We start from the raw sequence: 49,599 nt of genomic DNA on the forward strand, positions 1-49,599 counted from the left end.
GGCTCCCTGGTGGGTGCCCCGATCGAGTTGGGAAGCTGATATGTGCTCTGGACCGAAGCAAGGACTGACGTTGCCCGCCAGCGTCGATCTGGAGAAGGAAACAGTGATCACGGGTCGGGTCGTGGACGGCGACGGCCAGGCCGTGGGGGGCGCGTTCGTTCGGTTGCTGGACTCGTCGGACGAGTTCACGGCCGAGGTCGTCGCGTCGGCCACCGGCGACTTCCGCTTCTTCGCCGCACCCGGGTCCTGGACGCTGCGCGCGCTGTCGCCGATCGGCAACGGTGACGCCGTGGTGGCGCCGTCCGGCGCGGGCATTCACGAGGTGGACGTCAAGATCGCCTGACGGGCCGGCCGGTCCCAGTGGGCCCGCGGCACGAATAGACTCGTGTCCGTGGTGCTCTTCTTCGAGATCATGCTGGTCATATCGGTCGTGGTTATCTCATGGTTCGCGCTGTACACCCTCTACCGGCTCATCACTGACGAGTCGTGAGCCCCGACGACCCCACCGCTTCCGGCGACCGCGCCGTGGCCGCCGCCGCCGAACGCGCCAAGATGACCGCCGCCCGCAACATCCCCGCCTTCGACGACCTGCCGGTGCCCGCCGACACCGCGAATCTGCGCGAAGGCGCCAACCTCAACGACGCGCTGCTGGCGCTGCTGCCGCTGGTCGGTGTGTGGCGCGGCGAGGGCGAGGGCCGCGGACACGACGGCGACTACCGGTTCGGTCAGCAGATCGTGGTCTCGCACGACGGCGGCGACTATCTCAACTGGGAAGCCCGGTCGTGGCGGCTCGACGACAAGGGCGACTACCAGGAACCGGGGTTGCGCGAGACGGGCTTCTGGCGGTTCGTCAACGATCCAGACGACCCGACCGAGTCACAGGCCATCGAGCTGTTGCTGGCCCACTCGGCCGGCTATGTCGAACTGTTCTACGGACGGCCGCGCACCCAATCGTCGTGGGAGCTGGTGACCGACGCCCTGGCCCGCAGTCGGTCGGGCGTGCTGGTCGGCGGCGCCAAGCGGCTCTACGGAATCGTCGAGGGCGGTGATCTGGCCTACGTCGAGGAACGGGTGGACGCCGACGGCGGTCTGGTGCCGCATCTTTCGGCGCGGCTCTCCCGCTTCGCCGGGTAGCGGCCCGCCGGGTCGTGACATGGAGCGGCCCCCGAGCGAATGTCCGGTTGGACAGACCGGAACTCGGGGGCCGGGTGGCTACGGGGAATTCGCCAGCGCGCGTGAAACGCCGACTCTTCCGAGCCAATGCAGCTAGCGCGTAGCCACCTCACATGTCCATGAAGCTATCAATTTCGCGGACCACCTCCTTTCCTGTGTACGGCCGAAGTTACCCGCCATTCTTCGCGCCGACAACCGAATTCAGCGCTCAGCGATCGCTGACGATGGCCGCGTCGACCAGTTCGGCGAATTCGGTGGCGATCGGAGACCGGAGCAGTCGGCGGCCGTCGAGCGTGTGCACACGCGCCGCCAAAGTCATGCTCGATATCAACCAGATCCCTTGGGCCGCATGCAAATCCGCTGCCCGCAGCGCGCGGTAGTCGCAGTCGTAGCCCTTGGCCCGCGCCACCTCGAAGAGTGCCTGTTGCGTGGTGCCCCGCAGGATCGGGTACCACGGCGGCGGTGTCAGCAGGCAGGGGGTGCGGTCCGCGCCGACGTCGGTGGCGATCACCACCGTCGAGCGCGGGCCCTCTAGGATGTAGCCGTCGGAGCTGACGAAGATGACGTCGCCGGCGCCCTGGCGGTCGGCGTGCCGCAGGGCGGCCATGTTGACCGCATACGACAGCGTTTTGGCGCCGGCCAGCAGCCATGGCATGGCATCGGCGGCGTTGGCCGGCAGCCCGCGGTCGAGCGTGATGGCCGAAAGCCCGTCGCGGCGAACCGCGGTCACCCTTTCCGGAACGGGGTTGATCATCACGTAGGCGCTCGGCGGCGAACCGCCCTCGCGGCCGCGGCTGTAAATCAGGCGCATCGCGCCCTCGTCGGCGGTGCCCGCGACCCACCGGCGGGTGGCCTCCTCGATGGCGTGCCGCCAACCGGGCAGGTCCGGCGCCGGCAGGTCCATCAATTTGGCCGAATGGGTGAGCCGCTGCAGATGCGATTCCACCAGGCAAGCCCTGCCGTCGCGGATCAGCAGCGTCTCGAAGATCCCGTCGCCGCGGACGGCCGCCAGGTCGTCGGCGTGCAGCAGCGGCGTCCCCGGCGGATGGATCTCGCCGTCCAGCGTGACGATCACACCCATCTGGTCGGCCATGGACGGTAAGCCTAGCCGCGCGGCGAATCCGTAGAGTTGACGTGTGACCGCAGTCCCCGCACCCGATCCCGGGCCCGACGCCGGCGCGGTCTGGCACTACGGCGATCCGCTGGGCGAGCAGCGCGCCGCCGCGACCGAGGCGGTGGTGATCGACCGCTCGCACCGCCCGGTGCTGACCCTGACCGGCAAGGACCGGCAGACCTGGCTGCACAGCATCTCCACCCAACACGTCAGCGAACTCCCAGACGGCGCCACCACGCAAAACCTCAGCCTCGACGGCCAGGGCCGCGTCGAGGACCACTGGATCCAGACCGAGCTGGGCGGCACGACGTACCTCGACACCGAGCCCGGGCGGGGCGAGCCGCTGCTCGCCTACCTGCGCAAGATGGTCTTTTGGTCCGAGGTCATCCCGGCCGGCGCGGACATGGCGGTGCTGTCGTTGCTGGGTCCGCGGTTGGCCGATGGCGCGGTGCTCAGCGCGCTCGGGCTCGACGCCCTGCCCGCCGAGCTGACCGCGGTCGCGGTCGCCGGCGGCGGCTTCGTGCGACGGATGCCCGCCGCTCCGGCGGGCCCGATCGAGCTGGATCTGGTGGTGCCGCGCGGCGAGGCGCCCGGCTGGCTGAACCGCCTGACCCAGGCCGGCCTGCGACCGGCGGGGGTGTGGGCCTACGAAGCCCACCGGGTGGCGGCGCTGCGCCCGCGGCTCGGCGTCGACACCGACGAGCGCGCGATCCCCCACGAGGTGGGGTGGATCGGTGGGGCCGTGCATCTGGACAAGGGCTGCTACCGCGGGCAGGAGACCGTCGCGCGGGTGCACAACCTGGGCAAGCCGCCCCGCATGCTGGTGTTGCTGCACCTCGACGGGTCGGTAGAGCGGCCCTCGACGGGCGATGCGGTGCTCGCCGGCGGTCGGGCCGTCGGGCGCCTCGGAACCGTCGTCGAGCACGTGGACCTCGGGCCGGTGGCCCTGGCGCTGCTCAAGCGGGGGGTGCCGGCCGACACCGCGTTGACGACGGGCCCCGACGGCACGGTCGCCGCGGTCATCGACGCCGATTCGCTGCCCGCCACCGAACACGTCGGCGCTGGAAGGTTAGCCGTTGAACGGTTGCGGGGCGGTGCGAGATAATCGTCGATGGCGTCCGCCACAGCGGACAGGGGTCACCGACACCCGACCGTAAGGCACGGTAAACTGTCGGCAGGACAATAACGACACCAAGAGATCGGAGCCGCCTACTCGTTAGGCCGCTCCGTTATTGCGCGAGGGGGTCCCCCCATGGGCCGCGGCCGGGCTAAGGCAAAGCAGACCAAGGTTGCTCGTGAACTCAAATACAGTTCCCCGCAGACCGATTTCCAGCGGCTTCAGCAGGAGCTGTCGGGCACGACCGCCGACGAACCCGGCGACGACGGCCAAGACGAATCTTGGGATGATCACGACGACTGGCGTCGCTGAACCTCTCCTCACAACTGTGCCGATGCTCTGAGCATCGGCACAGTTTTCTGTCAGAACCTCGGGTGCTGCCCGACCAGCGTGGCCCGCGGGCCGTCTTTCCCGCCTTTGCAGACAGTGCCCAACACCCAGCAGTCCAGGTGCCGCGCGGTCAGAATGGCGAGCGCGCGGTCGGTGTCCTCCGGCGCGACGACGGCGATCATGCCGACGCCCATGTTGAACGTCTTCTCCATCTCCTCCCGCGCCACCCGGCCGCGCTGGGCGATCATCGCGAACACCGGCGCGGGCGTCCAGGTGCCGCGGTCGATCTCGGCGACCAGCCCGGGCGGGATGACGCGCTGCAGGTTGCCCGCCAGCCCACCGCCGGTGACGTGGCAGAACGTGCGGACATGCGTTTCTGCGGCCAGCGCCAGGCAGTCCTTGGCGTAGATGCGGGTGGGTTCCAACAGTTCTTCGCCCAGCGTGCGGCCGAACTCTTCGACGTAGCCGGCCAGGTTCATCCGGTCGATCTCGAGCAAAACCGTGCGGGCCAGCGAGTACCCGTTGGAATGCAGGCCGGACGACCCCATCGCGATGATGACGTCGCCGGGTTTGACCCGGTCGGGGCCCAGCACGTCGTCGGCCTCGACGACACCGACGCCGGTGGCCGAGATGTCGTAGTGGTCCGGTTCCATCAGACCGGGATGCTCGGCGGTTTCGCCGCCCAGCAGCGCGCAACCGGCGCGCACGCAGCCCTCGGCGATGCCGCTGACGATCGCACTCAACCGTTCGGGCACCGTGCGGCCGACCGCGATGTAGTCCTGCAGGAACAGCGGCTCGGCGCCGCAGACGACGAGGTCGTCGACCACCATCGCGACCAGGTCGAGGCCCACGGTGTCGTGCTTGTCCATCGCCTGGGCGACCGCCAGCTTGGTACCCACCCCGTCCGTGGAGGCCGCCAGCACCGGCTCGCGGTAGTCGCCCCGCAAGGCGAACAACCCGGCAAATCCGCCCAGGCCCCCGCGCACCTCGGGCCGGGTGGCCTTGGTGGCAAGCGGTTTGAACAAGGCCACGGCCCGGTCACCGGCTTCTATGTCCACCCCGGCCGACGCGTAGGTGATGCCCTGGCTGCCCGGGTTTCGTCCGGGGCTTTTTCCGGGATCCGTCATCGCGATAAAGGCTACCGGGCTGCGCTCGCCGCCGGTATCACGCGTCGGTGAAGCAACGAGAACCCAGCGGGTCAGCGCACAATCGGCACTTCATCGGGCGTCAGGTCATCGAACGCGGCCCCGCGCGCGGCGTTGGCGAGCATGTGCTCGATGACGTTCTTGCCCAGCGCGTTTTCGCCGGGCAGCTCGATCGGATACTTGCCGTCGAAGCAGGCGGTGCACAGCCGCGACGCGGGCTGCTCCGACGCCGCGACGAGACCCCGCAGCGAGACGTAGCCCAGCGTGTCGGCGCCGATGGCGTGGCGCACCGCCTCGAGCATCTCCTCTTTGTCTTCGACGGCGTTGGCGATCAACTCGGCCGGCGACGGGAAATCGATGCCGTAGAAGCACGGCCACTTCACCGGCGGCGAGGCGATGCGCACGTGCACCTCGAGGGCGCCGGCCTCGCGCAGCATGCGCAACAGGGCCCGCTGGGTGTTCCCCCGCACGATCGAATCGTCGACGACGATCAGCCGCTTGCCGCGGATCACCTCTTTGAGCGGGTTGAGCTTGAGCCGGATGCCGAGCTGGCGGATGGTCTGCGACGGCTGGATGAAGGTGCGCCCGACGTAGGCGTTCTTCATCAGGCCCTGGCCGTACGGGATGCCGGACTCCTGGGCGTAACCGACGGCGGCCGGGGTGCCCGATTCCGGCACGCCGATCACCAGATCGGCTTCGACCGGGCTCTCGCGCGCCAGCCGGCGACCGATCTCGACCCGGGTGGCGTGCACCGACCGGCCCGCGATCGTGCTGTCCGGCCGGGCCAAATAGACGTACTCGAAGACGCAGCCCTTGGGCTCGGGGTTGGCGAACCGCGTCGAGCGCACGCCGTCGGCGTCGATGGCCAGCAGCTCGCCCGGCTCGATGTCGCGCACGAACGAGGCGCCGACGATGTCGAGCGCGGCGGTTTCGGATGCCACCACCCAGCCGCGGTCCAGCCGGCCGAGCGAAAGTGGCCGGACCCCATAGGGATCGCGGCACGCGTACAGCGTGTTCTCGTCCATGAACGTCAGGCAGAAGGCGCCACGCACGGTCGGCAGCAGCTCCAGCGCCGCCTGTTCCAGCGTGGAGTCCGCCGCGCCATGGGCCAGCAGCGCGCCCAGAATGTCTGAGTCGGTGGTCGCCGGGGCCGGGCAGCGGGTGCCGATCAGGCCCGCCTCGCGGGCGCGCGCGGCGAGGTCGGCGGTGTTGACCAGATTTCCGTTGTGCCCCAACGCAACCCCGGTGCCGGCGGCGGTGTTACGGAACACCGGCTGCGCGTTTTCCCACGTCGTGTCGCCCGTGGTGGAGTAGCGGCAATGCCCGATGGCGACATGGCCCTGCATCGCGGCCAGCGTTTGCTCGTCGAACACCTGGCTGACGAGGCCGAGGTCTTTGAACACCAGTACCTGGGAACCGTCGGCGACGGCGATGCCCGCGGCTTCCTGCCCGCGGTGCTGCAGCGCGTACAGCCCGTAGTAGGTGAGTTTGGCAACTTCCTCGCCCGGGGCCCAGACCCCGAATACGCCACACTCTTCACGGGGAGAATTCAGGTCCTGCTCGGACTCCTGGACGGTCACGGTTCGGCGGCTCCCTGGCGAACGATTGGTGACGTAACGGAGTCTACGGGGCCCACGGCCGCGGCGCCCAATCCGGCGGGCGTGTTGCGCCCCGAATATGGGGCCGCACAACTCTAAAGCTGCAGTTCAGACTTATATTTCGCTCACGTCGAACAGGGGCAGCCAGTGGCCGATCTCACCCGCCCGGGAGCCCGACAGCGTCAGCGTTCCGGCTGTTTTTGCCTCCTCGAGCCGCACCAGGCCGGTGGCCAGCAGCAGCCACGTGCGCGGATCGACCTCCACGACGTTCGGCGGGGTGCCACGCGTGTGGCGGGGCCCTGCGACGCACTGGACGGCGGCAAAAGGCGGGACCCGGACCTCGACGCTGGCGCCGGGCGCGACGGTCGCCAGCGTGCGCGCCGTGAGCCGGACCGCGGCGGCCAGGGCGTCCCGGTCGGGCGTCGCACGCGATTCGTCGCGCAGCCACTCGACAACGGCCAGCACCGCCTGGCGGGTCTTTGCCGGATCGGCTCGTTGGCGGGCGGCCATGCCCCTAGCGTCGCACGGTCAGCGCGGCGATCGCGCCGGCCTCGTTGATCGCCAGATGCGCCAGCATCGGCGCGGCGAGGCTGCCGGAGCGGTCGGCCAGCCAGCCCAACGCCCACCCGGCCACGCCGGTGACCAGCACCGTGGCGGCGACGGGCTGGTCCGTCGCGCGCGCGTCCGGGATATGCGAGAGGCCAAACGCGGCGGCCTGCAGCAGCCGTCCGCCCAGCCGTCCGAAGGCTCGGGCACCCGCGCCGGCCAGCGCGCCGCGAAAGGCGGCCTCCTCGGCCCAGACGGTGCCGACGGGAATCCGCAACAACAGCCACACGAACGCGGGCGCCGGCGGCTCGCGGACGGCCATCGCGGTTCGCACCACGGGCAGCGCGGTCGTGGCGGCGATCGCGCCCGCGACGCCCACCCCGGCCACCGACCCCAGCCGTAACCCCGCCCACACCCGCGGCGGCCGCAGGCCCAGCGGCGCGCGGGTGGCGCGCGTCAGCAGCGCGCCGACGGCGGCCTGCAGGGTGACGCGCCACCCGGGCGGCAGGCGCGGGCTGACGAAGCTCCAGCCGACCAGGGCGGCGGCTAAGGCCAGCGCGTCGCGCGTCGCCGCTGACTCTGCGTTCATGGCGACGAAATGCGAGTAGCCCGCGCCATCAGCGCAGAGTCAATGCGCAAAGAGGCGCGGCAGCACCGACTCTGAGGTCTCGCGCAGCTCGGCCAGGGGCACCGTGAACAAGCCCTGCACCTCGACGGCGTCCGAGCCCTGATCGACGACGCCGATGCGGGCCGCGGGCAGCCCCCGCGCCTCGCACATCGAGCGGAACCGGCTTTCCTCGGTGCGCGGCACCGCCACCAGCACCCGGCCCGCGGACTCCGAGAACAACGTCACGAAGGGGTCGGCGCCCTCGGGAAGAACGATGCGGCAACCGGTTTCGCCCGCCAGCGCCGATTCCACGATGGCCTGAGCGAGGCCGCCTTCGGACAAGTCGTGCGCGGCGGACACCAGCCCGTCGCGCGACGCCGAGGCCAGCACGTCGGCCAGCAGCTTCTCGCGCTCCAGGTCGACCTTCGGCGGCAGCCCACCCAGGTGGTCGGCGGTCACCTGCGCCCAGACCGACCCGTCGAACTCGTCGCGCGTATCGCCCAGCAGCAGCAGGGTTTCGCCCGGTTCGGTGCCCAGGGCGGTGGGGATGCGCCGGCCGACGTCGTCGATCACGCCGAGCACGCCGACCACCGGCGTGGGCAGGATCGCCGCCGACCCGGTCTGGTTGTAGAAGCTCACGTTGCCGCCGGTCACCGGAATCCCAAGGGCCGCACAGCCATCGGCCAGGCCCCGCACGGCCTGCGAGAACTGCCACATCACCCCGGGGTCTTCGGGCGACCCGAAGTTGAGGCAATTGGTCACCGCGACCGGGGTCGCGCCGGTGACGGCCACGTTGCGGTAGGCCTCGGCCAGCGCGAGCTGCGCGCCCGTGTAGGGATCCAGCAGCGTGTAGCGCCCCGACGCGTCGGTCGACACCGCGATGCCGCGGCCGGTCGACTCGTCGACGCGCAGCACGCCGCCGTCGGCGTGCTCGGCCAGCACGGTGTTGCCGCGGACGTAGCGGTCGTACTGCTCGGTGATGAACGCGCGGCTGCACAGATGCGGACTGCCAAGCAGCGCAAGCAGAGTCGCGCGCAGCTCGTCGCCGGTAGAGGGACGCGGCAGGGCCGCCGAGCGGTCGGCGTTCAGGGCGTCCTGCGGTTCGGGCCGCGCGACCGGGCGCTGATACACCGGGCCCTCGTGGGCCACGGTGCGCGGCGGCACGTCGACGACGGTCTCGCCGCGATAGGTGATCCGCAACCGGTCGCCGTCGGTGACCTCGCCGATCACGGTGGCCAGCACCTCCCACTTGCGGCACACCGCCATGAAGGCGTCCACGTTCTCCGGCGCGACCACCGCGCACATGCGCTCCTGCGACTCGCTGCACAGGATCTCGGCGGGCGTCATCTCCTTGGCCCGCAGCGGAACCGTGTCGAGCTCGACCGCCATCCCACCGTCCCCGGCCGACGCCAATTCCGAAGTGGCGCAGGACAATCCGGCGCCACCCAAGTCCTGGATGCCGATCACCAGCCCGCCCGCGTACAGCTCGAGGCAGCACTCGATGAGCACTTTCTCCATGAACGGGTCGCCCACCTGAACCGAGGGCAGCTTCTTGCGGGATCCGGTGGCATCGAAGGTGTCCGACGCCAGCACCGACACCCCGCCGATGCCGTCGAGCCCCGTGCGCGCGCCGAACAGGATGATCTTGTTGCCCGCACCGGAGGCGAACGCCAAATGCAGGTCCTCCTGGCGCAGCACGCCGACGCACATCGCGTTCACCAACGGGTTTCCGGCGTAGCACGCGTCGAAGACGGTCTCCCCACCGATGTTGGGCAGGCCCAGCGAGTTGCCGTAGCCGCCGATGCCGCGGACCACGCCGTCGACCACGCGGCGGGTGTCGGGCGCATCGGCGGCGCCGAACCGTAGCTGGTCCATCACGGCGACCGGCCGCGCGCCCATAGCCATGATGTCGCGGACGATGCCGCCCACGCCGGTGGCCGCGCCCTGGTACGGCTCGACGTAGGACGGGTGGTTGTGCGATTCCACCTTGAAGGTGACCGCCCAGCCGTCACCGATGTCGACGACGCCGGCGTTCTCGCCGATGCCGGCCAGCATGCCCGCGCGCATCTCGTCGGTGGTGGTTTCGCCGAAGTAGCGCAGGTGCACCTTCGAGGACTTGTAGGAGCAGTGCTCGCTCCACATCACCGAGTACATCGCCAGCTCGGTGTCGGTGGGCCTGCGGCCCAGGATCTCGCGGATCCGCTGGTACTCGTCGTCCTTGAGGCCGAGTTCGTGGAACGGTTGCGGTTGGTCGGGGGTCGCCGCGGCATGCTCGACGGTGTCAGTCAGCCGGGTGCGCGCGGTTGTCACGCCAACAGTGTAAAGAGCTACTCGCCACGGAGCAGGCGGGCGCTGGCGGCGTCGGCCGGATAGAACAGCTCGACGGCCAGTTCGGCGAGCGTGACGTCGAGCGGGGTCCCAAACGTCGTCAGCGTGGTGAACATCGACAGCCGTTGCCCGCCGCCGGCATCGAGTTCGAACGGCACGAGCAGGGCGGCGGTGTCGGCCGGCGAGCGCCACGTCCTGGCGGCGCTCGCGACTCCGGGATAGCCGCGCACCTCGTCGTCGAGCGCCCGCAGTCCCGGGTCGTCGGTGAGCGCGATCGTGCGCCGCAGCTGGTGCAGCAGGTAGCCCGCCCATTCGGGGAAATTCAGGGTCCGCCCGGCGAGGCCGTCGGGGTGCAGCGACAGCCGGTAGACGTTGGCCGGTGGGCCGAGCAGGTCCTCGGGCAGGCCGGCGGTGAGCGCCGACGCCGCGGCATTGGCGCCCACGATGTTCCAGCACCGGTCGATCAGGATGCCCGGGTAGGGGTCGTGGGCATCGAGGAGGCGCTGCACCGCAGCGCGGGCGGGGGACAGCGCGGCATCCTCCAGCGGCCGCGACTGGTAACGCGGCGCGAACCCGGCCGCAAGCAGCAGCGTGTTGCGCTCCCGCAGCGGAACGTCGAGGCCCTCGGCGAGGGCGAGCACCATCTCCGGGCTGGGACGCGAGCGCCCGGTTTCGATGAAGCTCAGGTGCCGCGCCGACACGCCGACGCTCAGCGACAGGTCGAGCTGGCTCACGCGTCGCCGCTCCCGCCATTCGCGCAACAGGACACCGACCGTCGCCTGGCTCACCAGGCCACGGTAACCACGCGCGCGTACCCGCCGCGATGACCTCGGAGGTAATTGTGCCGCCGCACGCCGCCCGCCCAGGCTTGAGATACCGCGCTCGACCGGAGCGCCCCGACCGAAGGAGCAACGATGACCGACGTCCAATCCGCCCCCAAGTTCAGCGCCGAGGTGTTCGCGGCCTATTGGGCCGCACCCACCCTGTCGCGCGGCTTCGACATCCTGGCCGACGACATCGTCGGCTACTGGCCCGGCGACCCCGAGCCGGTCCGCGGCATCGAGCCCTACACGGCGAAGATCGCCGAGATACTCGATGCCGCACCGGATTTGACGCTCGAAGTCATCGACAGCGCCACCGTCCCCGGCGCTGCGGCGGGCGAGGAACTGGTGTTCTTGCACTACGTCGGCCGGGGCACCGGTCCCGACGGGCCGTTCCAAATCCGGGGGATCGACCGGGTTCGCACCCGCGACGGGGTCGTCGTCGAGAATGTCATCCGCTACGACCCGCTCTTCCTCGCTCGGGGCTGAAGCTCGAGTGTGCGTTCACGGCTTTGCGGGTGCGGCCAGGGCGGAATTTGCGCGGCGATTTTCCCGCCCCACACGCACGCTCAACGCCCAGGGCGCACTCCCTATTGCCCCACGACGCAGAAGACGTTGCCCTCGGGGTCGGCCAGCACCACCCAGCGGAAGTTGTCGCCGAAGCTGTGCCGGCCGACCTCGCCGGCCCCGGCCGCCGTCAGCCGCGCGACCTCGCCATCGACGTCGGCGGCGCTGAAGTCGAGGTGCACGCGGTTCTTCCCGGGGGTGGGGTCGGGCACCTTCTGGAACCCGAGCTTGGGTCCCTGCGCCAACGTCACCGCGGTGAACTCGTCGGCGAGCAACTCCTGCGTCGTCCCGCCGAACTGCTCGGCCCACCAACCGGCCAGACCCGCGGGATCGCTGCAGTCGAACGTGACCATTTCTACGTTGAGCGTCATGCCCGGATCGTAGGTCAGCCGGGCGACAGAAAAGCTTGCAGCGCCGCCGAATAGGCGGCCACGTCGTGCGCGCCCATCAACTCCCGCGCGGAGTGCATCGCCAACTGCGGCGCGCCGACATCGACGGTGGGGATGCCGGTGCGCGCGGCGGCCAGCGGCCCGATCGTCGAGCCGCACGGCAGGTCGGCGCGGTGCTCGTAACGTTGCAGCCCGACCCCCGCCTGCCGGCAGGCCAGCTCGAACGCCGCCGCGGTCCCCGCGTCGGTGGCATAGCGCAGGTTGGGGTGCACCTTGAGCACCGGGCCCGCGTTGACCTCGATCAGGTGGCCGGGCTCGTGCCGGTCCGGGTAGTTGGGGTGGGTGGCGTGGGCCATGTCGGCCGACGCCAGCAGCGACGCCGGCAGCCGGCGCAGGAAGTCCTCCCGGGTGCCGCCCGCGGCCAGCACGATCCGCTCCAGGACGGTGCCCAACAGGTTGGACTGCGCGCCGCGGTCGGAGGTCGACCCGACCTCCTCGTGATCGAACAGCACCAACACCGGCACGACGCCCCGCGGCTCGGCGTCCAGCAGCGCCTGGGTCCCCGCGTAGCAGCTGGCCTGGTTGTCCAGCCGGGGCGCGCTGAGCAGGCCGGAGTCGGCCCCGATCACCGCCGAGGGGGTCAGATCGTGCGTCATCAGGTCGGCGGACAACACGTCGCCGGCCGGCACTCCGGCGCGCTCGGCGACGTAGTCGACGAACGAACCCCGTTGTTCCCCAACGCCCCAGACCGCGTTGACGTGTCGCTGCGGGTCCAGCGTCACCGATTTGCGGTCCTCGGCCAGGTGGATCGCCAGCTGCGGCACCCGCAGGATCGGGTCGTCGATGCGGACCAGCCGCTGGCCGATCCCGTCGCCGTCCCGCACCGAGAGCCGCCCGCTGATGCCCAGGTCGCGGTCCAGCCAGGAGTTCAGCCACGCGCCCCCGTACGGCTCCAGCGCCACCACCCGCCAACCGGCGACCAGCCGGTCCGGATGCTGTTTGACCCGCAGGTTCGGGGAGTCGGTGTGGGCGCCGACGATCCGGAAGGGACCGTCGGCCCCTTCGGAGTTCCAGGCGACCAGCGAACCGGCGCGCACGATGAAGTAGCGGCCGGGTTGCTCGGGCCAGCGGTCGGCCTCGTCGAGTTCCGCATAGCCGGACTCGACCAGCCGGGCCGCCGCCGCCGCGCAGGCGTGAAACGACGACGGGGAGGCGTCGATGAAATCGCAGAGGCCTGCGGCGCTGGCCGGCATGGTGACCATCATGGCTGTCGGGCGCAGACGGGTTCACGCTAGGGTTGCCAGAGTGCCTCCGGTCCAGCCGCAACCCATCCTCGCGCCGTTGACACCCGCCGCCATCTTCCTCGTTCTCACCATCGACGACGGCGGCGAGGCGACGGTGCACGACGCGCTGCCGGAGATCTCCGGGCTGGTGCGCGCGATCGGTTTCCGCGAGCCGCCGAAGCGGTTGTCGGCGATCGCCTCGATCGGCTCCGACGCCTGGGATCGCCTGTTTGCCGGGCCGCGCCCCGCCGAACTGCATCCGTTCATCGCGCTGAACGGCCCGCGGCACACCGCCCCGGCCACGCCCGGGGACCTGTTGTTGCACATCCGGGCCGAGAGCCTGGACGTCTGTTTCGAGCTGGCCGACCGCATCCTGCGCGCGATGGCGGGCGCGGTCACCGTGGTCGACGAGGTGCACGGGTTCCGCTACTTCGACAACCGCGACCTGCTGGGGTTCGTCGACGGCACCGAAAACCCCGACGGCCCACTGGCCGTCAGCGCCACCACCATCGGTGAGGAGGATCCCGACTTCGCCGGCGGTTGCTACGTGCACGTGCAGAAGTATGTCCACGACATGTCGGCCTGGAACGCGCTGTCGGCCACCGAGCAGGAACTGGTGATCGGCCGGACCAAGCTGGACGACATCGAATTGGGTGACGACGACAAGCCGGCCAACGCCCACATCGCCCTCAACGTCATCACCGACGACGACGGCACCGAGCTCAAGATCGTGCGGCACAACATGCCCTTCGGGGAGCTGGGCAGGGGCGAATTCGGCACGTACTTCATCGGGTATTCGCGGGCGCCACGGGTCACCGAGCAGATGCTTCAGAACATGTTCCTCGGCGACCCGCCCGGCAACACCGACCGCATCCTGGACTTCTCCACCGCCATCACCGGCGGATTGTTCTTCTCCCCCACCGTCGACTTCCTCGACGACCCACCGCCGTTGCCGGTCGCGCCGGCCACGGCGCAGCGCGCCACACCGGCATCTGGAAACGGCTCACTCGCGATCGGCAGCCTGAAAGGAACCACTCGATGAACAACCTCTACCGCGACCTGGCACCGGTCACCGAAGCCGCTTGGGCCGAAATCGAATTGGAGGCCACCAGAACCTTCAAGCGCCACATTGCGGGGCGGCGCGTCGTCGACGTCAGCGATCCCGGCGGACCGGTCACCGCGGCGGTCAGCACCGGCCGGCTGCTCGATGTCGAGGCGCCCACCGACGGCGTCGAAGCCCACCTGCGGGCCAGCAAACCCCTTGTCCGCCTACGGGTTCCGTTCACCCTGTCCCGGTACGAAATCGACAACGTCGAGCGCGGCGCGCAGGACTCCGATTGGGACCCGGTCAAAGCCGCGGCCAAGAAGCTGGCGTTCGTGGAGGACCGCGCGATCTTCGAGGGCTACGCGGCCGGATCGATCGACGGCATCCGCAGCTGCAGCTCCAATGCGCCGCTGCAGCTGCCCGAGGATCCGCGCGACATGCCCGACGCCATCTCGCACGCGTTGACCGGGCTGCGGCTGGCCGGGGTCGACGGCCCGTACTCGGTGCTGTTGGCCGCCGAGGTCTACACCAAGGTCAGCGAGACCACCGAGCACGGATATCCCATCCGTGAGCACCTGAACCGATTGGTGGACGGGGACATCATCTGGGCGCCGGCCATCGACGGCGCCTTCGTGCTGACCACCCGCGGTGGCGACTTCGACCTGCAGCTGGGCCACGACGTCGCGATCGGGTACCTCAGCCACGACGCCGAGAGCGTGCAGCTTTATCTGCAGGAGACCCTGACGTTCTTGTGCTACACCGCCGAAGCGTCGGTCTGCCTGGCACCGTAGCGGTTCATCGCCGGCTATCGGATTCCTCGATATCGCTTACCGCGGATAGCGATAGCGGATTGGACTGATCGCCGCCTCCGTCGGGTTTTGATCGTCAGCGGATAACCCGCTTGACCCAGGAGGCTTTCTTCATGATCAATTCCACGACCAAGCTCGCCGACCGCTCCGGCATCGTCACTGTCCCCGCGATCGACGCCGTCGCGCGCGTGTTGGGCCGTTACGGGCTGGTACTCGTCATCGGCTGGATCGGCGCGCTGAAGTTCGCCAATTACGAAGCGCACCAAATCCAACCGCTCGTGGCGAACAGCCCCTTCATGGGCTGGCTCTATCAGGTCTTTCCGGTGTACACATTCTCGGCGCTGTTGGGCGTGTTCGAGGTGACCGCGGCCGCATTGCTCGCCATCAAGCCGCTGGCTCCGCGGCTGTCCGCGGTCGGAAGTGTCTTGGCGGTCTTGCTGTTCTTCGCCACGATCAGCTTCTTGTTCACCACGCCGGGAATCGGCGAGCCGGCCGGCGGCGGCTTCCCCGCCATTTCCCTGCTCGGCGAGTTCCTCCTCAAAGACGTGCCGTTGCTTGGCCTGTCGCTGTGGACCCTCGCCGATTCGATCGCTGCCGCCAGGCGCCGCTCGACCGTCAGGTAGCGCCGAGGCCGGACGACTCAGCTGTCGTCGGGCAGCTCGAACGAAGCCACGAGCCGGCCGATGTCGCGACGGCGCGAGTCGGCCGGCCACACCACCCAGGTGCGGCGCACCAGGGGCCGCCCGATCAGCGGGGCCCACGTCACGTTATCCGGCAGTGGTCGAGGCTGGTCCTCCGGCGCGAGCGCGAAGGCATGGCCGCCGCTGACCGCGGCGAACTTGACGTCGGCGATCAGCACGTGGCCGTCGGGGGCGGGCGGCCCGATCTCGATGCCGTGGCTGCGCAGCACCCCGGTGAGCTCGTCATACCAGGCCGGACTGCTCGACCGCGGAAAACCCGTCCACCGCAGGTCTTTCAGCTCGTCCAGGGAGATCCCGTCGGGGCCGACACGGCCCGCGGCGACCGACGAATCGAGTAGGACGCCGAGGCTTTCGCGGGACACCAGCATCGCGTCGAATTCGGACCCGGTGGGACGTTCGCGCACCAGGCCGACATCCAGTTCGTCGCCGCGCAGTGCGGCGAATTGCGCCGCCGTCGAGAGATGACGCGGAACGACTCGCGCCTCGGGCACCTCGGCCGCGAACTTGGCGAGCGCTCCGGGCAGCACGTGCGACGCCAACTCCAGCGGGATACCCAGCCTGATGACCCCGCCGGTTTCCCCGCGATAGCCGGCCATCGTATGGACTGCCTGTCGGTAGCGGGCCAGGACGGCGCGCGCCTCCTCGAGCAAGGCCACGCCCGCCTCGGTGGGCCGAACCCCCGTGCTGACGCGTTCCAGCAGCTGGACCCCGATTTCGCGCTCGAGAGCGCTCACCGTCTGCGAAATCGCCGACTGGCTCACGTGTAGTCGGCGAGACGCCGCCGACATGCCGCCCTCCTCCACGACGGCCACAAAGGCACTGAGTTCTCGCAATTCCATAGCTGGCGGCGGTTGGTGCCTACTCCTCCCGGTACCGGCTCAGCTTAGTTAATGGCCGCCATCAGCGACGCCGATAGCCCGGCCGCCCGCGCTGGAATTAAATGGGTGGGCGGAGGCGCTATGCGCTGCGGTATGCGCAGAAATTCGCCGAGGAGGGCTTCGATGGCAACAACACTTGAGGGGTCAACCGCGCTGGTCACGGGCGCCACGTCGGGCATTGGGCGCGCGATCGCGCTGCAACTCGCCGCGCTGGGCGCCGAGGTGGTGGTGCACGGGCGCAGCGCCGAACGCGGCGCCAAGACGGTCCAGGAGATTCAAAACGCCGGTGGGAAAGCGCGTTTCGTCGCGGCCGATCTGTCCGAGGTCGACGACGTCCGGCGCCTGGCGGCCGAGGCGGGCCCGGTCGACATCCTGATCAACAACGCCGGCGTGTACAAGTTCGGTGGGACCGCCGACCTCGATGCGGCGGTTTTCGACGAGCACATCAACATCAACCTGCGCGCCCCGTACCTCCTGGTCCAGCAACTCGTACCCGGCATGGCCGCGCGGGGGGTGGGGGCCGTCGTGAACATCAGCACCCTTGCCGCCACCATTCCGGCGCGGATGGCCGGCGTGTACGGCGCCAGCAAGGCCGGTGTCGAACTGCTGACCAGGGTGTGGGCCGACGAATTCGGCCGGTCCGGGGTGCGGGTGAATGCTGTGCAGGCCGGGCCGACCGAAACATTGGGCACCGCCGCGACCCCCGGTCTCGCCGAGGGCTTTGCCACGGTTACCACGCTCGGCCGAGTCGCCGCGCCCGACGAGATCGCCAGTGCCGTAACGTTTCTGGTCTCTCCGCAGGCGAGCTACGTCAACGGCGCGATCCTGGAGGCCAACGGCGGGCAACTGGCGCTCGCCCCGTAGCGGCTCGACGGCTTTCAGAGGTCCAACACGAGTTCACTACCTGGCGCGGCCGAGCAGATCAGCACCTCACCCTCGCCGGGCTCCTCTAGCGGTGGTTGCACGTATGTCGTCGCCCCGGAAACGACGCCGGTGACGCACACGTGACACACCCCGCTTCGGCAGGAGAAGCGGGTCGGGACATCGCACGCCTCGGCAAGGTCCAGGATGCTCCCGTAGTCCCACGACCAATTGACGGTAAGCCCGCTGCGCGCGAACGTGATTGACGGCCCGGTGCCCGGCGTGCCGGCGGGCGGGTGCGGCGGCGTGCGCTCCCCCATCTCGACGACGCCTGGGTTGATCGCCGGCAAGGCACCGAAGAGTTCGCTGTGGACGCGTGCGGGGTCGAGACCTGCGGCGCTGAAATAATCGCGGACATCGGTCATGAATCGCGTTGGGCCGCAGAGGTAAACGGTGGCATTGGATGGCAGGCCGAGGGCGGCGATCGAATCCCTGTTCACACGGCCCTGCGTTTCGGTGTAGAAGACCCGCGCCCGGGCGTGCGGCAGGGATTCGATGAGCGTCGCGACTTCGCCCGCAAAGGCCTCGCTTTCGCGATTGCGGGTGGTGTGCAACCACCAAACGTCGCGACCGCTGGGCGCCGCCGCCAGCGCGTGCAGCATCGCCAGGACGGGCGTGGCACCGATGCCCGCCGACACGAGGACCACCGGATCGTCGCCCTCGGTGAGATAGAAGTCGCCCCTGGGTGCGGCCGCCTCTATCACCGACCCCGGCTTGGCGTTGGCGTGCAGCCAGCGGCTCACCAGCCCGTGCTCCTCGCGTTTGACGCTGATCCGGTAGACCCCCGCGTCCGGATCACCCGAGAGCGAATAGCTGCGCAGCGGCGCCGGTTCGGCGGCGCCGGCAAGTCGCACGGGGAGGTACTGCCCGGGAAGCGGCGGCGGCAACGGGCTGTGGTCGGCCGACTCGAGGCGAATGGAGAGCACCTGGGGACTTTCCCGGTGAATCTCCGCGACCCGCAACGGGCGAAAGCCGACCCATGGCGGTTCGACCGCGACCGGTGGCGCCGCGGGGCTGCCGGAATCGGCCAGCAGGTCGCGGAAGGACTGTTGCCAGCCGGGGCTGAGCGCCGGGACGTCGACGGCCCTTCTCAGCTGTTCGATGTCGCGCTTCGGCAGGTACAACAGCGCGTCGACGTCGGCCACGGTGAGCTCGTGACGGCCGCGCCGGGTCCGCACGATGTCGTCGCCGGCGCGGACGACGCCCTCGCTGATCACCCGGAAATAGAAGCCGGGGCGGTGTTGGGAGACAAGGAGATTGGGCATTCTGGGTTCGTTGAGGCGCATGCCGACCCGGAAGCACGTCACGCGCGGTTGGCTGACCTCGAATTCCGCCTCGCCTATGCGATAGCGGTCGCCGATGCAGACCTCGTCGTCGGCGAGCCCGGAAATCGTGAAATTTTCACCGAAGTTGCCGGGCACCAGGTCGTCGCGGCCGAGGTACTGCGCCCAGAAGTCATACGACTCCAGCTGGTAGACCATGACCGCGCGTTGTTCGCCGCCGTGGCCGGCAAGGTCGCCCTGGCCGTCACCGTCGAGGTTGAGGCGGCGCGCCATGACCGGCCCCTCGACCGGGGTCTTCCCAATCCCGGTGTAGACGGTTTTGCCGCGCCATCGGACGTCCTTCGGCATGCCCACGTTTACCGAAACAAGCGTGCCCGCCATGTCACCGCCCGCAGCGTGGTCAAACTGGGATAACCGGCCCACAGTATGCCCAGTCGGCCCGAACGGCAACTTGTGCCGAGGCTATTGCGAGCCCGCGCATCAGGTGCATACTGGGATGAATAACCCAGAAATTCTCGAAGGACGTTATTATGCCGGTTGTTCATCATCGATACGCCACCGTCGCCGGTCATCGACTGTTCTTCCGCGAGGCCGGCGATCCCGCAGCGCCGGCGTTGGTGCTGCTGCACGGGTTTCCCACCAGTTCTCACATGTTCCGGAACCTGGTGCCGGCGCTGGCGGACCGCTACCACGTGATCGCGCCGGACCACCTCGGATTCGGGCTCTCGGACGCGCCGCCCGTCGAGGCGTTCGACTACACCTTCGATGCGCTTGCCGACCTGACCGCGGGCCTGCTCGGAACCCTCGGTATCGACCGATACGCCATGTACGTGCAGGATTACGGCGCCCCGATCGGCTGGCGGCTGGCGCTGCGTGACCCCGCCACGATCACCGCGATCATCACCCAGAACGGCAACGGTTACGACGCGGGATTCGTCGAAAGCTTTTGGAAGGTGGTGCAGGCCTACCAGCGCGAGCAGACGCCCGACACCGAGGCCGCGGTTCGGCAATTCCTCACGCTGGACGCCACGCGGTGGCAATACCTCACCGGCGTCGCCGACGAGACACTCGTCGACCCGGACTGCTGGCATCACGCTTACGCGCTGATCTCCCGACCCGGCAACGAAGAGGTGCAGCTGAAGCTGCTGCGGGACTACGCCACCAACGCACCGCTGTATCCCCGCCTCCACGAATACTTTCGCGCCAACCGCGTGCCGCTGCTGGCGGTGTGGGGCCGCGGCGACGAGATCTTCGGACCGGCCGGCGCGCAGGCGTTCGCCGACGATCTGCCGGACGCCGAGATCCATCTGCTCGACGGCGGGCACTTCCTGCTCGAGTCCGCGCTGGACGAGGCCACGGCCCTGATCCGCGACTTCCTCGGCAGGGCATCAATGGGTTGAAGATCCCATAGTTCGCGGCGCCCGCGGGTTAGCCTGACGCGATGGCCCATCCCGACGTTCAGGACGAACAACGGTTGACCGCCAAGGGGCGTGCCACCCGCGACCGGATCGTGGAAGCGGCCGCCCAGCTCATCGTCACCGAAGGCCTGTCCGCTTCGAACATGGAGAACGTGCGCAGGGCAGCATCGGTCAGCGGCTCGCAGCTCGCGCACTATTTCACCGACAAGGGCGCGCTGATCCGCGCGGTCGTCAGGCGCCAGATGGCGGTGGTTCTCGACTTTCACCGCCAGCCCCGGCTGCACGGCCTGCGCTCGTTCGACGACTTCGAGCGCTGGATCGGCCTCAACATGCGCTACCTCAAGCGCATCGGATACTTCGGCACGCCCACCTACCACGCCCTCGCCGCGCAGTTGGCGAAGTCCGACGATGCGACGCGCGAAACACTGGGCGCGGGCTATCGGCAATGGATCGACCTGATGGCGCAGGCGATTCAAACAATGAAGGACGACGGGGTCGTGGTCGCGGACGCCGACCCGCGGCGGTTGGCGATGGTCATCGTGTCCGCCCACCAGGGCGGCGGCACCCTGGCGTTCACCTATCGGGCGGAATGGCCGCATGCCGACGCGGTCCGCTTCGCGGTCAACTATCTGCGCATGTTCGCCACCGACCCCGCAGAACGCGTTCCGCGGCGGGCGCCGCGCGCCCGCCGCCGGCGTGGGCGGCAACATGAATGACGACAGCGAATCGCGATACACCCGCAAGGGATTGGCGACCCGGGCGCGAATCGTCGAGGTCGCCGCGCGGCTGATGTTCGAACGAGGGGTCGCCAACACCAGCATCGACCACGTGCGACGCGCCGCGGGCGTCGGCGGCTCGCAGATCTCCCACTACTTCCGCGACAAGCGCGATCTGACCCGTCACGTCGTCGCCGCGCGCCGCGACGACGTTCAGGCCTTCCACACGCAACCGACGCTGGGCGCCCTCGATACCATCGACGCCCTGCAGGCGTGGGCCGACGCCATCGTGGCCGACATCGACACGGTGTACCGCGTCGGCGGTTGCGTCTACGGCTCGCTGGCCGGCGAGTTGATCGATTCCGACGACGAAATGCACGACGACCTCTCCACCGGCTACGACCGGTGGCTCGAGCTTTTTCAGGGTGGCCTCACCGTAATGCGGCGCCGCGGCGATCTGCGACCCGACGCCGACCCCCGACATCTGGCCGTGTCGCTGGTCGTCGCGCACCAGGGCGGAGCGCTGGTCACGCACGCCACCGGTGATGCCGAACCGCTGCGCTGTGCGGTCAACGCCGCCGTCGACTACGTGCGCTCCTTTGCACCGCATTCCGCTTCGCGCCGCAAGCGGGCGGCGCGCCGGTGAAGCCCGAGCGAATTGCCGGGGCCGCCGACTGGACAGACTGGGTCTGTTCGCCCATAATATTGGGATAGCTAGCCCAATCGCCCGATGCGCGCGGTGGGCAGATCCGAAGGCCACCAACCAGCCGGGAAGAAGGCGGCAAGTGTCTGCGACCGTTTCACCCCAACTGCCTACTGCACCGGCGATGGTGAGGGAGCGGTCCGGCGGGGAGACCATGCGCGCGATCATCCTCACCGGGTTCGGCGGGCTCGACAACCTCGTCTACACCGACATTCCCAAGCCGCTGCCCAGGGACGGCGAAGTTGTCATCCGGGTGAAAGGCTTCGGCATCAACCACGCCGAAATCCACATGCGCCGAGGGGAATGGGCGGAAGCCGCCGAGGTCAGCGGGATCGAATGCGTCGGCATCGTCGACTCGTGCCCCGGAGGCGAATTTCCGGTCGGCGCCAAGGTGGCGGCCCTGATGGGCGGCCTTGGGCGAACGATCAACGGCAGCTACGCGGAGTACACCCGCGTGCGCGCGGCGAACGTCGTCCTGATCGAGTCCGACCTGCCGTGGTCACAGCTTGCTGCGCTGCCGGAAACCTTCGCGACGGCGTGGACGTGCCTGTTCCGCAACCTCGAATTGACGGCAGGGCAGACGTTGGTGATCCGCGGGGCGACCTCGGCGTTGGGCCAGGCGGCGCTGAAAATGGCCGTGGCCGCCGGCGCGAACGTCATCGCGACCGCCCGTAGCCGCGAGCGCTTTCGGATGCTCGAAAGGTTGGGAGCGGTCCGCGTCGAGTTGGAGCGCCGCGACCTTGCCGCCCACATCGCCGAGGCCAAGCAGATCGATGCGGTCCTCGATTTCGTCGGCAACAGCACCATCCTCGACTCGCTCGACATGCTGCGCCGCGGCGGTTCTGCCTGCCTGGCCGGCTGGCTGGGCGGACTCGCCCCGATCGGCGATTTCAACCCCCTCGCGCGGATGGCCAGCGGCGTGAACTTCACCTTCTTCGCCAGCCCCGTCTTCGGCAATCCGGGCTTCCCGGTGTCGGACGTGCCGCTGAGCGACATCGCACAGCAGGTGGCGGACGGCAAACTCGAGGCAGCCCCGGCGCGCGTTTTTTCGTTCGACCAGATTCACGAGGCGCACCGGGTGGCGGAGTCGGGAGAAGCCGGCGGCAAGGTTGTTGTTGTCATGGACTGACGGCGACGCATCTTGGCTCAGCGAATAATCTTCGCCAACGAGGGGACAGCACAGTGGGTTTGGCATGGCAGCAGGGACCATTGGCAACCGGATCGGTGGGTCACTTCCTCACCGGGCAGCCCATGCCGCCGCGGCTGCTCTTCGCCGAGCCGTTGCGGCGCCGCATGCGGGTGCGCTTCGCGGACGCCTGGATCGCCGACAGCGAGGACGTCGTCCTGTTACACGAGCCCGGTCGCTACCCGGTTGCCTACTTTCCCGTCGGCGACGTCGAAGCGGGAATTTTGACCGCCGAAGACCGGGTCACCCAGCACCAGGACCTCGGCGAAACGCAGTGGTTCACCGTCAAAGTCGCCGAGCAGCAGGCCGATCACAGCGCGTGGCAACACGCGCGGGTTCCGCCCCACGCGGCGGTCCTGGACGGTCGGCTGGCATTCGCCTGGCGCGCGATGGACGCCTTCTACGAGGAAGACGAACGCATCGTGGGGCATGCCGCGGACGCCTACCACCGCATCGACATCCGTTCCACCTCACGGCATCTGGTCGTCCGCGACGGTGAGCGGGTGATCGCCGACACGAAGCATCCACTGGCGCTGTACGAATCCGGCTTTGCGCCTCGCTGGTACGTCGCGCGCGAAGACATCGACGAAGTCGCACTCAAACCTGTTGATCTTCAAACCTTTTGCCCATACAAGGGGATATGCTCCTACTACGACATCGGCGGACACCAGCGCGCCGCGTGGTCTTACCTCAACGCATGGCCCGAGGTCGGCCGGGTCACCGATCTGGTGTCGTTCGAGCCCGATAAGATCGACGTATACCTCGACGGCAACCGGCTTCAACTGGAACCTGGCCAAACTGTCCTTGCCCACGGTGTCGACCGGGGACTCGACACCGATGAGGTGCTCGGCACGACAACGAGAAGGGCCACGGTTTGACCATGCGACCTCTTACGCCGTCGGTGCTCGTTTTCGACGTCAACGAGACGCTCCTTGACATCGAGTCGCTGGCACCGCTTTTCGGGGAGAAGTTCGGTGACAAGCGGGTACTTCGCGAATGGTTCCCGCAACTCGTCATGTATTCGATGACCGCCACGTTGACGGAAAGCTACGTGACCTTCTCGGTGCTGGCCCAGGGGTTGCTGCGCATGTTCGGCGACATCTACCAGGTGGCCATCACGGACGACGATCTGGGTCGCCTGAAGGCCGGCCTGCTGACCATGCCGGCGCACCCGGATGCCGCGGATGGGCTTGCTGCGCTGCGCGATAGCGGCTTCCGGCTGGTCACCCTCACCAACTCGCCACCCAACCCCGACGGACCCACGGCGCTGCAGAATTCGGGCCTGGACCACTTCTTCGAACAACAGTTGAGCGTCGACGCTTGCCGCGCGTTCAAGCCGGCGCCGGCGGTGTACCGGCACGTATGCGAGACGCTCCAGGTGGCGCCCACCGACTGCATGATGGTCGCCGCGCACGTGTGGGACACCCTCGGCGCGCAACACGTCGGCTTCAGCTCCTCGCTCATCACGCGGCCGGGCAATCCACCGCTGCCGGTTGACGGGTTGGCGCAACCGGACGTCGTCGTCAGTGACCTGCGCCAGCTGGCCGCGCGACTCATCGAGGGGCGGCGCTGACGATGGCACCGGGCACGGAACACGAATTCGACGTCGTCGTGCTCGGCGCCGGACCGATCGGGCAGAACGTCGCCGAGCGCGCCCGCGCCGCCGGTCTCAGTGTCGCGATGGTCGAGCGCGAACTGGTCGGGGGCGAATGTTCGTATTGGGCGTGCGTGCCCAGTAAGGCGTTGCTGCGACCGGTCATCGCCGTCTCGGACGCCCGCCGCGTCGACGGCGCACGGGAAGCGGTCAGTGGTTCCATCAACAGCGCAGGGGTCTTCGGTCGCCGTGACCGCTACGTCACCGACTGGGACGACACCGGCCAGGCCGACTTCGTGCGCGGGCTCGGCGCCACCCTGATACGCGGGCACGGGCGGCTGGCCGGCCCCCGGCGAGTCGCCGTCAGCGCGCCCGGGGGTGAGCAGCCGGCGCTGACGGCGCGGCACGCGGTCGTGGTGTGCACGGGCAGCCGGCCCGCGCTCCCCGATCTGCCCGGCATCGCCGAGGCCAAACCGTGGACCAACCGCGAGGCGACGGACAGCAGCTATGTCCCCGAGCGGCTCGCCGTCGTCGGCGCCGGCGGCGTGGGTGTCGAAATGGCCACGGCGTGGCAAGGATTGGGCTCGCGGGTGACCCTGCTGGCGCGCGGTTCCGGGCTGCTGCCCCGGATGGAGCCCTTCGTGGGTGAACTCATCGCCCGCGGGCTGTCCGACGCCGGCGTGGACGTGCGCCTGGGCGCGGCGGTGCGCGCGCTGCGCCGCCGCGACGGCGGGCAGGTGGTCCTCGAATTGGACGACGGATCCGAATTGGCCGTCAGCGAAGCGCTTTTCGCCACCGGACGGGCGCCGCTCACCGACGACATCGGCCTCGAGACCGTCGGGCTAACACCGGGCAGCTGGCTCGACGTCGACGACACCTGCCGTGTCACGGCCATCGAGGGCGGTTGGCTCTACGCGGCGGGCGACGTCAATCACCGGGCCCTGCTGACCCATCAGGGCAAGTACCAGGGACGCGTCGCCGGCGCGGCGATCGGGGCCCGCGCCGCGGGACAGCCATTGGACACCTCGCCGTGGGGCGCGCACGCGACCACCGCCGACCATCACGCGGTGCCGCAGGCCTTCTTCACCGACCCGGAAGCCGCGGCCGTCGGGCTGACGGCGCAGCAGGCGCAGGACGCCGGCCACCGGATCCGCACGGTCGACGTGGAGATCGGAGACGTCGTCATGGGGGCCAAGCTCTACGCGGACGGATACACCGGTCGGGCCCGGATGGTGGTCGATGTGGACCGCGGCCACCTGCTCGGGGTGACGCTGGTCGGTCCCGGCGTCACCGAGATGCTGCACTCGGCCACCATCGCCGTGGCCGGTCAGGTGCCCGTCGACCGGCTGTGGCACGCCGTCCCCTGCTTCCCGACGGTCAGCGAGCTTTGGCTGAGGCTGCTCGAGGCCTATCGGGACGCGGCGGATAATTGACGCATGGCGACTTCAGACGGATTTCATCCAGACTTCGACGACGCCGCGGCGCGCGTCGCCCGAAACCGGGTGCACCACATCCGGGCGTCGGACATCAGTTCCGATACCGCGCAATCCGAGGGCCTGCGCCGCTTCGCGGCCCTGTCCGGCACGTCGGTCGGCGCCGAGAAGCTGTGGATGGGCGAGACACACGCGGCACCGGCGACCGCCTCGTCGAACCACCATCACGGCGAATCGGAAACCGCGGTCTACGTCCGAAGCGGCAACCCGGAGTTTGTCTTTCACGATGGCGTTCAAGAGGTTCGCATTTCGACCGCGCCCGGCGATTACGTCTTCATCCCGCCGTACCTGCCGCACCGCGAAGAGAACCCCGATCCGACTTCGGCCGCCGAGGTCGTGATCGCGCGCAGCACCCAAGAGGCCGTCGTCGTCAATCTTCCCGAGCTTTATCCACTGAAAAGCGCTCAGTAGACGGCTATTTCGACGAGGTTTCCGTCGATGTCGCGACAGTAGTGCGAGGTCATCGGCCCGAGCGCGCCGGTCTTCATGACCGGTCCCGAAACGATGCCGACGCCGCACGCGGCGAGATGGGCGCGGACCTCGTCCGGGGTTGCCCGCGTGATGAAGCACAGGTCCGCGGAGCCCGCGGCTTCGACGGATCCGGTGACCCAGTCGGGATCGTCGGCCAGCGCCCCCACCGGTCGCAGGTTGATCTTCTGATCTCCGAAGCACATCGCGGTTCTCCCGGACGGCCCGAAGGTCTCCCGCCGCATGCCCAGGACCCGCTCGTACCACGACGCGGTGGCCTCGACGTCCCTGCAATTCAGCACGACATGGTCGATCCGTTCGACCGCGAATCCCACGTTGTGCCCTCCCGACCGCTGTGGCGCCGTCAGTCCGGTCGCGCCGACTTCGAGCATGGCGTGCGCCGTTGACAACGCGCCATAAGACGTTTTAATACGTCTCATGGGTCCGGGGGCGCTCGATCTCGAGGCGGCGGACCTGCGGGTGCGGCGCGGCAGCGTGCCCGCGAGCACCCAGCTCGCCGAAGCGCTCAAAGCCGCGATCGTCAAGCAGGGCCTCCCCCGTGGCGGCCGCCTGCCCACCGAGCGCGAGTTGATCGATCGCACGGGTTTGAGCCGGGTGACCGTGCGCGCGGCGGTGGGACTTCTCGAGCGGCAGGGGTGGCTGGTTCGCAGGCAGGGCCTGGGCACGTTCGTGTCCAACCCGGTGAACCAGGAACTCGACGCCGGCGTGCGCATGATCACCGAGGTGTTGGCGAGCTCCGGCATCACCCCGCAGGTGGAGGTGCTCTCGCACCACGTAGGCCCGGCGCCGCAGCGGATCGCCGAAGTCCTGGGCATCGCCCAGGTCCTCTGCATCAACCGGCGTTTCCGGGACGGCGACCTGCCCCTTGCCCTGATGACGATCTACTTTCCGCCGGGGTTGGGCCCAGCGGTCGAGCCGTTGATCTCGACGGCGCCTGGCGCGGAAACCGAGTACGCCATGGAAAGCACCTACTCGATGTGGGAGCAGCGGCTCGGGGTCCGCATCGCCCGGGCCCGCCATGAGATCCATGCGGCCGGCGCCTCTCTCGAGGTGGCCGGCGCGCTGGCTGTGCCGTTGGGCTCGCCGGTGCTGGTGCTCGAGCGCACCAGCTACGGCGAGGACGACAAGGCCCTCGAAGTGGTCGAATTCCACTATCGGCCAGAGCGGTACCGGTTTTCGGTCACCCTGCCGCGAACGATGCCCGAGGCCGGCGCCGGGATGGTCGAGCGGCGCGATCGCGCGTGACCAGCGGCGCAGCTCAGCCCATTGTCAAAATTGCCATGGCGGCCAGCGCGATGATCGTCCCAAGGGCTACCAGTATCACCGTGATTGCGGCGCGCACGATTTCGTCTTCGCTGGGTCGCCAGCGCGGCATGACGGTCTCGACTCGCCAGGCTAATGCCCTTGTTTTGGTGGATTCATCATCCGCATCCTCATGCCCGTTCATCGGGACGCTAGAAACCAAGGCGTGTATCGCGGTGGTCATGTCGGCCGGCCCTGACGATGCGTGCGCCCGGATTGGTTAGTTGCGGTCAACGACGACACCCCCTTTTTCTCCTGGAACCAACGGTAGAAAAGTGAAGTCACTATTGGGACTAAGGCGACTAACGGTACGGGCACGCAGCCCATCGCTTCGCTCAGCCAATTCTCAACAATTTCTTCGGTCCCGGCTAGCTCGGCTCCCAGGATCCGCAAAGCCGCCGGGCTCACCATCTAACTCATGACGAGTGAGCCGCTCTGCGCAGAACTGGTCGAGCGCTACCTGTGCACGCGCGGCAGCCGGTATTTCCGCGGCCACCACGACGGCGAGTTCTTCTACGTCGCCAACACCCGTCCGCGGAGGCTGCACGTCCACCTCGAGGTCTGCCCGACGCACGGCGACGTGCTGATGATCCGGGTGACCCCCGCATGTTTCTTCCCCGCCACCGACCGTCCCTGGCTGTCCCACTTCGCCGACATGTGGAACGCGCAGGATCGTGAGGTCATCGCGATCGTGCACGGATCATCCGACCCTCAGCGCATCGGCGTGGTGGCGCGCAGGTCGCAGTGGATCCGCAAGGGAGTCACGTTCGAGGATTTCGCGTCCTTCGTCGACGCCGCGATCGCGGACGCGATCGACCTGTTCGGCCAGTTGGCCCCTGCCGTCGAGTTGCCGCCCGCGGAGCATCCGATGCTGCTCGACGCCGGCTGAGGCACGTACGCCTCGCCAAGCCCGCCAGCGTAACGCCACGGCGAAATCATGGGCGGTATTTCGCAGTGGCGTTACGCTCGGCGACCCGCCGGCGCTGTCGACAGCAAACTGATAATGGTATTCTCCAAAATAGAGAGTGTTCTATGTCACTGACGGCCGAGGTTTGGGATCGGCAACGCATCGGCAATACGGGGGGCCATGATGGGCGGCGGAGCGGACTCGGCGCGCAATCCCGAGACTGCGAAGTGGGACCCGGCGTTCACGGAACAGGTCAGCAAAGCCGTGAGCCCGATCGTCAGGCGCTGGTATCGCGCCGAGGTGCGCAACATCGAAAACGTGCCGGCGACCGGTGGGGTGTTGGTGGTGTCCAACCACTCGGGCGGCATGCTGACGCCCGACGTGTTGATCTTTGCGCCAGCCTTCTACGACAGGTTCGGGTACGACCGCCCCGTCTACACGCTGGGCCACTACGGCCTGTTCATCGGGCCCCTCGACGGATGGCTGCGCCGCCTCGGGGTGATCGAGGCGAGCCGGGAAAACGCCGCCGCCGCCCTGCGTTCAGGCGCGGTGGTGCTGGTTTTCCCCGGCGGCGACTACGACTCCTACCGACCCACCTTCAGCGCGAACACCATCGACTTCAACGGCCGCACCGGCTACGTGCGGACCGCTATCGAGGCGGGGGTGCCGATCGTTCCAACCGTGTCCATCGGTGCCCAGGAGACCCAGCTGTTTCTGACCCGCGGCAACTGGCTGGCTCGCAAGCTGGGGCTCACCAGGGCCCGCATGGACATCCTCCCCGTGAGCTTCGGCTTCCCGTTCGGTCCGAGCGTGATCTTCCCGCCCAACCTGCCGCTGCCGGCAAAGATCGTGACCGAGGTGCTCGAGCCGGTCGACGTCACCGCCCGCTTCGGCAGCGACCCCGACGTCGACGAGGTCGACGCCCACGTACGCGCCGTGATGGAGGCCGCGCTCAAGCGGCTGGCCGGCCAGCGCCGCCTCCCCATACTGGGCTGACGCATCGGCGGGGCGAGGTGGCGTGTGAAAAGACTCAACGGCATGGACGCCATGCTGCTGTACAGCGAGACGCCGAACCTGCACACGCACACGCTGAAGGTCGCCGTCCTCGACCCTTCCGATTGCGAGGGTGATTTCGGGTTCGAGGCGTTCCGCCGCCACGTGCGGCGCCGCCTGCATCTGTTGGAACCGTTGCGCTACAAGCTCGTCGACATTCCCTGGCGACTGCATCACCCGATGTGGCAGGAGAACTGCGAGGTCGACCTGGACTACCACCTGCGCCGGACGACCGTGCCCGCACCCGGGGGGCGGCGCGAGCTCGACGGCCTCGTCGGCGAGATAGCCTCCACGCCACTGGATCGCGATCGCCCGCTGTGGGAATTCCACTTCGTCGAGGGCCTGGCCGGGGGTCGATACGCGTTGATCGGCAAGGTCCACCACGCGCTGGCCGACGGCGTCGCCTCGGTCAACCTCCTGGCCCGCGCGATGGACCTCAAGGACGGGACGACCGACGAGCGGGACAACGACGAAGCCGGCGTCACACCGTCGACGGCGGAGCTGCTGCGTGCCGCCGGGCGCGACCACGCGCGGCAAGTCGCCGCGCTGCCGGGCCTGATCAGGGACGCGGCCGTGGGATTGACGCGGGTCCGGCGTCGCTCACGCCAGCGCGGGCACCACCCCGAGATCGCCGATGCTTTTGACGCGCCACCCACCTTTCTCAACCACGTCGTGTCGCCGAGGCGGCGGTTCGCCAGTGCGACGCTGCCGCTGGCCGACGTCAAGGCGACGTCCAAGGCGCTGGGTGTCACGACGACCGACCTGGTGCTGACGACGGCGGCCGGTGGGCTGCGAAAGCTGTTGCTGGCCTACGACGGAGCGGCCGACCGACCGATCATCGCGTCCGTGCCGACCGCCACCGACAAGTCGGACCGGATCACCGGCAACGAGATCAGCGGCCTGTCGATTTCGCTGCCCGTGCACATCGCCGACCCGACCGGACGGGCGCGGCTGGTCGCGCTGGCGACCCGGATTGCCAAGGAGGACCACGAAATCCTGGGCCCTCGGCTCTACGAGCGGATGATGACCTATCTGCCGACCGCGATCGCCCCGGCCGCGTTTCGCTGGCTGGCTTGCCGAGAAGCGCCCAACAAGATGATGAACGTCGCGGTGTCCAGCGTCGTTGGCCCCCGGGAGCGTGGCCACTTCGGCGGTGCCGCGGTCAGCGAGATCTACTCGACCGGTGTGCTGTCGCCGGGTGCGCCGGTCAACATCACCGTGTGGAGCTACGTCGACCAGCTCGGCATCGCGGTCCTCACCGACGACCGAACGTTCGACGATCCGCACGAAGCGACCGACGCGCTCGTCGGCGCTTTTGACGAATTACGCAGTGCGGCAGGGATTCCCGCTCAAGCGGCCAGCACGGCGTCCAGCGCCGAATAGAACAGGCCCAGGCCGTCGTCGGACGGGCCCGTCAGCGCTTCGATGGCGTGTTCCGGATGCGGCATCAGCCCGACGACGCGACCGTTTGCGGAGCTGATGCCGGCGATGTCGTGCAGCGAGCCGTTGGGGTTGTCGAGGTAGCGGAACACGACCCGGCCCTCGCCCTCGAGCTCGTCGACCACGTTCTCGGGTGCCACGTAGCGGCCCTCGCCGGACTTCAGCGGCACCAGCAGGTCAGCGCCCCACTCGAAACGCGACGTCCACGCCGTCGAGATCGACGCCACCCGCAGCCACACGTCGCGGCAGACGAAGTGCAACCCGGCGTTGCGGGTCAGCGCCCCCGGCAGCAAGCCGGCCTCGCAGAGCACCTGAAAACCATTGCAGATACCCAGGACCGGCATGCCGCGCCGCGCGGCGTCGACCACTTCGGCCATCACGGGGGCGAACCGGGCGATCGCGCCGGCCCGCAGGTAGTCGCCGTAGGAGAAACCGCCGGGCACCACCACGGCGTCGACTCCCTTCAGGTCGGCGTCGGCGTGCCACAGTGCGACCGCCTCGGCCCCGACGCGCCGCGCCGCCCGGGCGGCGTCCACGTCGTCGAGCGTCCCGGGGAAGGTGATGATGCCGATCCGCGCCGTCACTGCGACTCCCGGCTGATCGTCCAGTCCTCGATCACCGTGTTCGCCAACAGCGATTCGGCGATCTCCGCGAGCTCGGCGTCACCGATGGTGTCATCCACCTCGAGCTCAAACCGCTTGCCCTGCCGGACATCTGAGATACCGGGGTGGCCGAGCCGCCCCAGCGCACCGACAATCGCCTGGCCCTGCGGGTCGAGAATCTCCGCTTTGGGCATCACATGAACGACCACACGGCTCACCGGCGCTCCTCCTCAGGGTGCATTTCGGCGCCAACTCTACCGGCAGGTCAGGGGCACGAGGCGATGTAGGCGTCGCACAGCGGCGCGGTCAGGGCGTTGAGCACCGGATCGTCCCCCATCGCCGGCCAGGACACCTGGGGCGGCCCCGACGACCACAGCGTGAGCTCGGTGACCGTGCTGCTCGCCGCGTGGGCGACCAGGTAGGTGTGCATGACGACCGGACCGCTAATGACCGCGGCCATCCGATTCAGTTCGTCGCTGGTGATCGACGGCGACTCTGCGGGGGCGCGCTGCTGGCAGGCGCGAAGGGCGCCGACGGCACTGCTGAACACCGCAGCCGCCAGCTGGCCGCCGCGAGCCGTGTCACCGCGCCAGTGCAGGATTTCCGCCCGCAGCTGCCACTGCCCCTCCGGGTGGGTGACCGTCGCGCCGGCCGCGACCGCGAAGTCGCGGGGATCCCGCGGCAGCGCCGGCGAGTCACACAGCTCCTCGAAGCGAAACCTCGGCGTCCCCGTGCCTGTCAGGGGGACCGCCGCACCGGCCAGCGCGGGCCAGTTGAACACCGCATCCAGCGGCACCGCGTGCTGCCGGATCCACGCGCTGTTGGGGATCTGGTCGCAGGTGGTCGGGCACGTCTCAGGGTCAGCGTGCGCGGGTACCGCGGCGATCAGGGCCACCGCACAGCCACCGACCAGCAGCATGGCGGCCAGGATCACCCGCATCGGCATCACCCCTATCGGGGCACAATCGTAGTCATGCAACTGACGCATTTCGGCCACTCATGCTTACTTGCCGAGTTCGACAACACGCGTGTGCTCTTTGACCCCGGTACCTTCGCGCACGGTTTCGAGGGAATCACCGGCCTGACCGCCATCCTGATCACCCACCAGCACCCCGACCACGTCGACGTCGGGCGGCTCCCGTCGCTGCTGGAGGGCAACCCCGACGCGGCGCTGTACGCCGATCCGCAAACCACGGCGCAGCTGGGCGAGCCGTGCCGGGCGGTGCACGTCGGCGACGAGCTGCGGATCGGGCAGCTGACCGCGCGGGCCGTCGGCGGTCGGCACGCCGTGATCCACCCGGAAATCCCCGTGATAGAAAACATTTCGTTTCTGATCGGCGATTCAGAACATCCCGCGAGGCTGATGCACCCCGGCGACGCGCTCTTCGTCCCCGACGAACCGGTGGACATCATGGCCACCCCCGCGGCGGCCCCGTGGATGAAGATCGCCGAGGCCGTCGACTACCTGCGCGCGGTGGCACCGGCACGCGCGGTGCCCATCCACCAGGGCATCATCGCCCCGGAGGCCAGGGGCATCTACTACGGCCGGTTGTCCGAGATGACCAGCACCGACTTCCAGGTGCTGCCCGAAGAGGACGCGGTCACCTTCTGACCAAGCCCCCGTCGAGCGTCACGCTGGCGCAACGTTCGACGGCCGGCGTCACGCTGGCGTGACGCTCGGCGGGCCTAGGTGATGTCGTCGGCGGCGCCGCGGCCCGCCGCGCGGCCGGAGAAGATGCAGCCGCCCAGGAAGGTGCCCTCCAGCGCCCGGTAGCCGTGCACGCCGCCGCCGCCGAAACCGGCCACCTCGCCGGCCGCGTACAGCCCGGTGAGCGGGGTGCCGTCGCCCTTGAGCACCCGGCCGGCCAAGTCGGTCTCGATGCCGCCCAACGTCTTTCGGGTCAGGATGTGCAGCTTGACCGCGATCATCGGCCCGGCCTTCGGATCGGTCAGCCGGTGCGGCGCGACCACCCGGCCCAGCCGGTCCCCGATATAGTCGCGGGCGGCCCGGATCGCGGTGATCTGGCTGTCTTTGCTGTACCTGTTGGCCACCTCGCGGTCGCGGGCGGTGACCTCGGCCTCGACCGTGGCGTAGTCGAGCGGCTCCACATCGGGCAGCTTGTTCATCGCGGTCACCAACTCGCGCAAGGAGTCCGCGCTGACGAAGTCCACGCCGCGGTCGACGAAGGCCTGCACCGGCCCGGGCGGCCCGGAGCTGGCGCGATTACGCAGTAGCGCGCGCACGCTCTGTCCGGTCAGATCGGGATTCTGCTCCTGGCCGGAAAGCGCGAACTCCTTCTCGATGATCTTGGCGTTCAACACAAACCAGGTGTAGTCGTGCCCGGACCGGGTGATGTACTCCAGCGTGCCGAGGGTGTCGAAGCCGGGATACAGCGGGACCGGTAACCGCTTGCCGGACGCGTCCAGCCACAGCGAGGACGGCCCGGGAATGATCCGGATGCCGTGCAGCGGCCAGATCGGGTCGTAGTTGGTGATGCCTTCGGTGTAGTGCCACATCCGGTCGGGGTTGATCACCCTTGCTCCGGCCCGCTGCGAGATGGCGATCATCCTGCCGTCGACGTGCGCGGGCACCCCGGCAAGCAACTGCTCGGGAACCCGGCCCATCCGCTTCGGCCAATTCTTTCGGACCAGCTCGTGGTTGCCGCCGATGCCACCGCTGGTGACGAGCACCGCAGAGGCGCGAAATTCGAATTGGGCCACCGCTTTTCGTGACGAGGCCACTCCGCGCGCGGCGGTCGACGGCTCCAGCACGGTGCCGCGGACGCCGGTCACCGCGTCGCCCTCGACGATCAACTCGTCGACCTGGTGGCGATGCGCGAACCGCACCGCGGAGCGGTCGCGCAACTGGCGCGCGAAGATTTCCACCAACGCCGGCCCGGTGCCCCACGTGATGTGGAAGCGCGGCACCGAGTTGCCATGACCCTGGGCACCGTAACCGCCGCGCTCCGCCCAACCCACCAGCGGAAAAATCTTGTGCCCGCGGGCACGCAGCCAGCTGCGTTTCTCCCCGGCCGCGAAATCGACGTAGGCGTGCGCCCATTGGCGCGGCCAGTAGTCCTCGGGCCGGTCGAACGCCGCCGTGCCGAGCCAATCCTGCAGGGCGAGTTCGTGACTGTCGCGGATGCCGAGGCGGCGCTGTTCCGGGCTGTCGACGAAGAACAACCCGCCGAAGGACCAGAAGGCCTGCCCGCCCAGGTTGGCGCTGTTCTCCTGGTCGACGATCAGTACCCGCAGCCCGCGCTCTACCAATTCGCACGCGGCGACCAGGCCGGACAGCCCGGCGCCGACGATGATCGCGTCAGCAGCGAAGCCCGCGCCGGAAGAATCGCTCATGTGGCAACAGGGTAATGCCCCGCGGCGGGGGCGGATCAGGCGCTTGGATCAGGCCGCGTCGAGGATCGCCTTCTCAGACCGCCACCGGTACACCGTGGGGGTGCAACCGTGCATCTGAGCGAGGTCGACGGCGTCCAGCATCGCCTGCTGCGGGCCGGGCTTGCGCAATTGGTGCGCGGCCACGGCGACCCGCACGATGCCGCCGCGGCGCGCGATCCGCTCCGCGGACAGCACGACCATGCGGCACCACCACGGCTCGGTCAGGAAGCCCTCGCCGATGCCCAGCACCCGGGCGCGATCGGTGCTGTGCCGAACCAGGTCGGTGATCCCGTGCAGGTCGGCGAGGAGCCGGAAGCCGTTCTGCGGCAACGCCTTGATGACGCCCGGTGACACCACCCAGCCCGGCGCCGCGAACAGCCGGGTGCGCAACGCGAGGTGCTCGAGCACCCGATCGGCGCCCATCAGGCGCAGGTTGGCCTCGTGGGCGCGCAGGACCGCAAATTCGCCGCGACGCTTCTTGGTGGCGGGGTCGTCATAGCCGTGCAGCACAATGGCGTCGCCGCCGGCGCGGCGCGCGGTCAGCCAGTCGACGGTGTGCGGGTCACGGTCCAGCCGGTAGTCACCCTTGAGCCGGGGCGCAACCAGCAATGAGACGGGAACTTTGCGGGCGTCCATTTCTGTGCAGAACGCCCGGACGTCATCCAGGGTGCGTTCGCCGATCCCCGACACCGAGACGATCAATTTTCCAGACACACCCGCAGTTTGACGATTCCAGGTGTCGGGATGGTGAAGGACACGCAGACAGCAGACGTATATCGGCCCAGGTCGGCGCCGCCCGGAAGCGGCGAAATTGGCCGCGCGGAGGGGCAGGAACGCGCCAGAGATTGCCCGCCGGCACGCCCGGCCAGCAAACGCATCCCGGCGCGGCGCGGCGCAATCGATTCGATATGCTAAGCAACGCCATGGACAAGGCCCGATCAGCAGCGGCCGACACCGCGCCGCCCACCGCTTCCGCGCAGCCGCCGGGCGTCCATGTCTTCCCGAACAGGCTGGACGCGAGGCTGTTGCGGATCTCCGGGGTGTGCCTGCTGGCCACGGTGATGGCCATCCTGGACGTCACCGTCGTCGCCGTCGCGCAACGCACGTTCATCGATCAATTCGGGTCCACCCAGGCCATCGTCGGCTGGACCATGACCGGCTACACGCTGGCGTTGGCGTCGGTGATTCCGCTGACCGGGTGGGCGGCCGACCGGTTCGGCACCAAACGGTTGTTCATGGGTTCCGTGGTGGCGTTCGTCCTGGGTTCGCTGCTGTGCGCGGTGGCCTCAACGATCGTGCAGCTCATCGTGTTTCGAGTGGTGCAGGGCGTCGGCGGCGGCATGCTGATGCCGCTGGGATTCATGATCATGACCCGCGAAGCGGGCCCCGCCCGCCTCGGCCGGCTGATGTCCATCCTGAGCATCCCGATGCTGCTCGCCCCGATCGGTGGGCCCATCCTGGGCGGCTGGCTCATCGACACCTCCAGCTGGAGGTGGATTTTCCTGATCAACCTGCCGATCGGCCTCGTCACGCTGGTGCTGGCGGCGATCGTGTTCCCCAGCGATCAAGCCGCGCGGTCGGAAACGTTCGACGTCGTCGGCGGATTGCTGCTCTCCCCCGGGCTGGCCACGTTCTTGTTCGCGGTGTCTTCCGTCCCGCGCTGCGGGACCGTCGCCGATCGTCGCGTCTTGGTTCCGGCGGCCGTCGGCCTGGTGCTGATCGCCGCGTTCGTCGTGCACGCGCGGCGCCGCGCCGATCACCCACTCATCGATCTACGACTGTTCCAGAACAAGGTGATCACCCAGGCCAATGTGACGATGCTGCTGTTCGCCACAGCCTTTTTCGGCGCGGGCCTGCTGCTGCCGAGCTACTTCCAGCAGGTGCTGCACCAGACGCCCATGCAGGCCGGCGTGCACATGATCCCGCAGGGGCTGGGCGCCATGCTGACCATGCGGCTGACCGGGCCGCTGGTGGACAGGCAGGGGCCGGGCAAGATCGTGCTGGTCGGCATCGCGTTGATCATCGCGGGCCTGGGCACCTTCGCCCTCGGGGTCGCCAAGCAGACCCCGTACCAACCCACGCTGCTGGTCGGGTTGGCGATCATGGGGCTGGGCATGGGATGCACCATGATGCCGCTGTCCGTCGCGTCGGTGCAGGCACTGTCACCCCACCAGATCGCCCGGGGCACAACGCTGATGAGCGTCAGCCATCAGGTGGGCGGTTCCATGGGAACCGCGTTGATGTCGATGGTCCTCACCAACCAGTTCAACCACAGCGAGAACATCGTTGCGGCACGTAAACTCGCGACGCTCCAACAGAAAGCGGCCGCCACCGGCGTACCGGTCGACCCGTCCGCTGTGCCGCCCCAGTCGCTGACGCCGGGCTTCTCGGGAAGCGTGCTGCACGACCTTTCGCACGCCTACACACTGGTATTCGTGATCGCGGTGGTGTTGGTGACGTTCACCATCATCCCGGCGGCGTTCCTGCCGAAGCAGCCGGCCATTCAAACGGCCCACGACTAGCGCCGCTCACCCCTCGAACAGCATCCTCGCGATCCGGGTGACGGTATCCATCGGATCGGCCTGCCTGATGCGGACGTTGACGGCGTCGTTGAGCCACAGCGTCGCGAACCCGTGCACCAGTGACCACGCCGCCAGTTGAGCGCCGGCGGGGTCGGCCCGCGCGTTGGGGTCCCGCAGGGTCGCGACGCCGCGGGACAGCTCGGCGCCGGCGGCGGCCTCGGCCTCGGCCAGTTCGGCGTCGGTGGCGTCCAGCAGGGACCTGTCGAACATGACCTGATAGTGGCCGGGGTGGTCGAGGGCGAACCGGACGTAGGCGAGGGCCGCGTCGGTGAAGCGGCCGCGAGCGCTCGCCAGCGCCTCGGTCAGCAGCTGAAATCCCTGGGTGGCCAGCGCGGTGAACAAGCCCCGCCGATCGGTGAAGTGGTGGGCCGGCGCGGCGTGCGACACGCCCGCGCTGCGGGCCAGCTCGCGCAACGAGACCCCGTCTGCGCCCCGCTCGGCCACCAGCCGCCCCGTCTCGGCCAGGATCACCGCGCGCAGGTCGCCGTGGTGGTAGCGGTTCACGACGCCAGCATACCGGGCAAACTTGACAGTGACTAGATACAGGCCTAGCTTGAGTGCTAGAATCTTGTCACTGTCTAGATTGGAATGTCCGATGGCTCCGTTGATCACCCTGCTCCTGAGCACCATCGCCGCCCGCAGCATCGGCTGGCTCGGCGTGGCCTACGTCAACAACTGGACCGCCGCGATCGCCGTCGGCTTGGCGGCGATGTTCCTGCTGACCGGCTTTTCGCACTTCGCGCCGCCGCTGCGGCGGGATCTCATCGCGATCGTGCCGCCCCGCCTGCCCGCTCCCGGCTACCTGGTCACCCTCACCGGCCTGCTGGAGCTGCTGGGCGCCGTGGGCCTGTTGATCCCCGCGACCCGGGTCGCCGCGGCCATCTGCCTGTCGGTGCTGATGCTGGCCATGTTTCCGGCGAACGTCTACGCGTCCCGGATGTCCGATCCGCCCAAGTCGATGACGACCCGGCTACCCCTGCGGACCGCCATCCAGGCCGTCTTCCTGGCCGCCGCCGTAGCGGTCGCGGTCGGCAGCGGCTAGCAGCCACGCGTATTGGAAAGCCGTTTCCTGCCAGGCCTTGTAACGACCGCTGACGCCGCCGTGTCCCGCGTTCATCTGCGTTTTCAGCAGGACCGGATTGCCGTCGGTGTTGGCATGCCGCAGCGCCGCAACCCACTTGGCCGGCTCCACGTAGTAGACGCGGGTATCGTTCAGGGACGTCATCGCCAGGATGGCCGGATACCTCTTGGCCTCGACATTCTCGTAGGGCGAATACGACTTCATGTACGAGTAGACATCGCTGTCGCTCAACGGGTTTCCCCATTCGTCCCACTCGGTGACGGTCAGCGGCAACGACGGGTCGAGGATGGTGGTCAGCGGGTCGACGAACGGGACCTGCGCGAGGATGCCGGCGAAGAGATCCGGTGCCAGGTTGGCCACCGCGCCCATCAGAAGGCCGCCGGCGCTGCCGCCGAGGGCAACCAGCCGGCTGGGCCGGGTCATCCCCGAGTCCACCAGATGCCTTGCCACCGCGACGAAGTCGGTGAAGGTGTTCTTCTTTTCCAGCAACTTGCCGTGCTCATACCACAGCCGGCCCATCTCGCCACCGCCACGCACGTGGGCGATGACGAAGACCATGCCGCGGTCCAGCAGCGACAATCGGGCGATCGAGAAGCTCGGATCGGTGCACAGCTCGTAGGCGCCGTAACCGTACAGCAGTGTGGGCGCAGGCAATTCGATGTCGGCGCGATGCACGATCGACACGGGGATCTGGGTGCCGTCATCCGCCCGCGCCCAGTCGCGCCGTTCGATGTAGTCGGCGGGACGGTAGCCGCCCAGGACGGGTTGCTCGCGCAGCAGCATTCGCTCACCGGTGGCGAGGTCGATGTCGTAGACCTGCGCCGGGGTGACCAGAGATCCGGCCCTGATCCGCAGCCTGGGCGAATCCCAGTTCGGATTGCCACCCAACCCGCACGACATCAGCTCGGAGTCGAACGCGATTTCCTCCGGCTCACCGTAGGCCCCGTCGGATTCGATGGGCCACAACTGGACTCGCGGCAACGCTGCGCGCCGATAGCTCACCACCAGTTGACCGGCGAAGGCGTCCACAGCGTCGAGCCGAACGTCGTCGCGGTGCGGGATCAGGGTGCGCTGCCGCGTCGGATCGCCGACCGGGGCCTCGGTGAGCGTGAAGTTCACGGCCCCGTCGTTGTGCAGGATCAGGAATCGGTCCTCTCCGCCGACCACGGCGTGCTCGGCCGAATACTCGATTCCTTCGCGTCGGGGCAGCACGACGGTGAACGTCGCGTCCGGGTCGGCGGCGTCGGCGTAACGCATTTCGGTGGTAATGGACGAACCCGACGCGATGAAGACGTACTTCTCGCTCCGGGTGAGCCCCACCCCCAGCCAAAACCGTTCGTCGGCCTCGTGATACACCAGCTCCGACGGCTCCCCCGAGCCGAGCCGGTATCGCCAGACCTTGTCGGGACGGTGGGCCGCGTCCAGGGTCAGGTAATACACGGTGCGGTGATCGGCCGCCCAGGTCGCTCCCGCCGCGATGTCCGCGATCTCGTCGGGGTACGCCTCCCCGGTGCGTAAGTCCTTGAACCGCAGGGTATAGCGTTCGTCGCCGACGGTGTCGACCGAGTAGGCCAGCAGGTTTCCATCCAGGCTGACCATCGCGGCGCCCAGTGCGAAGAATTCGTGACCCTCGGCCTCCGCGTTCGAGTCGAGCAGGATCTGTTCGCCGGGAGTCTCGGTGTCCTCGTCCAGCATCGGCGGATCCCAGTCATCGGGATCGGCGACGGGACAACGGCACTGGACGCGGTACTGCTTGCCTTCGAAGGTGCGCGCGTAGTACCACCAGTCACCCTGGCGGGTCGGCACCGACAGGTCGGTCTCCTTGGTGCGCGACTTGATCTCGTCGAAGATTTGCTGCCGCAACGTTTCCAGGTGTGCCGTCATCCGGTCGACGTAGTCGTTTTCGGCCTCTAGGTAACCGATGACCTCGGGGTCGGCCTTGTCGCGCAGCCATTCGTACGGGTCGATGAAGACGTCGCCGTGGTGTTCGCGCCGGGTCTCGACCCGCTTCGCGACCGGTGGCACCAGCGCATCCGAGGGAGCCTCCGTCATGCGCCCGGGCCGATCCAGTCGCCGAAGCTCAGACCCGAAATGCGTTCGTACGCCTCGACATAGCGGCTGCGGGTGGCGTCGATGATGTCGTCGGGCAGCGGTGGCGGCGGTTGCGAACCGTGCCGGTCCCAACCGGACTCCGGGCTGGTCAACCAGTTGCGGACGAACTGCTTGTCGAAGCTGGTCTGCACCACACCCGCCCGGTAGTCCCGGGCCGGCCAGTAGCGTGACGAATCCGGGGTGAAGATCTCGTCGGCCAGCAGCAGGTTGCCCCCCGGGTCGGTACCGAACTCGAACTTGGTGTCCGCGATGATGATTCCCCTCCGCAGCGCGTGGTCGGCGGCCTGAACGTAGGTCTGCAGCGTGCGGTCGCGCAGCTGGTTGGCGCGCACCGCACCCACCATCTCGACCACCCGGGCGAACGAGATGTTCTCATCGTGGTCGCCCAGCGCGGCTTTCGTCGCCGGAGTGAATATCGGGGTGGCGAACTTGCTGGCCTCCACCAGACCCGGTGGCAGCGGGATGCCGCAAACCTTGCCGGTCGCCTGGTAGTCCAACAGCCCCGACCCGGTCAGATAGCCACGGGCCACGCATTCCACCGGAAGCATCTCCAACCGCCGCACCACCAGCGCGCGGCCAAGCACCTCGTCGGGGATGCGCGGATCGTCGGGCGCCCCGGCCAGGTGGTTGGGAGCCTCGACGAGGCCGAAGAAGAACACGCTCATCGCGGTGAGGATTCGGCCCTTGTCCGGGATGGTGCTGTCCAGCACGTAGTCGTATGCGGAGATCCGGTCGGTCGCCACCAGCAGCAGGTGCTCGTCGCCGACGCGGTAGATCTCGCGGACCTTGCCGCTGGCCACATGCTCGTAGTCGGACAGTGCTGGGCGCATCGGGTCAGCCTATCGGGCGGCCCTGTGCTGGGATCGAGGCTATGACGTCGCTGCCATTGCGGATCCTGCCCTACGCCACCACCCCCGGCCGGTTGGCCGCCCAACTTTTCAGCGATTTCGCGATCTTCCTATGGTCGTTGATCTGGCTGCTCGTCGGCACGGCCGTCTACGACGCCATCTCGACCATCGCCGAGGCCGGCCGGCAGGTCGAGATCGGCGCCAACGGCATCGCCGGCAACCTGGCCTCGGCGGGCGAAGGTGCGCAGCACATTCCGGTAGTGGGGGACGCGGTCAGCAAGCCGCTGGCCTCGGCCAGCGCGGCGGCTCTCGATATCGCGGGGGCCGGACACAGCCTCGACACCACGGCCGGCTGGCTGGCGGTGCTGCTGTCGCTGGCGGTCGTCGCGGTACCGCTGCTCATCGTGGTCATCCCGTGGCTGTTACTGCGGCTGCGGTTCTTCCGGCGCAAGTGGACCGTCACCGGTCTGGCCGCGACCCCGGCGGGCGAACAGCTGTTGGCGCTGCGGGCCCTGACCAACCGGCCGCCGCGCAAGCTGGCCGCGATCAGCGCGGACCCGGTCGGCGGGTGGCGCCATGAGGATCCCGCCACCATCCGGGCGTTGGCCGCGCTGGAGCTGCGGTCGGCCGGCGTCGCGCTGCGCGCGGGCTGACGACGGCGGCGCGGCGGCCCCGCTATGCGCCGAGCGCCGGTCCGACGGTGGTGTTCCAGGACTCCTGCATCTCCGACTCGAAGAGGCCCCAGGTGTGCGAGCCCTCGGGACGAACGATGTAGGTGATCCGCACCCCGGCGGCGTTCGCCGCATCGGCGAACCGCTTGGTGCTGTCCGCGGTGATCCGCTCGATGAGCCCACCGGCGACATTGGGCCCGAAGCCCGCGGGCAACCGGTCGACGTCGCCCGCGCCGCCGGTGCCGGACGCGGCGGCGTAAACCGCGACGCCCCTCAGCTTCCCGGCGTTCTTCGCCGGGTCGTGGGCCACCCAATCGGGGCCGCCCAGGGGCCCCCACATGTTTTCGGCACTCTGGCCGCCACCTGCCAGTGTCAGGGCGACCTGTTGCGCCTCATCCGGGTCGGACACCGACGGAAAACCGCTGTACGAAGCGACGGCCCGGAAGACTCCTGGCGCCTGAACGGCGTAATCGATGGCCGTGCCGCCGGTGCTCGACAAGCCGCCGACGGCGTTCTTGCCGTTGGCGTGGTACTGCGCATTGATCACCGGGGGCAGCTCCCGGGTCATGTAAGTCTGGTACTGCTTGCCGCCGTCGTTGACCCAGTTGGTCCACCAACTGAACGGACCGCCGAGCGGGGAGACGACGTTGACGTTCTTGTTGGCGAAGAATCCCTGGACGTCGGTCATCCCGAACCAAGCCCTGTCGTCGCTGCCCTCGATGCCGGGCAGCAGGTAGAAGACGGGCGCACCCGCGTTGGGCGCCTTGAACACATCGTTGACGATGACGGTGTTCATCGCGGGCGAGTAGACGGATACCTTGTCCCAGCGGTCGTTGACGTGCTGGATGTCGGTGATGTGCGCGCCCTGCGGCGGGTCCGCGGCGGCGACCGGAATCGCCAGCATCGGCAGTGCGGTAAGCAACGCGACGACGAACGAGCGAACGCGAGAGGTTATGGTCACCGGGAGATTATGCAGGTTCCCGCGACCGTTCGCTACGCACGGTCGCGCGTCAGCCGCTGCCACAAAAGCTGAAGCCCAGCCGCCACGACAATCAGCCACGCGGCCAACGCATCCCAGAAGGACACCAGCGACACGGTCAGCAGCGCATTCTGACGGCTCTGGGCGGCCATCGCATAGCTGGCGACCGAATACATGCCCAACGGAAATACCAGCGCCCACCACACCCCGGCAAAGGCCAGTATCGTCGGGTGCCGGCTGATGCGGCGTAGGCCGAAGTAGATCAGCGGTGGTATCCACAGGGTGGCCGCCACCCAGGTCACGACGGTGACCGCCAGCACCGGCCCGGCCAGCCAAGCGGGCACCAGGGCGTGGATGTTGTCGCCGGCCAACGTCGCGATGGCCAACCCGCCCATCAGGATCCAGCTGTCGGGCTCGAAGCCGTCGCGATCCTGGCGCTCGTTTACTGCGCGCCACAGGATCAGCCAGGCCATCAGGCCATAGAGGCAGATCGCCGCCACCCAGACCTGCAAAGCGATCGCCAGCCACCAGCGATGACCGGTGCTGCCGGCCACCCTGGCCATCACGATCGACAAACCCGAAGTTCCCACGCTGGCCAGCACCCACGCGCCGCGAGCGTGGTCGCGCAACGCAGCACGACTGCGCGCCACCATATTCCGCCCGCTCAGCGCGATCAGCACGAGCCACGAGGTCAAGGCGACCACGCCGAGCCCGCGCAGCACCCACACATTCGACGACAAGCGGGTGTCAACCACGGCGCACGCGGCCACGAAGGTGAACAGCCGCAGGGTGACATCGGGATCCCGCCAATCCCAGGACGGGAGCGGCCTGGCCACGGCGACCAGCGCGACAAGGGCCAGCAGCGTGAGAGTGGCCAGTACTCCCAAGGTTTCGCTGATGGCCGAGTACCGGTGATCGTGGGCGGCGATCGACAAGATTCCGGTCGCCATCACCGCGGCGAACACATCGGGTGACGGCTCGACCTCGGCGAGCCGGGTGGTCACGGTCCCTCGATCAGCTCCACGACCAGATGCCGGATGCCGGTGTGCCGATTGCTGCGGGTCCATTCGACCGGCCCGGCAACCCGCACGGCGGAAAAACGGGTCAACAGCTCCTCGAACAGCACCCGCAGTTCCAGGCGGGCCAGGTTGGCGCCAAGGCAGTAGTGCACGCCCTGACCGAAGCCCAAGTGCGGGTTGGGTTTTCGGGCGATATCGAATTCATCCGGGCGGTCGAACGCCTCGGCGTCCCGGTTCGCGGAACCCTCCCAGATCTGGACCTTCTGCCCCGCCCGAATCGAATGCCCGCCGAGCGTGACGTCGCGCGTGGCGGTGCGCCGCTTCGACGGCGACGGCGACGTCCAGCGCACCATCTCCTCGACCGCCGTCGGCAGCAGGGTCAAATCGGAACGCAGCGCCCGCAATTGCTCCGAATGCTCGGCCAGCGCCAGCAGTCCGCCGGCGACCGCGTTGCGCGTCGTCTCCGCGCCGGCGCTGAACAGCAGACTGAAGAACAGGTACAACTCCAAATCGGAGAGGGCCGGCGCGCCCGCGTCGTCGAGCCTTGCATTGGCGACCACCGACAACATGTCCTCGGTCGGGTTGGCCCGCTTCGACGCGATCAACTCCTGGCCGTAGCCATACATCCGGGACCCGGCCTCCTCCACCGACAACTGCGACAGGGACGCCTTGCGTGAGCCGCCGAAGTCGAACTGCGGCTCGATGGCCTCAAACAGCCAATGCCGTTCGGATTCCGGCACTCCCAGCAGGATGCAGATCATCTGCATCGGCAGTTCGGCGGCGATGTCGACCAGGAAGTCGAACGGCTCGCCCGGCACGACGGCGTCCAGCAGCCGGCGGGCCCGGGTCCGCAAATCGTTTTCGACGACTCCGATCATCCGCGGCGTCAGCCCGGAGCTGACCAGTCGCCGGATCTGCGAGTGCCGCGGATCGTCCATCATGTTGAGCACCTGGCCCGCGATGGCCAGGTCCTGCAGCAGCGTGCCGCCGAACGGGCGCTCGCCGCCGGTGACCGAGGAGTAGGTCACCGGATCCTTCAGCACCGCAAGCGTTTCCGAATAGGAGGCGACGGACCAGAACCCCTCGCCGTCGGGGGTGTTCTCCGTCGGTGAGTGCCAGTACACCGGCGCCTCGCGCCGATGGACGGCGAACAGGTCGTGCGGAAATCCGTTGGCGAAGTTGTCCAGGTCGGTGAAGTCGATCCCCGAAAGCGCGCTCGCCAGCGTCACAGGATCGCTCCCGGGGTGTATTTCGCCGCGTCCGGGTAGCGGCTCACCAACGCATCCACCATCGCGGCCACCTTGTCCACCTGGTCACCGGCGGCCCCGGTGAACGACTTCTTGTCGGCCAGCGCCGCGTCCAGCGCCGCCCGGTCCAGCGGCAGCCGCTCGTCGGCGGCCAACCGTTCCAGCAGGTCGGGTTCTGCGCCGCGTTCCCGCATGGCCAGCGCCGTCGCGACCGCGTGTTCGCGGATCACATGGTGGGCCGCCTCGCGACCCATCCCGGCGCGCACCGCGGCGATCAGCACCTTGGTGGTGGCCAGGAACGGCAGGTAGCGGTCCAGCTCGCGGGTGATCACCGCGGGGTAGGCGCCGAACTCGTCGAGCACCGTCAGGAACGTCTCGATCTGCCCGTCGATGGCAAAGAAGCTGTCCGGCAACGCGACTCGGCGCACCACGGAACAGAACACGTCGCCCTCGTTCCACTGCGCGCCGGCCAGCTCGGCGGCCATCGAGGCGTAGCCGCGCAGCACCACCTGCAGCCCGTTGACCCGCTCGCAACTGCGGGTGTTCATCTTGTGCGGCATCGCCGACGAGCCCACCTGCCCCTCGGCGAACCCCTCGGTGACGAGCTCGTGCCCGGCCATCAGCCGGATGGTGTGGGCCATCGACGACGGTCCGGCGCCAAGTTGCACGAGCGCCGAGAGGACGTCGTGGTCCAGCGAGCGTGGGTACACCTGGCCGACGCTGGTCAAAACCGTTGCAAAGCCGAGGAAGTCGGCGACGCGTCCCTCGAGTTCGGACAGCTTGGCGACGTCGCCGTCCAGCAGGTCGAGCATGTCCTGCGCGGTACCCATCGGGCCTTTGATCCCCCGCAGCGGGTAGCGGTCGATCAACTCCCCCAGCCTGGTCAACGCGATCAGCGTCTCCTGTGCCGCGGAGGCGAACCGCTTGCCCAATGTGGTGGCCTGCGCGGCGACGTTGTGGCTGCGTCCGGTCATCACCAGGTCGCGGTAGCCCACCGCCCGCTCGGCGAGCCGCGCTACGACCGCAACGCCGTGGGAGAACACCAGTTCCAGCGACCGCCGGATCTGCAGCTGCTCCACGTTCTCGGTGAGGTCGCGGCTGGTCATGCCCTTGTGCACCTGCTCGTGGCCGGCGAGCGCGTTGAATTCCTCGATGCGGGCCTTCACGTCGTGGCGCAGCGCCCGTTCGCGGTTCGCGATCGAGGCAAGGTCGACGTCGTCGAGCACCCGTTCGTAATCGGCGATCGCCTCGGGGGGAACGTCCACTCCCAACTCGGCCTGCGCCCGCAGCACGGCCAGCCACAGCCGCCGCTCCGCGACGACCTTGGCCTCCGGCGACCAGATCGCGACCATTTCCGCGCTGGCGTACCGGGCGGCCAGGACGTTCGGAATGCTCACAAGCACACAGCTTACGGTGGCGGCAATACCCTGTGCGGGTGTACTTCCTAGGCGTCGACCTGGCGTGGGCGGGACGCAACCCCACCGGTATCGCGGTGCTGGACGCCGACGGCCGCCTGGTGCACGTGTCTGCCGTGCGCGACGACGCGGCGGTGCTGGCCGCCCTGTCGCCCTACGTCCGCGGCGATTGCCTGGTCGCCTTCGACGCGCCGCTGGTGGTGACCAACCCGACGGGCCAGCGGCCCGCCGAGGCGGCCCTCAACCGCGACTTCCGGCGTTTCGAGGCCGGCGCGCACCCCTGCAACACCGGAAAGCCGGAATTCGCCGGCGGCCCGCGCGGGGGCCGGCTGGCCGCGGCGCTGGGCCTCGATCTGGATCCGCGATCGACGGCCGGGCGCCGCGCCATCGAGGTCTACCCGCACGCGGCAACCGTCGCGCTGTTCGGATTGGAGCGGACGCTGAAATACAAGGCGAAGCCCGGCCGCACCGTCGAGGGGCTCAAGTCCGAGCTCTTGCTGCTGATGGACGGCGTGGAAAAGCTCGCCGATGCCGCGGTTCCGCTGCGGGTCGCGGGCCATCACGGCTGGGCGGAGCTGCGCCGGCAGGTCGTCACGGCGCAACGCAAGAGCGAGCTGCGTCGCGCCGAAGACCCGGTCGACGCCGTCGTCTGCGCCTACGTGGCGTTGTACTTCCAGCGCTGCCCCGCCGCCGTCACGATCTATGGCGACTTCGCCACCGGATACATCGTGACCCCGTCGCTGCCCCGCCCCTAGATCTGCACCGGCCGCGGGTCGATGGGCGCGAGCACGTCGACGAGCTCGACCACCGTGCCCAACGCGGCCGCGGCGGGGTCTCCGCCCTCGACCAGCGCGGAGACCACGCAACCGTCGACCGCGCAGATCAGCGTGCACACCAGTTCGATCCGCACGGATCGGCCGGATCGTTCGAGGGCCTCCGCGACGGCCTCGGCGCGCTGGCGCAGGCTGCGCCGCATCGTCTCGCGCAACGCGGGCAACCGGGTGCAGGCGATGTGCCGCTCGTAACGGGAGATCAGCTGCTCGGTGAGCGCCGGGTCCGACAAATCCCCCACCAGCAGGTCAACCAGCACCTCGGCGGTGGTCTCGGGTCCGCGGCGCCGCCGGGACAACGCGTTGACCCGCGACCGCAGCTGGGCGATCTCGATCATCCCGATGTGTTCGACGGCGCGTGCGATCAAATCGTCCAGCGACGAGAAGTAATAGGTGGTCGAGGCCAGCGGCAGGCCCGCCCGCCGGGCGACCGCCCGGTGGCGCACCGCCTCGAACCCGCCCTCGGCTAGCAGCTCGGCGGCGGCGCTCACGAGCGCATACCGTCGACGTTCTCCCTTTGGAGTAACTGCTGCAGTCACGAGTAGCCATGGTGCCAGCAAAAGTGGTACTCCATTGCCATTTTGGCCAAACGGCCGTGGCATGATGGCCCGCATGCCCGACTTGAGCCGCCGCTCCCTGCTCGGTCTCGGCGCCAGCGCGGCCGTCGGCGCCGCCGGCGCATACACCCTGGACATCCTGTTAGAGCCCCGAACATCTCGCGCCGCGCCGGTGTCGGCGGCCACCACCCAGGCGCCGCTGGCGCCTCCCCCCAGCGCGCCTCTTGAACCGGCGGCACCGGCCCCGCCCGCGCCGACCATGGTGACGGGCTCCTTCGTTTCGGCGGCGCGCGGCGGCATCAACACCAACTGGGCGATCGCCCGTCCGCCGGGACAGACCAAGGCGCTGCGGCCGGTCATCGCGCTGCACGGGAAGGGCAGCGACGCGGCCACCGTGATGGCCGGCGGCGTCGAGCAGGGGCTGGCCCAGGCCGTCAACGCCGGACTGCCGCCGTTCGCGGTGGTCGCCGTCGACGGTGGCGGCGGTTATTGGCACAAGCGGGCGTCGGGCGACGACGCGGGGGCCATGGTGCTGAACGAGCTGATCCCGATGCTGGGCGGCCAGGACCTGGACACCTCGCGGGTCGCGTTCCTGGGCTGGTCGATGGGCGGCTACGGCGCGCTGCTGCTCGGCGGGCGGCTCGGGCCCGCGCGCACCGCCGCGATTTGCGCGGTGAGCCCGGCGCTGTGGATGTCATCGGGGGCGGCCGCACCCGGCGCGTTCGACGGGCCGGACGACTTCGCGGCGAACTCGGTGTTCGGGATGCCCGCGCTGGCGTCGATCCCGATCCGGGTGGACTGCGGCGACAGCGACCCGTTCTACGGGGCGACCAAGCAGTTCATCGCGCAACTGCCGAACCCGCCCGCCGGCGGCTTCTCGCCCGGCGGCCACAACCCGGAGTTCTGGAGCTCGCAGCTGCCGGCCGAGCTGACGTGGCTGGCGCCCCTGCTGACGGCCTAGTCTCGCGGAGGTGACCACACCTTTCGGTTGGGGCCTCCCCTATGCCTGGCCGCGAAAGCCCGTCCTGGCGGCCAACGTCGTGTGCACGTCGCAACCGCTTGCCGCGCAGGCGGGCCTGCGCATGCTCGCCGCCGGGGGCAGCGCCGTGGACGCGGCGATCGCCACCGCCATCGCCCTGACCGTGGTTGAGCCCGTGTCCAACGGCATCGGGTCGGACGCATTCGCCATCGTCTGGGACGGTAGGCGGCTGCACGGGCTGAACGCGTCCGGGCGCTCCCCCGCGGTCTGGACGCCAGAGTACTTCGGCGGCAACGCCGTTCCCGCGCTCGGCTGGAACTCGGTGACC

At 68.9% G+C, this 49,599-nt stretch carries 54 protein-coding genes; 28 read left to right on the forward strand and 26 right to left on the reverse strand.

Going from position 1 to position 49,599, the window contains the following annotated elements; all coding sequences use genetic code 11:
- Positions 1-40: 40 nt before the first annotated feature.
- Both A5673_RS05580 and A5673_RS05585 read left to right on the forward strand, forming a co-directional pair.
- Positions 41-343: a DUF1416 domain-containing protein gene (locus A5673_RS05580; RefSeq protein ID WP_066915955.1), complete on the forward strand. Its 303-nt coding sequence runs from the start codon at positions 41-43 to the stop codon at positions 341-343.
- A 143-nt stretch (positions 344-486) separates the two neighbouring features.
- Positions 487-1,134 (forward strand): FABP family protein, encoded by a 648-nt coding sequence (locus A5673_RS05585; protein ID WP_068228250.1) that lies wholly within the window; start codon positions 487-489, stop codon positions 1,132-1,134.
- Between the two features lie 247 nt (positions 1,135-1,381).
- Here the strand turns inward: A5673_RS05585 and A5673_RS05590 are convergent, their stop codons facing one another.
- A complete protein-coding gene (locus A5673_RS05590; protein ID WP_156747886.1) occupies positions 1,382-2,248 on the reverse strand; it encodes an aminodeoxychorismate lyase in 867 nt (288 codons plus the stop codon).
- A gap of 61 nt (positions 2,249-2,309) precedes the next feature.
- On the opposite strand from A5673_RS05590, the gene A5673_RS05595 reads away from it, so the two are divergent.
- Both A5673_RS05595 and A5673_RS28130 read left to right on the forward strand, forming a co-directional pair.
- Positions 2,310-3,392: a folate-binding protein YgfZ gene (locus tag A5673_RS05595; RefSeq protein WP_068228256.1), complete on the forward strand. Its 1,083-nt coding sequence runs from the start codon at positions 2,310-2,312 to the stop codon at positions 3,390-3,392.
- A gap of 147 nt (positions 3,393-3,539) precedes the next feature.
- Positions 3,540-3,716: a DUF3073 domain-containing protein gene (locus tag A5673_RS28130; protein ID WP_082958554.1), complete on the forward strand. Its 177-nt coding sequence runs from the start codon at positions 3,540-3,542 to the stop codon at positions 3,714-3,716.
- Positions 3,717-3,766: 50 nt separating this feature from the next.
- Here A5673_RS28130 and purM read toward each other — a convergent pair whose 3' ends face one another.
- The 6 genes from purM to A5673_RS05625 all read right to left on the reverse strand — a co-directional run bounded on the left by purM (position 3,767) and on the right by A5673_RS05625 (position 10,746).
- Positions 3,767-4,861, reverse strand: coding sequence for a phosphoribosylformylglycinamidine cyclo-ligase (gene purM, locus A5673_RS05600; RefSeq protein ID WP_068228258.1), 1,095 nt, complete (start codon positions 4,859-4,861; stop codon positions 3,767-3,769).
- A 71-nt stretch (positions 4,862-4,932) separates the two neighbouring features.
- Positions 4,933-6,459: an amidophosphoribosyltransferase gene (gene purF / locus A5673_RS05605; RefSeq protein ID WP_068228261.1), complete on the reverse strand. Its 1,527-nt coding sequence runs from the start codon at positions 6,457-6,459 to the stop codon at positions 4,933-4,935.
- Positions 6,460-6,591: 132 nt separating this feature from the next.
- Positions 6,592-6,987 carry a sterol carrier family protein gene (locus A5673_RS05610; protein ID WP_068228264.1) on the reverse strand — a complete coding sequence of 132 codons (396 nt, stop codon included), beginning with the start codon at positions 6,985-6,987 and terminating at the stop codon, positions 6,592-6,594.
- A gap of 4 nt (positions 6,988-6,991) precedes the next feature.
- The gene (locus A5673_RS05615) at positions 6,992-7,612 is read right to left on the reverse strand and encodes a CPBP family intramembrane glutamic endopeptidase (protein WP_068228267.1); all 621 of its coding nucleotides are present in this window, start codon (positions 7,610-7,612) and stop codon (positions 6,992-6,994) included.
- 39 nt (positions 7,613-7,651) lie between these two features.
- On the reverse strand, positions 7,652-9,919 hold the full coding sequence (purL, locus tag A5673_RS05620; RefSeq protein ID WP_156747890.1) for a phosphoribosylformylglycinamidine synthase subunit PurL: 2,268 nt from the start codon (positions 9,917-9,919) through the stop codon (positions 7,652-7,654).
- Positions 9,920-9,957: 38 nt separating this feature from the next.
- Positions 9,958-10,746, reverse strand: a complete 789-nt coding sequence (locus A5673_RS05625; protein ID WP_068228272.1) for a helix-turn-helix domain-containing protein — start codon at positions 10,744-10,746, stop codon at positions 9,958-9,960.
- Positions 10,747-10,872: 126 nt separating this feature from the next.
- Here A5673_RS05625 and A5673_RS05630 point away from each other — a divergent pair, with 126 nt between their 5' ends.
- A complete protein-coding gene (locus tag A5673_RS05630) occupies positions 10,873-11,268 on the forward strand; it encodes a nuclear transport factor 2 family protein (protein WP_068228274.1) in 396 nt (131 codons plus the stop codon).
- A gap of 101 nt (positions 11,269-11,369) precedes the next feature.
- On the opposite strand, the gene A5673_RS05635 is transcribed toward A5673_RS05630, so the two are convergent.
- Together A5673_RS05635 and A5673_RS05640 are read right to left on the reverse strand one after the other, a co-directional pair.
- Entirely contained in the window at positions 11,370-11,717 is a 348-nt protein-coding gene (locus tag A5673_RS05635; RefSeq protein ID WP_068228276.1) for a VOC family protein, read from the reverse strand.
- Positions 11,718-11,731: 14 nt separating this feature from the next.
- Positions 11,732-12,988, reverse strand: coding sequence for a M18 family aminopeptidase (locus A5673_RS05640; protein WP_197518301.1), 1,257 nt, complete (start codon positions 12,986-12,988; stop codon positions 11,732-11,734).
- 10 nt (positions 12,989-12,998) lie between these two features.
- Between A5673_RS05640 and A5673_RS05645 the strand changes: the two genes are divergently transcribed.
- The 3 genes from A5673_RS05645 to A5673_RS05655 all read left to right on the forward strand — a co-directional run bounded on the left by A5673_RS05645 (position 12,999) and on the right by A5673_RS05655 (position 15,495).
- A complete protein-coding gene (locus A5673_RS05645) occupies positions 12,999-14,060 on the forward strand; it encodes a Dyp-type peroxidase (RefSeq protein ID WP_197518305.1) in 1,062 nt (353 codons plus the stop codon).
- On the forward strand, positions 14,057-14,854 hold the full coding sequence (locus tag A5673_RS05650) for a family 1 encapsulin nanocompartment shell protein (RefSeq protein ID WP_068228283.1): 798 nt from the start codon (positions 14,057-14,059) through the stop codon (positions 14,852-14,854). The genes A5673_RS05645 and A5673_RS05650 overlap by 4 nt, the downstream gene beginning before the upstream one ends.
- 131 nt (positions 14,855-14,985) lie before the next feature.
- Positions 14,986-15,495: a YkgB family protein gene (locus A5673_RS05655; RefSeq protein ID WP_068228382.1), complete on the forward strand. Its 510-nt coding sequence runs from the start codon at positions 14,986-14,988 to the stop codon at positions 15,493-15,495.
- A gap of 17 nt (positions 15,496-15,512) precedes the next feature.
- On the opposite strand, the gene A5673_RS05660 is transcribed toward A5673_RS05655, so the two are convergent.
- Positions 15,513-16,412, reverse strand: a complete 900-nt coding sequence (locus tag A5673_RS05660; protein ID WP_068228286.1) for a LysR family transcriptional regulator — start codon at positions 16,410-16,412, stop codon at positions 15,513-15,515.
- Positions 16,413-16,574: 162 nt separating this feature from the next.
- Between A5673_RS05660 and A5673_RS05665 the strand changes: the two genes are divergently transcribed.
- Entirely contained in the window at positions 16,575-17,315 is a 741-nt protein-coding gene (locus tag A5673_RS05665; protein ID WP_068228289.1) for an SDR family NAD(P)-dependent oxidoreductase, read from the forward strand.
- A gap of 14 nt (positions 17,316-17,329) precedes the next feature.
- On the opposite strand, the gene A5673_RS05670 is transcribed toward A5673_RS05665, so the two are convergent.
- Positions 17,330-19,036: an MOSC and FAD-binding oxidoreductase domain-containing protein gene (locus A5673_RS05670; protein WP_068228292.1), complete on the reverse strand. Its 1,707-nt coding sequence runs from the start codon at positions 19,034-19,036 to the stop codon at positions 17,330-17,332.
- 149 nt (positions 19,037-19,185) lie between these two features.
- Here A5673_RS05670 and A5673_RS05675 point away from each other — a divergent pair, with 149 nt between their 5' ends.
- The 8 genes from A5673_RS05675 (at position 19,186) to A5673_RS05710 (ending at position 26,176) form a co-directional block, all read left to right on the forward strand.
- Positions 19,186-20,055 carry an alpha/beta fold hydrolase gene (locus A5673_RS05675; protein ID WP_068228295.1) on the forward strand — a complete coding sequence of 290 codons (870 nt, stop codon included), beginning with the start codon at positions 19,186-19,188 and terminating at the stop codon, positions 20,053-20,055.
- Between the two features lie 41 nt (positions 20,056-20,096).
- Positions 20,097-20,789: a TetR/AcrR family transcriptional regulator gene (locus A5673_RS05680; protein ID WP_068228297.1), complete on the forward strand. Its 693-nt coding sequence runs from the start codon at positions 20,097-20,099 to the stop codon at positions 20,787-20,789.
- Entirely contained in the window at positions 20,782-21,435 is a 654-nt protein-coding gene (locus A5673_RS05685; protein WP_068228300.1) for a TetR/AcrR family transcriptional regulator, read from the forward strand. Before A5673_RS05680 ends, A5673_RS05685 begins: the two co-directional genes overlap by 8 nt.
- A gap of 139 nt (positions 21,436-21,574) precedes the next feature.
- On the forward strand, positions 21,575-22,621 hold the full coding sequence (locus tag A5673_RS05690; RefSeq protein WP_068228303.1) for a zinc-binding dehydrogenase: 1,047 nt from the start codon (positions 21,575-21,577) through the stop codon (positions 22,619-22,621).
- Between the two features lie 53 nt (positions 22,622-22,674).
- Entirely contained in the window at positions 22,675-23,556 is an 882-nt protein-coding gene (locus A5673_RS05695) for a DUF427 domain-containing protein (RefSeq protein WP_068228311.1), read from the forward strand.
- A gap of 2 nt (positions 23,557-23,558) precedes the next feature.
- A complete protein-coding gene (locus A5673_RS05700; protein WP_068228313.1) occupies positions 23,559-24,251 on the forward strand; it encodes a haloacid dehalogenase type II in 693 nt (230 codons plus the stop codon).
- 2 nt (positions 24,252-24,253) lie between these two features.
- A complete protein-coding gene (locus A5673_RS05705; protein WP_068228316.1) occupies positions 24,254-25,705 on the forward strand; it encodes an NAD(P)/FAD-dependent oxidoreductase in 1,452 nt (483 codons plus the stop codon).
- 3 nt (positions 25,706-25,708) lie between these two features.
- A complete protein-coding gene (locus tag A5673_RS05710; RefSeq protein ID WP_068228321.1) occupies positions 25,709-26,176 on the forward strand; it encodes a cupin domain-containing protein in 468 nt (155 codons plus the stop codon).
- Here A5673_RS05710 and A5673_RS05715 read toward each other — a convergent pair.
- The gene (locus A5673_RS05715) at positions 26,170-26,568 is read right to left on the reverse strand and encodes a VOC family protein (RefSeq protein WP_068228384.1); all 399 of its coding nucleotides are present in this window, start codon (positions 26,566-26,568) and stop codon (positions 26,170-26,172) included. The genes A5673_RS05710 and A5673_RS05715 overlap by 7 nt on opposite strands.
- Positions 26,569-26,671: 103 nt before the next feature.
- Between A5673_RS05715 and A5673_RS05720 the strand changes: the two genes are divergently transcribed.
- Positions 26,672-27,499, forward strand: a complete 828-nt coding sequence (locus tag A5673_RS05720; RefSeq protein WP_068228323.1) for a GntR family transcriptional regulator — start codon at positions 26,672-26,674, stop codon at positions 27,497-27,499.
- 13 nt (positions 27,500-27,512) lie between these two features.
- Here the strand turns inward: A5673_RS05720 and A5673_RS05725 are convergent, their stop codons facing one another.
- Positions 27,513-27,740 carry a hypothetical protein gene (locus A5673_RS05725; protein ID WP_068228325.1) on the reverse strand — a complete coding sequence of 76 codons (228 nt, stop codon included), beginning with the start codon at positions 27,738-27,740 and terminating at the stop codon, positions 27,513-27,515.
- 234 nt (positions 27,741-27,974) lie between these two features.
- Between A5673_RS05725 and A5673_RS05730 the strand changes: the two genes are divergently transcribed.
- The 3 genes from A5673_RS05730 to A5673_RS05740 all read left to right on the forward strand — a co-directional run bounded on the left by A5673_RS05730 (position 27,975) and on the right by A5673_RS05740 (position 30,899).
- Positions 27,975-28,445 carry a hypothetical protein gene (locus tag A5673_RS05730; protein WP_068228328.1) on the forward strand — a complete coding sequence of 157 codons (471 nt, stop codon included), beginning with the start codon at positions 27,975-27,977 and terminating at the stop codon, positions 28,443-28,445.
- A 198-nt stretch (positions 28,446-28,643) separates the two neighbouring features.
- A complete protein-coding gene (locus tag A5673_RS05735; protein ID WP_068228331.1) occupies positions 28,644-29,459 on the forward strand; it encodes a lysophospholipid acyltransferase family protein in 816 nt (271 codons plus the stop codon).
- A gap of 24 nt (positions 29,460-29,483) precedes the next feature.
- Positions 29,484-30,899 carry a wax ester/triacylglycerol synthase family O-acyltransferase gene (locus A5673_RS05740; protein WP_197518302.1) on the forward strand — a complete coding sequence of 472 codons (1,416 nt, stop codon included), beginning with the start codon at positions 29,484-29,486 and terminating at the stop codon, positions 30,897-30,899.
- On the opposite strand, the gene purQ is transcribed toward A5673_RS05740, so the two are convergent.
- From purQ to A5673_RS05755, 3 genes are read right to left on the reverse strand one after another with little or no spacing between them, the layout of a single operon-like run.
- Positions 30,866-31,540, reverse strand: a complete 675-nt coding sequence (gene purQ / locus A5673_RS05745) for a phosphoribosylformylglycinamidine synthase subunit PurQ (protein WP_068228336.1) — start codon at positions 31,538-31,540, stop codon at positions 30,866-30,868. The genes A5673_RS05740 and purQ overlap by 34 nt on opposite strands.
- Positions 31,537-31,776, reverse strand: coding sequence for a phosphoribosylformylglycinamidine synthase subunit PurS (gene purS, locus A5673_RS05750; RefSeq protein WP_068228339.1), 240 nt, complete (start codon positions 31,774-31,776; stop codon positions 31,537-31,539). The genes purQ and purS overlap by 4 nt, the downstream gene beginning before the upstream one ends.
- 47 nt (positions 31,777-31,823) lie before the next feature.
- Positions 31,824-32,555: an ATPase gene (locus tag A5673_RS05755; protein WP_197518303.1), complete on the reverse strand. Its 732-nt coding sequence runs from the start codon at positions 32,553-32,555 to the stop codon at positions 31,824-31,826.
- Here A5673_RS05755 and A5673_RS05760 point away from each other — a divergent pair.
- Complete coding sequence (locus tag A5673_RS05760; protein ID WP_068228345.1) at positions 32,532-33,170, forward strand: MBL fold metallo-hydrolase; 639 nt, start codon at positions 32,532-32,534, stop codon at positions 33,168-33,170. The two genes, A5673_RS05755 and A5673_RS05760, sit on opposite strands and share 24 nt — an antisense overlap.
- Positions 33,171-33,244: 74 nt before the next feature.
- Here A5673_RS05760 and A5673_RS05765 read toward each other — a convergent pair whose 3' ends face one another.
- Positions 33,245-34,912, reverse strand: coding sequence for an FAD-binding dehydrogenase (locus A5673_RS05765; RefSeq protein ID WP_068228349.1), 1,668 nt, complete (start codon positions 34,910-34,912; stop codon positions 33,245-33,247).
- A 48-nt stretch (positions 34,913-34,960) separates the two neighbouring features.
- Positions 34,961-35,665 carry a DUF2334 domain-containing protein gene (locus A5673_RS05770; protein ID WP_068228352.1) on the reverse strand — a complete coding sequence of 235 codons (705 nt, stop codon included), beginning with the start codon at positions 35,663-35,665 and terminating at the stop codon, positions 34,961-34,963.
- A 209-nt stretch (positions 35,666-35,874) separates the two neighbouring features.
- On the opposite strand from A5673_RS05770, the gene A5673_RS05775 reads away from it, so the two are divergent.
- Positions 35,875-37,473 carry a DHA2 family efflux MFS transporter permease subunit gene (locus A5673_RS05775; protein WP_082958557.1) on the forward strand — a complete coding sequence of 533 codons (1,599 nt, stop codon included), beginning with the start codon at positions 35,875-35,877 and terminating at the stop codon, positions 37,471-37,473.
- Between the two features lie 6 nt (positions 37,474-37,479).
- On the opposite strand, the gene A5673_RS05780 is transcribed toward A5673_RS05775, so the two are convergent.
- On the reverse strand, positions 37,480-38,037 hold the full coding sequence (locus A5673_RS05780; RefSeq protein WP_068228358.1) for a TetR/AcrR family transcriptional regulator: 558 nt from the start codon (positions 38,035-38,037) through the stop codon (positions 37,480-37,482).
- A gap of 91 nt (positions 38,038-38,128) precedes the next feature.
- On the opposite strand from A5673_RS05780, the gene A5673_RS05785 reads away from it, so the two are divergent.
- Complete coding sequence (locus A5673_RS05785) at positions 38,129-38,575, forward strand: DoxX family protein (protein WP_068228361.1); 447 nt, start codon at positions 38,129-38,131, stop codon at positions 38,573-38,575.
- On the opposite strand, the gene A5673_RS05790 is transcribed toward A5673_RS05785, so the two are convergent.
- Entirely contained in the window at positions 38,504-40,666 is a 2,163-nt protein-coding gene (locus A5673_RS05790; RefSeq protein WP_068228363.1) for a S9 family peptidase, read from the reverse strand. The genes A5673_RS05785 and A5673_RS05790 overlap by 72 nt on opposite strands.
- Positions 40,663-41,556, reverse strand: coding sequence for a phosphoribosylaminoimidazolesuccinocarboxamide synthase (locus A5673_RS05795; protein ID WP_068228365.1), 894 nt, complete (start codon positions 41,554-41,556; stop codon positions 40,663-40,665). Before A5673_RS05795 ends, A5673_RS05790 begins: the two co-directional genes overlap by 4 nt.
- Before the next feature lie 41 nt (positions 41,557-41,597).
- Between A5673_RS05795 and A5673_RS05800 the strand changes: the two genes are divergently transcribed.
- Entirely contained in the window at positions 41,598-42,227 is a 630-nt protein-coding gene (locus tag A5673_RS05800) for a hypothetical protein (protein ID WP_068228367.1), read from the forward strand.
- 22 nt (positions 42,228-42,249) lie between these two features.
- Here A5673_RS05800 and A5673_RS05805 read toward each other — a convergent pair whose 3' ends face one another.
- From A5673_RS05805 to purB, 4 genes are read right to left on the reverse strand one after another with little or no spacing between them, the layout of a single operon-like run.
- Complete coding sequence (locus A5673_RS05805) at positions 42,250-43,206, reverse strand: alpha/beta hydrolase family protein (RefSeq protein WP_156747882.1); 957 nt, start codon at positions 43,204-43,206, stop codon at positions 42,250-42,252.
- Positions 43,207-43,238: 32 nt separating this feature from the next.
- A complete protein-coding gene (locus A5673_RS05810) occupies positions 43,239-44,228 on the reverse strand; it encodes a tellurite resistance/C4-dicarboxylate transporter family protein (protein ID WP_068228369.1) in 990 nt (329 codons plus the stop codon).
- Positions 44,225-45,472, reverse strand: coding sequence for a cytochrome P450 (locus tag A5673_RS05815; RefSeq protein ID WP_068228372.1), 1,248 nt, complete (start codon positions 45,470-45,472; stop codon positions 44,225-44,227). The genes A5673_RS05810 and A5673_RS05815 overlap by 4 nt, the downstream gene beginning before the upstream one ends.
- Positions 45,469-46,887, reverse strand: coding sequence for an adenylosuccinate lyase (gene purB, locus A5673_RS05820; protein WP_068228374.1), 1,419 nt, complete (start codon positions 46,885-46,887; stop codon positions 45,469-45,471). The genes A5673_RS05815 and purB overlap by 4 nt, the downstream gene beginning before the upstream one ends.
- 38 nt (positions 46,888-46,925) lie before the next feature.
- Here purB and A5673_RS05825 point away from each other — a divergent pair, with 38 nt between their 5' ends.
- Positions 46,926-47,660: a DUF429 domain-containing protein gene (locus A5673_RS05825; protein ID WP_068228390.1), complete on the forward strand. Its 735-nt coding sequence runs from the start codon at positions 46,926-46,928 to the stop codon at positions 47,658-47,660.
- On the opposite strand, the gene A5673_RS05830 is transcribed toward A5673_RS05825, so the two are convergent.
- The gene (locus tag A5673_RS05830; protein WP_068228376.1) at positions 47,657-48,274 is read right to left on the reverse strand and encodes a TetR/AcrR family transcriptional regulator; all 618 of its coding nucleotides are present in this window, start codon (positions 48,272-48,274) and stop codon (positions 47,657-47,659) included. The two genes, A5673_RS05825 and A5673_RS05830, sit on opposite strands and share 4 nt — an antisense overlap.
- A gap of 61 nt (positions 48,275-48,335) precedes the next feature.
- On the opposite strand from A5673_RS05830, the gene A5673_RS05835 reads away from it, so the two are divergent.
- Together A5673_RS05835 and A5673_RS05840 are read left to right on the forward strand one after the other, a co-directional pair.
- Entirely contained in the window at positions 48,336-49,253 is a 918-nt protein-coding gene (locus A5673_RS05835; protein ID WP_068228379.1) for an alpha/beta hydrolase-fold protein, read from the forward strand.
- Between the two features lie 10 nt (positions 49,254-49,263).
- Positions 49,264-49,599, forward strand: a 336-nt coding sequence (locus A5673_RS05840) for a gamma-glutamyltransferase (RefSeq protein WP_197518304.1), incomplete at its 3' end; no start/stop codon positions are given.

The organism is Mycobacterium sp. E3198 (assembly GCF_001667015.1).
Lineage (GTDB): Bacteria > Actinomycetota > Actinomycetes > Mycobacteriales > Mycobacteriaceae > Mycobacterium.

What these genes read in the sequence shown, in the direction of transcription:
- A5673_RS05580 (WP_066915955.1), top strand. Translation starts at nt 41, where the DNA reads ATGTGCTCTGGACCGAAGCAAGGACTGACGTTGCCCGCCAGCGTCGAT.
- A5673_RS28130 (WP_082958554.1), top strand. Translation starts at nt 3,540, where the DNA reads ATGGGCCGCGGCCGGGCTAAGGCAAAGCAGACCAAGGTTGCTCGTGAA.
- purM (WP_068228258.1), bottom strand. Translation starts at nt 4,861, where the DNA reads ATGACGGATCCCGGAAAAAGCCCCGGACGAAACCCGGGCAGCCAGGGC.
- A5673_RS05610 (WP_068228264.1), bottom strand. Translation starts at nt 6,987, where the DNA reads ATGGCCGCCCGCCAACGAGCCGATCCGGCAAAGACCCGCCAGGCGGTG.
- A5673_RS05615 (WP_068228267.1), bottom strand. Translation starts at nt 7,612, where the DNA reads ATGAACGCAGAGTCAGCGGCGACGCGCGACGCGCTGGCCTTAGCCGCC.
- A5673_RS05630 (WP_068228274.1), top strand. Translation starts at nt 10,873, where the DNA reads ATGACCGACGTCCAATCCGCCCCCAAGTTCAGCGCCGAGGTGTTCGCG.
- A5673_RS05635 (WP_068228276.1), bottom strand. Translation starts at nt 11,717, where the DNA reads ATGACGCTCAACGTAGAAATGGTCACGTTCGACTGCAGCGATCCCGCG.
- A5673_RS05640 (WP_197518301.1), bottom strand. Translation starts at nt 12,988, where the DNA reads ATGCCGGCCAGCGCCGCAGGCCTCTGCGATTTCATCGACGCCTCCCCG.
- A5673_RS05645 (WP_197518305.1), top strand. Translation starts at nt 12,999, where the DNA reads ATGGCTGTCGGGCGCAGACGGGTTCACGCTAGGGTTGCCAGAGTGCCT.
- A5673_RS05650 (WP_068228283.1), top strand. Translation starts at nt 14,057, where the DNA reads ATGAACAACCTCTACCGCGACCTGGCACCGGTCACCGAAGCCGCTTGG.
- A5673_RS05655 (WP_068228382.1), top strand. Translation starts at nt 14,986, where the DNA reads ATGATCAATTCCACGACCAAGCTCGCCGACCGCTCCGGCATCGTCACT.
- A5673_RS05660 (WP_068228286.1), bottom strand. Translation starts at nt 16,412, where the DNA reads ATGGAATTGCGAGAACTCAGTGCCTTTGTGGCCGTCGTGGAGGAGGGC.
- A5673_RS05665 (WP_068228289.1), top strand. Translation starts at nt 16,575, where the DNA reads ATGGCAACAACACTTGAGGGGTCAACCGCGCTGGTCACGGGCGCCACG.
- A5673_RS05670 (WP_068228292.1), bottom strand. Translation starts at nt 19,036, where the DNA reads ATGGCGGGCACGCTTGTTTCGGTAAACGTGGGCATGCCGAAGGACGTC.
- A5673_RS05675 (WP_068228295.1), top strand. Translation starts at nt 19,186, where the DNA reads ATGCCGGTTGTTCATCATCGATACGCCACCGTCGCCGGTCATCGACTG.
- A5673_RS05680 (WP_068228297.1), top strand. Translation starts at nt 20,097, where the DNA reads ATGGCCCATCCCGACGTTCAGGACGAACAACGGTTGACCGCCAAGGGG.
- A5673_RS05685 (WP_068228300.1), top strand. Translation starts at nt 20,782, where the DNA reads ATGAATGACGACAGCGAATCGCGATACACCCGCAAGGGATTGGCGACC.
- A5673_RS05700 (WP_068228313.1), top strand. Translation starts at nt 23,559, where the DNA reads ATGCGACCTCTTACGCCGTCGGTGCTCGTTTTCGACGTCAACGAGACG.
- A5673_RS05705 (WP_068228316.1), top strand. Translation starts at nt 24,254, where the DNA reads ATGGCACCGGGCACGGAACACGAATTCGACGTCGTCGTGCTCGGCGCC.
- A5673_RS05710 (WP_068228321.1), top strand. Translation starts at nt 25,709, where the DNA reads ATGGCGACTTCAGACGGATTTCATCCAGACTTCGACGACGCCGCGGCG.
- A5673_RS05720 (WP_068228323.1), top strand. Translation starts at nt 26,672, where the DNA reads ATGGGTCCGGGGGCGCTCGATCTCGAGGCGGCGGACCTGCGGGTGCGG.
- A5673_RS05725 (WP_068228325.1), bottom strand. Translation starts at nt 27,740, where the DNA reads ATGACCACCGCGATACACGCCTTGGTTTCTAGCGTCCCGATGAACGGG.
- A5673_RS05730 (WP_068228328.1), top strand. Translation starts at nt 27,975, where the DNA reads ATGACGAGTGAGCCGCTCTGCGCAGAACTGGTCGAGCGCTACCTGTGC.
- A5673_RS05735 (WP_068228331.1), top strand. Translation starts at nt 28,644, where the DNA reads ATGATGGGCGGCGGAGCGGACTCGGCGCGCAATCCCGAGACTGCGAAG.
- A5673_RS05760 (WP_068228345.1), top strand. Translation starts at nt 32,532, where the DNA reads ATGCAACTGACGCATTTCGGCCACTCATGCTTACTTGCCGAGTTCGAC.
- A5673_RS05765 (WP_068228349.1), bottom strand. Translation starts at nt 34,912, where the DNA reads ATGAGCGATTCTTCCGGCGCGGGCTTCGCTGCTGACGCGATCATCGTC.
- A5673_RS05775 (WP_082958557.1), top strand. Translation starts at nt 35,875, where the DNA reads ATGGACAAGGCCCGATCAGCAGCGGCCGACACCGCGCCGCCCACCGCT.
- A5673_RS05785 (WP_068228361.1), top strand. Translation starts at nt 38,129, where the DNA reads ATGGCTCCGTTGATCACCCTGCTCCTGAGCACCATCGCCGCCCGCAGC.
- A5673_RS05790 (WP_068228363.1), bottom strand. Translation starts at nt 40,666, where the DNA reads ATGACGGAGGCTCCCTCGGATGCGCTGGTGCCACCGGTCGCGAAGCGG.
- A5673_RS05795 (WP_068228365.1), bottom strand. Translation starts at nt 41,556, where the DNA reads ATGCGCCCAGCACTGTCCGACTACGAGCATGTGGCCAGCGGCAAGGTC.
- A5673_RS05800 (WP_068228367.1), top strand. Translation starts at nt 41,598, where the DNA reads ATGACGTCGCTGCCATTGCGGATCCTGCCCTACGCCACCACCCCCGGC.
- A5673_RS05835 (WP_068228379.1), top strand. Translation starts at nt 48,336, where the DNA reads ATGATGGCCCGCATGCCCGACTTGAGCCGCCGCTCCCTGCTCGGTCTC.